Annotated in this window: 42 protein-coding genes (2 of these 42 running past the window's edge); 24 read left to right on the forward strand and 18 right to left on the reverse strand. The window is 60.9% G+C overall.

The features are described 5' to 3' along the window. Window positions 1–954, reverse strand: the 5' portion of a protein-coding gene (locus B149_RS0103725; RefSeq protein WP_018123823.1) for a motility associated factor glycosyltransferase family protein. Its footprint begins 810 nt before the window's first position; the window shows 954 of its 1,764 coding nt (coding positions 1–954); it begins with the start codon at window positions 952–954; its stop codon lies beyond the left edge, outside the window. Window positions 955–1,129: 175 nt separating this feature from the next. Between B149_RS0103725 and B149_RS0103730 the strand changes: the two genes are divergently transcribed. Next, the gene (locus B149_RS0103730) at window positions 1,130–3,409 is read left to right on the forward strand and encodes a cysteine synthase (RefSeq protein WP_018123824.1); all 2,280 of its coding nucleotides are present in this window, start codon (window positions 1,130–1,132) and stop codon (window positions 3,407–3,409) included. A gap of 841 nt (window positions 3,410–4,250) precedes the next feature. On the opposite strand, the gene msrB is transcribed toward B149_RS0103730, so the two are convergent. After that, entirely contained in the window at window positions 4,251–5,372 is a 1,122-nt protein-coding gene (msrB, locus tag B149_RS0103735) for a peptide-methionine (R)-S-oxide reductase MsrB (RefSeq protein WP_018123825.1), read from the reverse strand. A gap of 136 nt (window positions 5,373–5,508) precedes the next feature. Here msrB and B149_RS0103740 point away from each other — a divergent pair, with 136 nt between their 5' ends. Beyond that, window positions 5,509–5,715 (forward strand): hypothetical protein, encoded by a 207-nt coding sequence (locus tag B149_RS0103740; RefSeq protein ID WP_018123826.1) that lies wholly within the window; start codon window positions 5,509–5,511, stop codon window positions 5,713–5,715. 83 nt (window positions 5,716–5,798) lie between these two features. Here the strand turns inward: B149_RS0103740 and B149_RS0103745 are convergent, their stop codons facing one another. Then, on the reverse strand, window positions 5,799–7,562 hold the full coding sequence (locus B149_RS0103745; RefSeq protein ID WP_018123827.1) for a glutamine--tRNA ligase/YqeY domain fusion protein: 1,764 nt from the start codon (window positions 7,560–7,562) through the stop codon (window positions 5,799–5,801). A gap of 176 nt (window positions 7,563–7,738) precedes the next feature. Between B149_RS0103745 and B149_RS0103750 the strand changes: the two genes are divergently transcribed. Beyond that, window positions 7,739–8,554, forward strand: coding sequence for a nitroreductase family protein (locus B149_RS0103750; protein ID WP_018123828.1), 816 nt, complete (start codon window positions 7,739–7,741; stop codon window positions 8,552–8,554). Between the two features lie 231 nt (window positions 8,555–8,785). After that, on the forward strand, window positions 8,786–11,182 hold the full coding sequence (locus tag B149_RS16345) for a hybrid sensor histidine kinase/response regulator (protein WP_018123829.1): 2,397 nt from the start codon (window positions 8,786–8,788) through the stop codon (window positions 11,180–11,182). Between the two features lie 46 nt (window positions 11,183–11,228). Here B149_RS16345 and B149_RS0103760 read toward each other — a convergent pair whose 3' ends face one another. The 3 genes from B149_RS0103760 to typA form a co-directional block, all read right to left on the reverse strand. Beyond that, window positions 11,229–12,875 carry an FAD-dependent oxidoreductase gene (locus tag B149_RS0103760; RefSeq protein WP_018123830.1) on the reverse strand — a complete coding sequence of 549 codons (1,647 nt, stop codon included), beginning with the start codon at window positions 12,873–12,875 and terminating at the stop codon, window positions 11,229–11,231. A gap of 12 nt (window positions 12,876–12,887) precedes the next feature. After that, entirely contained in the window at window positions 12,888–13,238 is a 351-nt protein-coding gene (locus tag B149_RS0103765; protein ID WP_018123831.1) for a hypothetical protein, read from the reverse strand. A gap of 145 nt (window positions 13,239–13,383) precedes the next feature. Continuing rightward, window positions 13,384–15,225, reverse strand: coding sequence for a translational GTPase TypA (typA, locus tag B149_RS0103770; RefSeq protein WP_018123832.1), 1,842 nt, complete (start codon window positions 15,223–15,225; stop codon window positions 13,384–13,386). 258 nt (window positions 15,226–15,483) lie between these two features. Between typA and B149_RS0103775 the strand changes: the two genes are divergently transcribed. The 3 genes from B149_RS0103775 to B149_RS0103785 all read left to right on the forward strand — a co-directional run bounded on the left by B149_RS0103775 (window position 15,484) and on the right by B149_RS0103785 (window position 19,070). Beyond that, window positions 15,484–16,713, forward strand: coding sequence for an aromatic amino acid transport family protein (locus B149_RS0103775; protein WP_018123833.1), 1,230 nt, complete (start codon window positions 15,484–15,486; stop codon window positions 16,711–16,713). A gap of 25 nt (window positions 16,714–16,738) precedes the next feature. Beyond that, complete coding sequence (aspA, locus tag B149_RS0103780) at window positions 16,739–18,151, forward strand: aspartate ammonia-lyase (protein WP_018123834.1); 1,413 nt, start codon at window positions 16,739–16,741, stop codon at window positions 18,149–18,151. Window positions 18,152–18,296: 145 nt separating this feature from the next. Beyond that, the gene (locus B149_RS0103785) at window positions 18,297–19,070 is read left to right on the forward strand and encodes a septal ring lytic transglycosylase RlpA family protein (RefSeq protein WP_018123835.1); all 774 of its coding nucleotides are present in this window, start codon (window positions 18,297–18,299) and stop codon (window positions 19,068–19,070) included. A 66-nt stretch (window positions 19,071–19,136) separates the two neighbouring features. On the opposite strand, the gene B149_RS0103790 is transcribed toward B149_RS0103785, so the two are convergent. Beyond that, window positions 19,137–19,919, reverse strand: a complete 783-nt coding sequence (locus B149_RS0103790) for a substrate-binding periplasmic protein (RefSeq protein WP_018123836.1) — start codon at window positions 19,917–19,919, stop codon at window positions 19,137–19,139. 92 nt (window positions 19,920–20,011) lie between these two features. Beyond that, entirely contained in the window at window positions 20,012–20,452 is a 441-nt protein-coding gene (locus B149_RS0103795) for a glycine zipper domain-containing protein (protein WP_018123837.1), read from the reverse strand. Window positions 20,453–20,617: 165 nt separating this feature from the next. Here B149_RS0103795 and B149_RS0103800 point away from each other — a divergent pair, with 165 nt between their 5' ends. The 16 genes from B149_RS0103800 to B149_RS0103875 all read left to right on the forward strand — a co-directional run bounded on the left by B149_RS0103800 (window position 20,618) and on the right by B149_RS0103875 (window position 45,488). Continuing rightward, window positions 20,618–23,269, forward strand: a complete 2,652-nt coding sequence (locus B149_RS0103800; protein WP_018123838.1) for a hybrid sensor histidine kinase/response regulator — start codon at window positions 20,618–20,620, stop codon at window positions 23,267–23,269. Further along, window positions 23,254–24,678 (forward strand): sigma-54-dependent transcriptional regulator, encoded by a 1,425-nt coding sequence (locus B149_RS0103805; protein ID WP_018123839.1) that lies wholly within the window; start codon window positions 23,254–23,256, stop codon window positions 24,676–24,678. The genes B149_RS0103800 and B149_RS0103805 overlap by 16 nt, the downstream gene beginning before the upstream one ends. A gap of 328 nt (window positions 24,679–25,006) precedes the next feature. Next, window positions 25,007–28,642: a pyruvate:ferredoxin (flavodoxin) oxidoreductase gene (nifJ, locus tag B149_RS0103810; RefSeq protein ID WP_018123840.1), complete on the forward strand. Its 3,636-nt coding sequence runs from the start codon at window positions 25,007–25,009 to the stop codon at window positions 28,640–28,642. Window positions 28,643–28,769: 127 nt separating this feature from the next. Then, window positions 28,770–30,479, forward strand: a complete 1,710-nt coding sequence (locus tag B149_RS0103815) for an L-lactate permease (RefSeq protein ID WP_018123841.1) — start codon at window positions 28,770–28,772, stop codon at window positions 30,477–30,479. Between the two features lie 120 nt (window positions 30,480–30,599). Then, window positions 30,600–31,979, forward strand: coding sequence for an FAD-binding oxidoreductase (locus B149_RS0103820; protein WP_018123842.1), 1,380 nt, complete (start codon window positions 30,600–30,602; stop codon window positions 31,977–31,979). A 9-nt stretch (window positions 31,980–31,988) separates the two neighbouring features. Continuing rightward, window positions 31,989–33,275, forward strand: coding sequence for a (Fe-S)-binding protein (locus B149_RS0103825; RefSeq protein ID WP_018123843.1), 1,287 nt, complete (start codon window positions 31,989–31,991; stop codon window positions 33,273–33,275). Between the two features lie 26 nt (window positions 33,276–33,301). After that, the gene (pta, locus tag B149_RS0103830) at window positions 33,302–35,419 is read left to right on the forward strand and encodes a phosphate acetyltransferase (RefSeq protein ID WP_018123844.1); all 2,118 of its coding nucleotides are present in this window, start codon (window positions 33,302–33,304) and stop codon (window positions 35,417–35,419) included. A 5-nt stretch (window positions 35,420–35,424) separates the two neighbouring features. Beyond that, window positions 35,425–36,630, forward strand: coding sequence for an acetate kinase (locus tag B149_RS0103835; protein ID WP_018123845.1), 1,206 nt, complete (start codon window positions 35,425–35,427; stop codon window positions 36,628–36,630). A 21-nt stretch (window positions 36,631–36,651) separates the two neighbouring features. Then, a complete protein-coding gene (locus B149_RS0103840) occupies window positions 36,652–37,287 on the forward strand; it encodes a LutC/YkgG family protein (RefSeq protein ID WP_018123846.1) in 636 nt (211 codons plus the stop codon). Between the two features lie 4 nt (window positions 37,288–37,291). Then, window positions 37,292–39,448, forward strand: coding sequence for an L-lactate dehydrogenase (quinone) large subunit LdhH (gene ldhH / locus B149_RS0103845; protein ID WP_018123847.1), 2,157 nt, complete (start codon window positions 37,292–37,294; stop codon window positions 39,446–39,448). A gap of 297 nt (window positions 39,449–39,745) precedes the next feature. After that, window positions 39,746–41,221, forward strand: a complete 1,476-nt coding sequence (locus B149_RS0103850) for a methyl-accepting chemotaxis protein (protein ID WP_169332900.1) — start codon at window positions 39,746–39,748, stop codon at window positions 41,219–41,221. 20 nt (window positions 41,222–41,241) lie between these two features. Further along, window positions 41,242–41,424, forward strand: a complete 183-nt coding sequence (locus B149_RS16350) for a hypothetical protein (RefSeq protein WP_040372159.1) — start codon at window positions 41,242–41,244, stop codon at window positions 41,422–41,424. 235 nt (window positions 41,425–41,659) lie between these two features. Further along, on the forward strand, window positions 41,660–41,962 hold the full coding sequence (locus tag B149_RS0103860) for a Dabb family protein (RefSeq protein ID WP_026167437.1): 303 nt from the start codon (window positions 41,660–41,662) through the stop codon (window positions 41,960–41,962). Window positions 41,963–42,045: 83 nt separating this feature from the next. Then, entirely contained in the window at window positions 42,046–42,411 is a 366-nt protein-coding gene (locus B149_RS0103865) for a hypothetical protein (protein WP_018123851.1), read from the forward strand. A gap of 399 nt (window positions 42,412–42,810) precedes the next feature. Continuing rightward, window positions 42,811–43,914, forward strand: coding sequence for an ATP-binding protein (locus B149_RS16355; RefSeq protein WP_425386874.1), 1,104 nt, complete (start codon window positions 42,811–42,813; stop codon window positions 43,912–43,914). After that, a complete protein-coding gene (locus B149_RS0103875) occupies window positions 43,911–45,488 on the forward strand; it encodes a DUF3369 domain-containing protein (protein WP_018123853.1) in 1,578 nt (525 codons plus the stop codon). Before B149_RS16355 ends, B149_RS0103875 begins: the two co-directional genes overlap by 4 nt. A 23-nt stretch (window positions 45,489–45,511) precedes the next feature. Here B149_RS0103875 and B149_RS0103880 read toward each other — a convergent pair whose 3' ends face one another. Continuing rightward, on the reverse strand, window positions 45,512–46,858 hold the full coding sequence (locus tag B149_RS0103880) for a cyclic 2,3-diphosphoglycerate synthase (protein ID WP_018123854.1): 1,347 nt from the start codon (window positions 46,856–46,858) through the stop codon (window positions 45,512–45,514). A 156-nt stretch (window positions 46,859–47,014) separates the two neighbouring features. Between B149_RS0103880 and B149_RS0103885 the strand changes: the two genes are divergently transcribed. Beyond that, window positions 47,015–47,788, forward strand: a complete 774-nt coding sequence (locus B149_RS0103885) for a substrate-binding periplasmic protein (RefSeq protein WP_018123855.1) — start codon at window positions 47,015–47,017, stop codon at window positions 47,786–47,788. Here the strand turns inward: B149_RS0103885 and B149_RS16360 are convergent. The 9 genes from B149_RS16360 to B149_RS0103930 all read right to left on the reverse strand — a co-directional run. Then, on the reverse strand, window positions 47,782–49,512 hold the full coding sequence (locus tag B149_RS16360; RefSeq protein WP_018123856.1) for an HAL/PAL/TAL family ammonia-lyase: 1,731 nt from the start codon (window positions 49,510–49,512) through the stop codon (window positions 47,782–47,784). The genes B149_RS0103885 and B149_RS16360 overlap by 7 nt on opposite strands. Window positions 49,513–49,523: 11 nt before the next feature. Then, window positions 49,524–50,453: a formimidoylglutamase gene (locus B149_RS16365; protein WP_018123857.1), complete on the reverse strand. Its 930-nt coding sequence runs from the start codon at window positions 50,451–50,453 to the stop codon at window positions 49,524–49,526. Next, window positions 50,440–51,657: an imidazolonepropionase gene (hutI, locus tag B149_RS0103900; protein ID WP_018123858.1), complete on the reverse strand. Its 1,218-nt coding sequence runs from the start codon at window positions 51,655–51,657 to the stop codon at window positions 50,440–50,442. The genes B149_RS16365 and hutI overlap by 14 nt, the downstream gene beginning before the upstream one ends. Before the next feature lie 12 nt (window positions 51,658–51,669). Beyond that, window positions 51,670–53,343 (reverse strand): urocanate hydratase, encoded by a 1,674-nt coding sequence (gene hutU / locus B149_RS0103905; protein ID WP_018123859.1) that lies wholly within the window; start codon window positions 53,341–53,343, stop codon window positions 51,670–51,672. Window positions 53,344–53,366: 23 nt separating this feature from the next. Beyond that, window positions 53,367–54,095, reverse strand: a complete 729-nt coding sequence (hutC, locus tag B149_RS0103910; RefSeq protein WP_018123860.1) for a histidine utilization transcriptional repressor HutC — start codon at window positions 54,093–54,095, stop codon at window positions 53,367–53,369. Window positions 54,096–54,266: 171 nt separating this feature from the next. Next, on the reverse strand, window positions 54,267–54,587 hold the full coding sequence (locus B149_RS0103915; protein ID WP_018123861.1) for a hypothetical protein: 321 nt from the start codon (window positions 54,585–54,587) through the stop codon (window positions 54,267–54,269). Between the two features lie 129 nt (window positions 54,588–54,716). Further along, on the reverse strand, window positions 54,717–55,640 hold the full coding sequence (locus B149_RS0103920; protein ID WP_018123862.1) for an ABC transporter permease: 924 nt from the start codon (window positions 55,638–55,640) through the stop codon (window positions 54,717–54,719). After that, window positions 55,633–56,700: an ABC transporter permease gene (locus B149_RS0103925; protein ID WP_018123863.1), complete on the reverse strand. Its 1,068-nt coding sequence runs from the start codon at window positions 56,698–56,700 to the stop codon at window positions 55,633–55,635. Before B149_RS0103925 ends, B149_RS0103920 begins: the two co-directional genes overlap by 8 nt. Further along, window positions 56,691–57,671: the 3' portion of an ABC transporter ATP-binding protein gene (locus B149_RS0103930; protein WP_156816733.1), read on the reverse strand. It continues 552 nt past the right edge of the window; 981 of the gene's 1,533 nt are visible here — the last part of the coding sequence; its start codon lies off the right edge, out of view; the stop codon is at window positions 56,691–56,693. Before B149_RS0103930 ends, B149_RS0103925 begins: the two co-directional genes overlap by 10 nt.

Consider the following 57,671-nt stretch of genomic DNA (forward strand, 5'->3'; position numbering starts at 1 on the left):
GGGGTAGTGCTCAAGCACGTACGGGTCCACCTTGGTGGAGTAGATGAGCGGCACGTCGCGGGCGAACTCAGGGTCGAGCCTGTCGTAGATTTTGCGCATGGAACCGTCGAAGTCCAACGCCATGCACAGGTCCGGCTTCAGGCCGTAACGCTGCAGCACCGGCATGGTCTGCAAGGCGGTGGTGTAGAGTGCGTGGCCGCGCTCTTCCTTGAGAGCGGGGGCGTTGTCGGCAAGCGACGGGCCTGCGCCGAGGATGACAGCGCCGACTCCCGTGCCGCGGCTTTCCATTGGCTTCAGGGAACCTTCGCTCATGGCACGGCGGAAGTTGCGCAGCTCGTTGCCGACCATGACGTCCTGACGGTAACGCAGGGTGGTCAGCTCCAGCGAGAAATTTTCCAGCTTGTCGCGACAGATGCGGGCCCATTTGGCATATTCGGGGCCGAGCTGTCTGCTGGCGGTGTCCGAGCGCAGATGAATGTTGCCGTAGATGAATTGCAGGTCGAGATTCTTGATGATCTCGTACAGGTAATTCTCATCCGGCGGGCAGAAGTGCAGTTTCTTGGATCGCACGAAGGGACGGTAGTCGGTCTGCCCGAGGCAGGCGAGCAGCATCTCGGGGCGCGGCTCCAGAACGATGACCTTGTGCGAATCCGGGGAATTGGAAAGCACATGGTTCAGGCCGTAGCCCACGTTGCAGCCGACGATGAGCGTGGCGCTGGTGTGCGGCTTGTTCTGCGGAATCCAGTCCCGGTACAGGACGTTGGGCGTCATTTCGTCGAACATGCCCTTTTCCTGACCGTCTAGCCGCCAGTCGAGGATGCCGTGCGAATTCTCGAACAGCCGTTGGTTGAGTTCCTCGGCCTCGTAGTTCTGGCTGGAGAGCCACATGTACATGGGCGGGCACAGTTCCTTGAACCCTTCTATGTTGTCCTTTAGAAACGGAAATCCGATCATCCTAAGGTCCTTTGCTTGCGTTTGCCGGGCTGTGTTTCTGCTGACAGCATCAACACGCGTCACCACAACTCGCTTCATTAAATACAAATAGCATGCCAGTTGCGCCGTGCCGGATTTTGGCCTATTGTGCTCGCGTTGAATGTGCCTGAAATGTTCATTATTCCGGGGGAATAAAATGGAAAACGGCATCCTTGGCCTTATCGGGAATACCCCGCTCGTGGAGCTCAAGCGGCTCAATCCCAATCCGCGCGTCAGGATTTTGGCAAAGCTCGAAACCGCCAATCCCGGCGGCTCGGTCAAGGACCGCGTGGCGTGGGCCATGATCCGTCGGGCCGAAGAGAACGGCGAGCTCCAGCCGGGCAAGATTCTCATCGAGGCCACCAGCGGCAACACCGGCATCGGGCTGGCCATGGTCGCCGCGGTCAAGGGCTACCCCATCCGACTCATCATGCCCGAGACCGCCAGCGAGGAACGCAAGATGATCATGCGGGCCTATGGCGCGGAGATCGAGCTGACCCCCGGTCATCTCGCCACGGACGGAGCCATCGAGCTGGCCTACCGTATGGCTCGCGAGGAGCCTGACAAATACGTCCTGCTCGATCAGTACAACAACCCTGCCTGCGTCGAAGCGCACTACAACGGCACAGGCCTCGAAATATGGGAGCAGACCGGCGGCGAAGTGACGCACGCCGTGGCCACCCTCGGCACGACCGGCACCGCCATGGGCATGGCCCGTCGTCTGCATGAGATGGGCGGCGTGTTCGTGGCCGCGGTCGAGCCATATGAGGGCCACCGCATTCAGGGCCTCAAGAACATGCACGAGTCCTATCCCCCCGGCATTTACGACAAGTCTGAACTGGATGCCGTCCTGCGCGTGGACGACGAGACCGCCTTCGACCTTTGCCGCAGACTGGCTGCCGAAGAAGGCATCTTCGCGGGCATGAGTTCCGGAGCGGCACTTGGCGGCGCGATCCGGCTGGCCGAGGACATGGAGCAGGGCACTATCGTGGTCCTGTTCCCGGACGGCGGCGAACGTTACCTCTCGACCCCTCTCTTCGCTCCCCGCACCCGCCAGGGCGTGCGCTTATACGACGTGGCCCGAGCCGGAAAGGAACTCGTCAGGACCGAGCAGGGCACCGGCATCTACACCATGGGCCCGAGCCTCGACAATCCGGCCGGTTTGGATTCATGGCGGCGCGTCCTCGTGGCCGACGTCCTGTTTCGGCATCTGACCCTGCGCGGCGTGGACGTGACTCCGGTGGCCGGTCTGTCCGACATGGACGATCGCACCCTCGCCGCCGCCCGAGCCCGCGACGCATCCAGAGCCGATTTCGCCAGCCGCACCCGCCAGACGATTCTGGATACAGCAAAAGAACTCGGTGTCTCGGAAGCCATGCTTTTCCCCCTGACCGGCCCCAGCGAAGGTACCGCCCTCGACCTGTGCCGCAAGATGCTCGGCAAGGGGCTGGCCTACGAAAAACTCCGCAGCGTCTATTTCGACATTTTCCGAGACCCGCGCTACGGCGCCTTCGGCCTGCAGGACCCGGAACATCTCTCCGCAGGCAAGACAGTTGACCTCGACGCCTACGTCAAGGACAACCCGTTCGACTTCACCCTGCTCAAAAGAGCCACCCTGCTGGACCTCAAGTTAGGCGACGTGCTTGAAACCGAATGGGGCAACGTCCGGCCGAGCTGGTTCCTGCAGCACGCCGCCTGCGCCACGGAAGTCACCGGACGCACCGACATCTTCATAGGAAGCGAATCGCACCGGTTTCCGCATCTCGAAAATCTGCGCGCCATCTGGAGCAGCGCAGGACGCGAAGTGCAGGCATGGATGGTCGCCAACAGAACCGGCAGCGGCAACCTCGACGGGATAACCCAGCTCGTCGAGATCCTCGGCTCCGCCCACGCCGCCCGCATGTGGCTGCTTTCGGCCCACTACCGCAAGCCACTGGCCGCCACTGAAGAAAACCTGCGCATGTGGGCCCGTAACTGGCAGCGGGTTCAGGATGCCGCCGCCACCCTCGCCACCATGCAGGACGCACCCGGCACAGAAACCGATGACCGCGCCGAACAAATGGTCTTTGACCTCAACGCCGCTCTGCGCGAAGCCATGGACGACGATCTGGCACTGCATCATTTTTGGCCCGCACTTTTCACCTTCGCCAAAAGCGTCAACACCCTGTCGGCAGAAAGGAAACTGTCTGGAAAGACGGCCCAAATGCTGCTCGAAGCCCTCCATTCCGCCGACCAAGTGCTCGCAATCATCGACAATGACGCGCTGCCGCACCCGCTCTCAAGCCTTCCCGAAGAAGTACGAGGACTCGTGGCAGATCGCCAGAAAGCCAGAGCAGAAAAGAATTACACCGAGTCCGACCGAATCAGAGACACGCTGGCAACCAAAGGATTCAAAGTCGAAGATTCAAACCAAGGCCCAAGAGTCTACCGGATTTAAAACGGTGCCTCCGGCGGGCCCTTCAGGCGGACCAAAGGGGCGAGCCTCCTTTGGAATCCCTGGGTTGTCAGCGGGGTTGCAGCTGCTGAATCAATGCGGCCGCACAACTCGCGTCCCAGCTGCAACCCCGCTGACGGGGATTTATGTTCTGTGGTTCTTGGCTGACGAACTCTGTTAACCAGACTACATCCCGAGGAGCTCTTTGGTGCACAAGCTCCCCACTAGAAACCCAACAGACCATCCACTCCCGCCAACAAAGTACCTAAGCAATGCCGATTGAGGCATAGAGGCTCTTTTGACCGGTCCCGCAGATCCGGGTGGTGTCTGTAGCCACAGACGTTTCGCCCTGAGCAGTGACCGCGTCATAGGGCCTCTCGCCGAGAGCTGCGGCTCCCCTCAAAAAAGCGCAGTTTTTGCCTTCTTTTTTCTGCGCCAGCAAAAAAGAAGGTCGGCCAACAGGCCGAAACCTGCAACTCATGCAAAACAACAATGCCTCCGGCGGCCCCTTCAGCGGGACCAAATGGCCGCCGCTCTTTGCCGAGTGCAGGGTAGCGCCCTGACCGCCGGAGGCTCTTTCGTTACGTGAGGGGGAGACAAGAGAAAACGGAGCCGCCGAAGTGGCTCCGTTTTCTTGTGGGTGACCCACGAGGGGGTGAGGGTCACCGGAGATGACGCCATGCTATCCTGGGCGGGATATGGATCGGACGGATATCCCGCGACGGTTTGCACGGTAAAGCCGAATATCGACTTGTTGATAACAGGCTATCGTACAAATCCGCCCTTGGCAAGTACATACTCCGATCTTTTACGCCTTAGGCTATTATAATAACCACTCTAAATCCTACCTGAAAAGGTGTGAAAACTGGCCGTAACCTTGTTCTTCGAGTTCGTCCGCCGGGATGAAGCGCAGGGCTGCGGAGTTGAGGCAGTATCGAAGCCCTGTTGGTTCCGGGCCGTCGTTGAAGACGTGGCCGAGATGCGAGTCGGCGTGTTTGGAGCGTACTTCGATGCGGCGCATGAAAAGGGAGTTGTCCTCGTGTTCGGTGACGTTTTCATCCACCAGCGGCTTGGTGAAGCTTGGCCAGCCGGTGCCGGAATCGAATTTGTCCGTGGAGCTGAAGAGCGGTTCTCCTGAAATGATGTCCACGTATATGCCGGGCTCGTGGTTGTCCCAGTATTCGTTGTTGAAGGCCGGTTCGGTGCCGTTTTTGCGGGTCACTTCGTACTGGAGCGGGGTCAGGGTCTTCTTGAGCTGTGCGTCGGACGGGATGGAGTATTCGCCCTTTTTTTCCGGCTGCTCCGGCTTGGTGACACTGACGGATTCCTCGCCTTCCCACTTGTTTTCGGTGTAGCGGTCGCGACCGGAAAAGAAGCGGTAGGTTTTGTAGCGGACCGGATTCTTCTTGTAATAATCCTGATGATACTGCTCTGCCGTGTAGAAAGTAGAGAAAGGCAGGACTTTTGTGGCGACGGGTTTGTCGAACCTGCCGGATTCGTTCAAGGCTCGGATGGACTCTTCTGCAATGCGTTTCTGTTCCTCGTCGTGATAGAATATGGCCGAGGTGTACTGGAAGCCCCTGTCGCCGAATGAACCGCCTTCGTCGGTGGGGTCGTGGTGTCTCCAGAACGATTGGAGGATGGTCTCGTAATCGATCACGCCCGGGTCGAAATGCACCTGAACGGCTTCTCGGTGCTTGGTGCTTCCCGAGCTGACCTGTTCGTAGGTGGGGTTTTCGATTTCGCCCCCGGCGTATCCTGAAACGGCCTTGGTGACGCCGGGGAGTTTTTCCATGTCCGCTTCAACGCACCAAAAACAGCCCCCGGCAAGGGTGGCTATGGAAAGATCGCTTTCTTGTCCGGGCATGCGCGCCTCCGATGGTTTCGCCATTGGGGCGGAAACAGCCCCGGCGGTGAGCAGGAAAACAAAAGCCGCAATGATGGAAAGGCCAGTGTATCTGTTCATGAATTCTCCTAGTTGAGAATATTTACCATAATAACAGAGTAACCGGATACGGACGCAAGTCAACGCCGGGGGTAAAGAAAAATGCGTATCGTCCGATGGGACGTGTAAGGCAAGGTAAAAAAGCAAGGAGACCATCATGGAAGGTACCACTATCGCAGCACCCAGTAATCAGGGTACGGATATGGCCGAACAGATGAAGAGACTTGCCAAGCTGCGTATGCAGCGTCAGGTGTTCAAGGACCCGACCGTTGCCAGCGAGCTGGTCAAGACTCAGGCCACCGCAACCTACAACGCCGAAGCCAGCCTCGTACAGTCGGCGGTATCCCCTCGTGGATCCGTCTAACTTTCGAGGAAGGCTCCGAATGAAGCGGCCCCGCCGGATTGTACCCGGCGGGGCCGCTTTCGTTTCGCTTTCGTGCGGACTGGTTAGCCTTTTTTGGCGATCTTGGCCCAGCTGTCGCGCAGGGTGGCGGTGCGGTTGAAGACCAGTTTTTCGCCGGGGGTGTGATCCTTGGCGTCGGCGATGAAGTAGCCGGTGCGCTCGAACTGGAAGTGGGTGCCGGGTTCGATGTCGGCAAGCGCCGGTTCAACGAAGCACTCGGTGCGAACTTCCTTGGAGTCGGGATTGAGGCAGTCGGTGAAGGTGCGTCCTTCGCCGGGGTTGCCGGGCCTGTCTTCGGAGAAGAGTCTTTCGTAGAGCCGCACTTCTGCCTTGGCTGCGTGCTTGGCGCTGACCCAGTGAATGGTGCCCTTGACTTTGCGGCCGTCGTCGGACCAGCCGCCGCGGGTGGCGGGATCGTAGGTGCAGCGAACGGCGGTGATGATGCCGTTTTCGTCCTTGTCGCAGCCGGTGCAGGTTACATAGTAGGCGAAGCGCAGCCGCACTTCCTTGCCCGGCGTCAGGCGGAAGTATTTCTTGGGCGCGTCCTCCATGAAGTCCGCGCGGTCGATGATCAACTCGCGGCCGAAGGGGACCTTGCGGGTGCCGACGGACTCGTCTTCGGGGTGCAGCGGCATTTCGAAAACGTCCTCACCGTCCTCGGGATAGTTTTCGATGATCAGCCTGACGGGGTCGAGTACGCCCAGATAGCGCGGGGCGCGTTCGTTCAGGTCCTGCCGTACGCAGTGTTCAAGCAGGGCGTATTCCACCATGGAGTCCGCCTTGGCCACGCCGATGCGGTCGCAGAAGTCGCGGATGGATTCGGGGGTATAGCCGCGGCGGCGGAATCCGGAGATGGTGGGCATACGCGGGTCGTCCCATCCGTCCACGTGTCCTTCCTGCACCAGCTGGATGAGCTTGCGCTTGGAGAGCACGGTGCCGGATATGTTCAGCCGTGCGAATTCGTACTGATAGGGGCGCTCCTGCGTGGTGGCGCCGCCGCCGAAGACTTCGGTCTCGTTCTCGCCGCACGTTTCGGAGCCGATGCATTCGATGAGCGTGTCGAGCACCCAGTCGTAAAGCGGGCGGTTGTTCTCGAACTCCAGCGTGCAGATGGAGTGGGTGATGCCCTCGAAGTAGTCGGACAGGCAGTGGGCGAAGTCGTACATGGGGTAGATGCACCATGCGTCGCCGGTGCGGTGGTGATCGGCGTGCTTGATGCGGTAGAGCGTCGGATCGCGCAGGACCACGTTGGGCGAGGCCATGTCGATCTTGGCGCGCAGCACGCGTTCGCCGTCGCCGAATTCGCCGTCTTTCATGCGGCGGAACAGGTCGAGGTTCTCCTCGACGGGGCGGTCGCGATAGGGAGACTCCTTGCCGGGCTCCTTGAGGGTGCCGCGGTATTCGCGGATTTCCTCGGCGGACAGGTCATCCACGTAGGCCTTGCCGGCGCGGATGAAGAGCTCGGCCACGGCGTAGAAGCGCTCGAAATAGTCGGACGCGTAGAACTGATTCTCGCCCCAGTCGAAGCCGAGCCAGCGGACGTCTTCCTTGATGGAATCCACGTACTCCGTGTCTTCCTTCACCGGGTTGGTGTCGTCGAAGCGCAGGTTGCATTGTCCGTCGTAGTCGCGGGCGATGCCGAAATTGAGACAGATGGATTTGGCGTGCCCAATATGGAGGTAGCCGTTCGGCTCCGGTGGAAAGCGGGTAACGACCCGGTCGCCGTACTTGCCGTTTTCGAGATCCTTGTCGATGATCTGGCGGACGAAGTCCTTGCCTTTCTCAGGTGCTTCGGGCTTGTTGCTCATGCGCTCTCCTAAGCTGTGCGTGCACTGGAAATATCTTGAGAAACCGCTGTGCAGCGGGGTGATTCCGTTGGAACACGGATACGGGAAAAGCCCCGGTTGGTCAATGCTCATGCGGGTTGCGAACCTCGGACGAAAGAGGTAGGGGGAGCACCGATCAAATTGCAAGGAGACAACACATGTCGCTTTTCGTCATAGATGAATCACTTTGCGCACGCGACGGCCTGTGCGCAAGGGAATGTCCCGTGTCGTGCATCGACTGGGAAAAGGGCGGACTGCCCGTGGAGAATGGCCGTACCGCCTCTCGCTGCATCGCCTGCGGGCACTGCATGGCCGTGTGCCCCAAGGGGGCGCTTCAGCTCACCGGCTTTGGTGAGGCGCGTCGGGTCTCCAAAAAGGAGCTGCCCTCGCCGGAACAGGCCGAGCTGCTGATGCAGACCCGCCGTTCGGTGCGCGAGTACTCGGACAAGCCCGTGGACCGCGAGCTTCTTTCGCACCTGTTGAACGTGACAGAGTATGCGCCCTCCGGCCACAACGCCCGTCCCGTGGGATGGAGCGTGGCCGAAAGCCGTGAGAAGGTCGAGGCCGTCTGCGAGTCCGTGGCCGAATGGATGGACATTGAAGTCAAGGCGCGTTCCGAGAAATCCAGAGAATACTTCCTGCCCGGCATCCTGCGGTACTGGCGCAGGGGACGCGACCTCATCTGTCGCGGCGCTCCGGCGTTGGCGGTCTGCCATGCGCCCTTGAACGGCCCGACGCCGCAGGAGGATGCCGTGGTCGCGCTGACCTATCTTGAACTGGCGGCCCACGCCCATGGCCTTGGTGCCTGCTGGGGTGGGCTGGTCAAGTTCGCCTGCGATGCTCATGCGCCGCTGCGAGAACTGCTGGGCGTCCCTGAAGACCATGCCGTGCACGGCGTGCTGATGCTCGGCAAGCCCAAGGTCCGCTACGGTTCGGTGCCGCCGAGGCGTCCGGCCTCGGTCCGCTGGCTGTAGTCTCGGCCGAATGAAGTAACGGAAAACGGGTCGTCCTTGCGGGGCGGCCCGTTTTTTTATTGGAAAACAGATTGTATGCTTTTGGGCATACACTTTCCTTGAAATTGCTCGCGCAGCATCCTCTTGGCTGTTTCATTAAAAAATATCCGTATTGAGGGCGGAAAATCATTCGTTCATTCATTCCATGGAGCTAGACTGTGTTCCAATGACAAATATCAGGGAGTAGCGCGAATGGATAGGTTGGCTGATGCGCGCGTGGCGTGGGAACCCCTTCTGGGAAGCGCCTTTTTCATAAGCCTGACACCCATGCTCTGTTACAGGGTAGAGCCTGACGGCAGCAGGGGCTTTATTGAGGTCGTGAACCGGGCATTCATTGAAAAGTACGGTTATTCAGATGATGCGTTGAAGAAGATGACGGTCAACGATCTGGATGCGCCGGAAGTCCGTTCGGCCGTGCCGCCGCTTTCCACACGGTTCAGAGCAGCTAAGTCGAGAAGTTTTGAAACCATACATCTAATGGCTTCCGGAGCGCGAGTGGCTGTGGAGGTTCGTGCGGGATTGCTCGAAACCGAAGCTGGTCGTTTCGTGGTGGCCGGCATGCAGCCGCGAGAGGATTACGTTCCATCAGAGGAAGGGGAGAATGGTCGTGAAAGGATTTGTTCCGGAGTGCGGGAACTGGAAGAACTGAACGCGGATCTGATTCAGAAGGACATGGAGCTTCGCCGTCGCGAAGCGCAGTTCGATACCGCAAGGGAACTCGGCGGTATAGGAAGCTGGAGCGTCAATCTCGAAACTGGCGAAAAGTACTGGTCGGACGAGGTGTATAACATAACGGGATTTGACAAGGGCTCAGGGCCGGTGGGGAAGGACGAGTTGATACGGCTGGTCCATGAGTCGGATCGGGACATGGTCGAAAAGAGCTTTCTGAACTGTATTCGTAACGGACACGGGATGGACGTCCGGTTCGGCATGATAGGCTATGATGGTGTGGAGCGGCATGTTCAGGTTAGGGCGCTGATGGAGCATGATTCCAAGGATCACGGCATTTGGATGCACGGATTCGTGCGTGATGTCTCCGATGACTATCGTCGCGCGGCCAGGGCTCGCAGCAGCGAGGACATGTTTCGTTCGCTTTTCCTGAGCAGTTCCTCCGTCATGATGCTCATTGACCCGGACACCGGCACCATTGTCAGGCCGAATGCCGCGGCGTGCCGTTTCTACGGTTACAGCCGCAACGAGCTCATCGGCAAGCCGATCGGCGAAATCAACATGCTCTCGGAAGAGACCCTTGGAGAGCGCATATCGCAGGCTTCCGCCGAACAGAAGCGCCGCTTTCACTTTCAGCACCGTCTCGCGAACGGGGAGATTCGCGAAGTCGATGTTTTCTCCGGCCCAGTCAACGTTCTGGGAAAACGGCTTCTCTATTCCATCGTCATAGACATGACCGAAGAACGACGGGCCGAAGAAGAACTCAAGCGCGCCAGAAACGAAGCCGTGCAGGCCAACAAGGCCAAAAGCGAATTTCTGGCCAATATGAGCCACGAGATACGAACGCCCCTGAACGGTGTGCTGGGTATGCTCCAGCTTTTGCGGCAAACCGTGCGTCAGGCGGAAGAAATCGAGTATGTGGATACGGCGCTCGACTCAGGGCGCAATCTCCTGCGGCTCATCTCCGACATCCTCGACCTGTGCAAGGTGGAGGCAGGGCGCATGAGCGTGGAGAGCAACCGCTTTAATCCGCGCGAATTGGTGAAGGGGTCCACGGATCTGTTCCGGCGCGAGGCACAGGACAAGAACCTCAGTTTGCGGTTTCGTCCCAGCGGCCCCATGCCCGAATGGGTGCTGGGAGATGAAGTGCGTGTTCGCCAGATTCTTTTCAACCTCATTGGCAACGCCGTGAAGTTCACGCATGTGGGCGGCATCTCCGTTGATGCGGGTATGGTGCAGGATGCCAAGGGGCCTTTGCTCTGGGTCAGCGTGAAGGACACCGGCATCGGCATGCGGCCATGGGAGGTCCCCAAGGTTTTCGAGACCTTCACGCAGGCTGATGGCTCGTTCACCCGGACGTATCAGGGCAGTGGGCTTGGCCTGAGCATAGTCCGCAGGCTGGTGCAGCTCATGGACGGGACGCTCACGGTGGATACCGAGGAGGGGGCCGGGACCACGGTCGTCTTTACTGTGCGCTTGAAGGTGAATGATCCGGAGAAGGACGTAGCAGCCGGGAACCGCCCCAAGAAAAAGACGGCTCGCAATGCCAGGAAGGTCCTTCTTGTGGAGGACGAGCGCGTGAATCGTCTCACGGCCAGAAGGATGCTCGAAAAGGAAGGACACGCCGTGCTCTGTGCCGAAAACGGCAAGGAAGCGTTGGATATCCTCAATGCAGACCCCGAAGTGGACTGTGTGCTGATGGATGTCCAGATGCCGGTGATGGACGGCGTGGAAGCCTTGCGCAGAATCCGCGAGGGACGAACCGCCGCGTCTTCGGAGATACCGATCATCGCCCTGACGGCGCACGCCATGGCGGGCGACCGTGAACGGTTGCTGGGCGAAGGGATGAACGACTATCTCTCCAAGCCAGTCGGAGCCATGGAGCTGGTCCGGGCCGTAGACGCCGTCATGGCGAAATAGGCCCGGTCCCCAATGAATGGAAGGCCGCCCTGGTTGCGTGCGGTGGCTACTTTTTCCAGTACGGCGAGGAAAGGTCCTCGAAGGCGCTCATGGCGGCAACGGAACCTTCCCCGATGGCAGTGACGATCTGCTGCAATCCGCCCACGATGTCCCCTGCCGCGTAAATGCGCGGGATGCTCGTGCGCATTCTCGAATCCACCTCCACAAACCCTGCATCATCGGTCTTGAGGCCGATCATCCTGGCCAGATCGTTGCCCGGCACCTGCCCGATGGCCATGAACACGGCGTTCACCGGGATGTCGGTTTCCGAGTCGTCCGCCACGTTCCGCACGTGCAGGTGGGTGAGTTCCTCGCCTTCGCCTTCAATGCTCTCCACCACGGTGTTCCAGAGGACGGGGATTCCCTGCTTCTCCACCGAATCCACAAGCGCCTGCTGCGCCCGGAAGCTGTCGCGTCGGTGGATGATGGTCACGTCCACGCCGAGGCTCTTGAGATGCAGGGCATCCGTCAGGGCCGTGTTGCCTCCGCCGACCACCGCCGCCTTCTTGCCTTTGTACAAAAACGCATCGCATGAGGCGCAGAAGCTGACGCCCTTGCCCCAGTATTCGTCCTCGCCGGGAACGCCCAGCTTGCGGTACACCGCCCCGGTGGACAGCACGAGCGCGCGGGCCACGTAGTGGTGCATGTTGCTGATGACCTCGATGTTGCGGCCCACCTTGATCTCGACGGCCTCCTCGCCCTCGCGCACGGTGGTGTACTCCCGGGCGTGACGGGCCATGATGTCCACCAACTGCATGCCCGGAACCGAAGGAAAACCGGGATAGTTCTCGACCGTGGGGGTGGTCGCCACCTGTCCGCCCACGAGGTTCTTTTCCAGCACCACCGCCGTGAGACCGGCGCGTTCGGCATAGATGCCCGCCGTGAGCCCGGCCGGGCCGCCGCCGATGATCACGAGGTCCACCTCTTCGACGTCCTGAGTGTCTGCCGCACCATGGCTGTGTGCGAAATTTTCGGCGCTCTGCTTGGTCACCAGCTCCACCACGAATCGCTGTTCGGGGAAAAGACCGTCCATACGGTGTTCGCCGCCGTCCACCACTGTCAGCGGCACGGAGCCCACGTTGTGGCTACGGGCGAGCTTCTCGTTTTCCCCGGTTTCCACGCAGCGTGCGCGGATCAGCCCGGGTTTTTCAATGGCGCACTTGATGGCGTTGATCACCTGTCCCGGGCAGTAGGGGCAGGTGGGGCTGACGAAGACATCCACATTGCGCGGCTCGTCAAGCTCCGCCAGCAGGTTCTTGGACTCGTCGGAAAGACCGCTCTGCCCGAAGGACGCCAGCATGATGGCCGTGATGAAGGATTGTCCCTCCTCACCCAGCGGTGCGCCCTGAAAGCGGATGTCGTAATCATCCGGGTTCACCAGCAGGGTGGGGGATGCATCCACTTCGCGTCGGCGGGCCTGATCGGATTCGAGTGGAAATTCCTCGTAGGAAATATTGTCGCTCAGCCTGCCGAGGTCCTTGACGAACTTCATCAGGTATTCGTTGAAGGGCGCGTTGATTTCCTCGCTGGTAAAGACCTCGAAGCGTACCTCGCCGGGCATTTTGGAAAAATGTTCGGTGAGATGTTTGCGGGAGTCTTCCGGGAGGAACCACTCGTCCTGTTCTTTGGTCTTGCTGTTTTTGAAAAGGGACATCCATTTTCTCCGCTACGGTTTCTTGTACCGATACCCCATGACGCGCTCCAGAGACTCCTGAACCTTTTCCGGGTTCATGAGTTCGGCGAAGTCCTTGGCGGCCTGTTCCACGTCGATCTTCTTTTCCTTCTGGGTCACCACGAGGGTGGGCCTGCCCTTGGCGTCGCTGGCGTACCAGAGCGTTCTGGTAACCACCGAGTCCTCCTCGGTGAGCAGCTGGCGACCGGAGTTCCCGAAAAAGGATTCCGCGAAGGCAGCCTGTTTTTCGTGCCAGCTGTAGAGCACTTCCTCTCCCTGCGGCAGCGAACCTTCCACCTTGTTGCTCCATGAGCATTCGTCGAATATGGCTTTGAGTCTGGACATGGCGACCTCCGTGCAAAAGTCCGGATTTTCGGTGATTGTTGCACAAAAGCGCGATCAGGGAAAGAGGCGGGGCGCAATTTGATTGTCGAAAAAAAGGCTCCCCCCGGATTCGGGAGGAGCCTTGCGGATTCTTTTTGAAGAAAGCCTATTCGGTTTCCTTCTTCTTGCGGCCTTCCATGCGATGGCGCTCGGTGCCCGAGAGGGTGATCTTGCGCAGACGGATGTTCTGGGGAGTGACTTCCACCAGTTCGTCCTCGGTGATGAAGTTCAGGGCGCGCTCAAGGTTCATGGGCTTGACCGGGGTCAGCACCACGGCGTCGTCCTTGCCTGAGGCGCGGACGTTGGTGAGCTTCTTTTCCTTGCAGGGGTTCACGTTGATGTCGCCGGAGCGGTTGCGTTCGCCGACGATCATGCCTTCGTAAACGGACTCGCCCGCGGTGATGAACAGCTGGCCGCGCGGTTCGAGGTTGAACAGGGCGTAGGCCACGCCCTTGCCGGAGCGGTCGCTCACGATGGAACCGGTGCGGCGGGACGGGAACTCGCCACGGTAGTCGTCGTACCCTTCGAGGTAGGAGTTCATGATGCCGGTGCCCTTGGTGTCGGTCAGGAACTCGTCGCGGTAGCCGATGAGGGAGCGCGACGGCACGGAGAACTCCATGCGCACGCGGCCGGTGCCGTGGTTGACCATGTTGGTCATGCGCGCCTTGCGGGCGGAGAGCTTTTCCGTGACCACGCCGGTGAACTCTTCGTCGCAGTCCACGAACAGGCGCTCGATGGGCTCCTGAAGCTGGCCGTCCACCTTCTTGAAAATGACTTCGGGACGACCGACGGAAAGCTCGAAGCCTTCGCGGCGCATGGTTTCCACCAGAATGGCCATCTGGAATTCGCCGCGGCCCTTGACGATGAAGGCGTCGCGGCCGTCCGCGTCCTCCACCTGAATGGCCACGTTCAGCAGCGTTTCGCGATGCAGGCGTTCACGGATCTTGGTGCCCTGCACGAGCTTGCCTTCGGTCCCGGCCAGCGGGGAGGTGTTGATGCTGAAACGCATGGACACGGTGGGTTCGTCCACGGTGATGCGCTCAAGCGCCTTGGGGCTCTCCACGTGGCAGATGGTGTCGCCGATGCGCACGTCCTCGATGCCCGCGAGCACGATGATGTCGCCGGGCATGATCTTGTCGGCGGGAACGACCTTGGGGCCTTCGTAGGTCTGGAGTTTGGAGACCTTGAGGCGCGCCGGCGTCCCGTCTTCGCCGATGCAGGCCAGCGTGTCGTTGGCCTTGACCGAACCGTGGTGAACCTTGCCCACCGCGAGGCGCCCGAGATAGTCGGAGTAGGAAAGATCGGAGACGAGCATCTGGAACGGCTCGTTCTCGTCGTAAGCCGGGCCGGGGATTTCGCTGAGGATCAGGTCCAGCAGGATGTGCAGGTTCTCGCCGCGTTCTTCCGGGGATTCCATGGCGATGCCGTCGCGGCCGATGGCATAGAGCAGCGGGAATTCCAGCTGTTCCTCGGTGGCGTCGAGGTCGATGAACAGGTCATAGATTTCGTTGACCACTTCCTCGGGGCGTGCGTCCTGCCGGTCCACCTTGTTGATGACCACGATGATGTTCAGGCCGCGGTCCAGCGCTTTCTTGAGCACGAAACGGGTCTGGGGCAGGGGGCCTTCGGATGCGTCCACGAGCAGGATGGCGCCGTCGGCCATGGACAGGCTGCGTTCCACCTCGCCGCCGAAGTCGGCGTGGCCGGGGGGATCGATGATGTTGATCTTGGTGTCTTTCCAGTGGACCGAACAGTTCTTGGCGGCGATGGTGATGCCGCGCTCGCGTTCGAGGTCCATGCTGTCCATGATGCGTTCGTCCACTTCCTGTCCTTCGCGGAACAGTCCGGACTGCCTGAACATGCCGTCGACCAGTGTTGTCTTGCCGTGGTCAACGTGGGCGATGATGGCGATATTCCTTAAATTGTCGTTACGCACGAGGTCCTTCATGTGCCTTCCTGCCTCTGAGATGTGAGATATTGGTCCGCCGGACGGCGGCGTGTTGGAGGTACGGCATATCGGGGACGTTGTAAATATATTGTTCATGTACTTCGCGTAAAGGATTTTGATCCAGACACCGTGTACTTCCCGTTTGCGGACGGCGGTGCGCGTTTCTGTCGGCCGCAGTCTTCGCTTTTTGTTTGCAAAAATGATAGAGAAGGACAGGTCTCGTCGGGGGGCGGAGCCTGTTGCAAAAAAGGGGGAGTCATGGCGATAGCGAGTCGGCAGGCGGTGATCACCAGTGCGCTTGTGGTGACGGGGAACATGGTCGGCGCGGGCATTCTGGCGCTGCCGGTGAATCTTGGACCGGCGGGCGTGCTCCCGGCTCTTTCGGGCATCGTCCTCATGTGGCTGCTCATGACCACCACCGCGATCATATATTCCGAACAGAAAAGCCTGGTGCAGAGCGAAACCGCGGATCTGCCGAGTTTTTTCGGCTCGGAGCTCGGCACGGCGGGTAAGTGGATCAGCATCGTCGCCAACCTCATTATTCTTTATGGCGTTCTGGTGGCCTACCTCGCGGGCGTGGCCTCCATCATCAATCATCTTTTCCACATCGACCTGCCCGGCTGGGTGACCACAGTTGGCTACTTCGCCTTCGCCACGCTCATGACGAGCTTCGGCGCGGTGGTCATGGCGCGCGGAAACGCCGTGCTCATGCTGCTCATGTGGGGCACGTTCGCCATGCTGGTGTTCATGACCGTCCCGACCATGAGCGCGACGAATCTCGGCTTCTCGGACTGGGGATTCCTGCCGTCAGGACTGCCGGTGCTCATCACGGCCTTTCATTTTCACAATATCATCCCCACCATCTGCCGCACGCTGAAACAGGACCGCCGGGCCATACGCACGGCCATCATCGGCGGCACGTCGCTGGGGCTTTTCATGAACATCGTCTGGGTGGTGGTCGTGTGTCTCGCGCTGCCGCTGAGCGGCGCGGACGATTCGGTGGTGTACGCCTTTCGGAATAATCTGCCTGCGACCATCCCGCTGGCGGAGATGATCGCCTCGCCCGTTTTCATGCAGGCCGCGCTGGTCTTTTCCGTGGTTGCCATGACTACGTCCTTCATGGCCAACGGTACCGCGCTCCTGTCGTTCATCCGCGACCTGACGAGCACCTATCTGGGCGTCTCCGGCATGAAGCTGGTTTGGCCGCTGGCGTTTCTGCCCCCGCTGGCCGTGGGCATTTTCTATCCCGATGTCTTTCTGATTGCCCTGAACATCGCCGGAGGGCTCGGGGAGAACCTGCTGTTCGGCATACTTCCCGGATTCCTGCTGGTACGCTATTTCTCGAAAGGGAGCTTCCGGCACCGGCTGGGCCTGTTTCTCGTGGCGGCCTTCAGCGCCGTGCTGATCATCGAACTCGGACAGGAGTTCGGCCTGCTGAACATTTCTCCGGACGTGGAATACTGGACCGCGCATCACGTACAACCGTAACGACGAAGAGCAAGGAGTGCCGCTCATGACCAATGAATGCCGCCTGGAACACGACTGCATCGGACAGCTGGAAGTCCCCTGCGACGCCTATTACGGTTGCCAGACGCTGCGGGCCATGCAGAATTATCCCATTACCGACATACCCATTTCGCACCATCCGCGCCTTTTGCGCGCGCTGGCCTACATCAAGATGGCCTGCGCCGAGGCCAACTCCTCGCTGGGGCTTCTGGACGAGCAGATAGCCCGGGCCATCTTCAAGGCCGGAGAGGAAATCGTGGGCGGCAAGCTGCACGACCAGTTCGTGGTGGACGTGATTCAGGGCGGGGCCGGAACGTCGACCAACATGAACGCCAACGAGGTCATCTGCAACCGCGCACTGGAAATTCTCGGGTATGAAAAGGGCCGGTATGACATTGTTCACCCCAACAACCACGTGAACATGTCACAGTCCACCAATGACGTGTACCCAACCGCGCTGCGACTTGCGCTGATTCTTGAGATTCAGGACCTCATGGAGGCCATGGACTACCTCAAGGATGCCTTTGCCGGGAAAGGCAAGGAGTTCGGCCACGTGCTCAAGATGGGTCGCACCCAGCTTCAGGACGCGGTGCCCATGACCCTCGGTCAGGAATTCGACGCATGGGCCACCATGATCGGCGAGGATATCGAACGGCTGCGCGAGGCGCGGCATCTGGTGCACGAGATCAACATGGGGGCCACCGCCATCGGCACCGGCCTGAACGCGCACCCCGATTATGCGCGTACCGTGCTGGAGAAGCTGACGGCGTTGACGTCGCTGCCGCTGGTCTGCTCGGCCAACCTCGTGGAAGCCACGCAGGATACGGGAGCCTACGTGCAGCTTTCGGGCGTGCTCAAGCGCGTGACGGTCAAGCTTTCCAAGATATGCAACGATCTGCGACTGCTCTCCAGCGGCCCGCGCTGCGGGCTCAACGAGATCAATCTGCCGCCCATGGCGCCGGGGTCCTCCATCATGCCGGGCAAGGTGAACCCGGTTATTCCGGAGGTGGTCAATCAGGTGGCGTTTCGCGTCATTGGCAACGACCTGACCGTGACCATGGCGGCCGAAGGCGGTCAGCTGGAGCTCAACGTCATGGAGCCGGTGCTCGGCCACAGTCTGTTCGAGTCGCTCTCGATTCTCCGCCGTGCCTGCCTGACGCTGGCGGACCGCTGCATCAAGGGCATCACCGCCAACGAAGAGCGTTGCCGGGAGATGGTGGAGCATTCCATCGGGCTGGTCACGGCCCTCAATCCGTTCATCGGGTATGAAAAATCGACGGAGATTGCCAAGGAGGCCCTTGCGTCAGGGCGTTCGGTTTATGACATCGTGCTGGAAAAAGGGTACCTTACACAGGAGGAATTGGAGGATATCCTGCACCCGGACAACATGACCAAGCCGCGGTATTTCTGCCGTAAGTGATTGAGTTAATGGGCTTTGCGGTTTCGGCGGCGGACGTTTGTTCGAAAGTGGTACGGCTTTTGTAGTAAAAGGGCATCTTTAAGGAAAAGCGTCGGAAAACCGTCGGCCCGGCCCAGGGAAGGGCAGGGAGCAAAGGAGGCCAGGGATGCGCCGTTTCATTATTCTCGTTTCGACCATGGTTGCGTTGATGCTGCTTTCGGGTTGCGCCAGCCTGAACAAGCTCAATCCGTTCCCGCAGCATATTTATTCCTCGGGCGGAGGGTACCGCTCCGGCAAGAGCGGCGGCGCGGTGGACCGCAGCGGCAAGACCAAGCCGTACACCATCGCCGGGAAGAGGTATTACCCTCTCCAGACCGCGGCGGGATACGACACTGTCGGGACGGCGTCATGGTACGGCAGCGATTTCCACGGCCGCAAGACCGCCAACGGCGAAATTTACGACATGTACGGCGTTTCCGCCGCGCACAAGACGCTTCCCCTCGGCACGCGGGTCCATGTGACCAACCTCGAAAACGGCCGGGACGTGGTACTTGTGATCAACGACCGGGGACCGTTCGTGCGTGGTCGCATCATCGATCTTTCCTACGGAGCGGCCAGACGGCTGGACATCGTGCAGAAGGGCACCGCCAAGGTCCGTGTAAAGGCCATCGGCACCGCTCCTTCTCCCACCGTCACCATGGCTTCTTCCAACAAGGCCTATCAGGTCCGCGTGGGCGCCTTTGCCAACAGGAACAACGCCGTGCGCACGCATCGCGAGCTGCGCCGAAGCGGCCACCGCGGGGCACGCATTGCCACCATCCGCAATAACGGACGCACGCTGCACGTGGTGCAGGCCGGCACGTTCTCGGATCGCAGACAGGCAGAACGCGTCCTGCGCAAGTTGCAGCGGCAGTTCCCTTCCAGCTACATCACCAGTTGAAATCGAGTTGTGAGAAAATGAAGAAACGGCCGGATGAGAATCCGGTCGTTTTTTTATTTGCGGGGGTCAGCGATAGTGACGAAGAATTGCTTCAAGTCTTCCGTCCTGCCGCATGGCTTCCAGCTCTTCGCTGATTCGCTCCACCACCGGTTCCCAGCGCTCGCTGCGGTGGAAGAGGTATCGGTACCATGCACTGCCGACGGGTTCCGAGTGGAGTCTGAAAGGTTCGTGAGCGAGGTCCGGGTTCTGCTTGAACATCCACAACGTCTCCCGATAGTTGACCACGGCGGCGTCGGCGCGGCCTTCGCGGACGAGGCTGAGCATCTGGCCGGGGTGCGTAGCGTTTACCCGGCGGACCAGTCCCTGCTGGAAAAGCGGTTCGAGGTCAGGGTAGACGAAGCTGTCTATGACCGCCACGCGCTTACCCATCAGGTCGTCCGGGCCGTCATAGTCGAAATCGTTCTGTTTGTGCGTCAGCAAAACATCGACGGACTGAAGGAAGGGTATTGTCCAGAGGTACTGCTCCGGGGCGTGCGTCCATTCGATGGCTTTGGCGTGGGCGTCCACTTCGCCGCTTCGCAGCATGATCCAGCCGCGCTTGTCAGGCAGTTGGCGCACTTCGACGCTGAGTCCGAGTGGCGCTGCCGCTTCGGCGAGGACGTCCACCAGCACGCCGCGTCCTGCCGCGTTCGGGGTGCCGGTGATGTAGGGCGGCCAGTCGGTGTCGGGCAGGAAAAAATCGATGGTATCGTCTGCCGCGAGCGAGGTGCCGGGCAGAGCAGGCAGGGCCACCAGCATGAAAAGGGCAACTGAGGTTCTCAGGAGCCGGGTAAAGTGAAAGGTGCCCATGGCGTCTGCTGACTCCCTGCAATTGGGTTGTCTCGGGACGGTCCGTGGCTGTAAAGGCCGGGTTCGTCCTCGGAAGAACCCGGCCGATGATGCTACTGCTTAAGCCGCCATTCGCCGTTGGAGTCGCGGTAGGCCTTGGCCATGACCTTGTCTCCGTCCGGCCCGCTTTCGCTGATGACCACGTCGCGGTAGACCCGGTCGTTTTCCATGTACGGCGGGGAAGGAGTGGCGGAATACTGCGCGCCGGTGTCGGGGTTGACCCAACTATGGGTCTGATGGGATTTGCCGGTCTCAAGCGTCTGCTGGACCTGCTGTTCGTCGTGCTTGTCCCACTCGTTGCCGACGATGTAGCCCATCAGGAGCCCGACGCCCGCTCCGATGGCGGCTCCAGAGACCTTGTTCTTGAAGGTCAGGGCGCCGATGGTCGCACCGGCCATTGCGCCGAGTCCGGCCCCGGACTGGGCCTTGTTCGCGCAACCGTAGCCTGCGGCCAGAAAGGTTGTCAGCATGATGATTACCAGTGCTTTGCGCATACGTTCTCCTGCGTGTTGTTTGGGATTTGAATATACTGTAGCCAATCGCCGTCGGCCTGTCATCCTGAACATGAAACGGCTTCCTCGCATTGACAAAAAACTCTCGGGGCACCATGCTTACCGTTCGGCCCGTTCCGGGTACGGCCCACCCACCGGAGTATGAGGATGAAGAAGATATACCTTGCGATGGCCATCGTGCTGATGACTGCCGTCTGCGCCCATGCCCAGCTGGAGAAGGTCAAGAAGAGCGTTCTCTACATCAACTCCTACCATCACGGTTACCGCTGGTCGGACAGCATCTTCGAGGGAATCCGCGAAGCGCTGGAGCAGAGCGAGTTCAAGATCGACCTGCAGGTCGAGTACATGGACACCAAGAAGTACGACTACGATTTCTCGGCCGAAAGGCTGCTGCCTCTTTTCCGGGACAAGTTCCGCAAGGACAGCTTCGACGTGGTCATCGTCTCGGACAACGACGCCTTCACTTTCGCCCTTGACCATCGTGAGGAATTGTTTCCGGGCGTTCCCATCGTGTTTTGCGGCGTGAACGACTTCAGCATCGACAGCGTGAAGAACGTCACCGGCGTGGTGGAGAATTTTCCGGTGGCCGATACGCTGGATCTGGCGCTGGAACTCAAGCCCTACATGGACAAGGTTATCGTCGTGGGCGACCGTTCCACCGCTGGGCGGACCATCCGCAGGCAGGTCGAGGCCGTCATGCCTTTCTTCGAGGGACGGCTGGAGTTCGAATACTGGTCCGACCTGACTCTGAGGCAGGTTTTGCAGCGTACCGAGCATCTGCCGCCCAACGCCTTTCTCTTCTTCATTCCGTATTACGTAACGCTCGACGGCCGTTCCTATACCTCCGAGGAGGTGGTGCAGGCCATATCCAACAGCAGCAACGTGCCCATTTTCACGGCGTGGGAGTTCCTCATAGGCCATGGCGCCCTCGGCGGCAGCCTGATCAGCGGCTACGAGCACGGGCGGCTTGCGGCCATGCTCGCCCTGCGCATCCTCAGGGGGGAGAATGCGGACGAGATTCCCATCATCCAGCGCCCGCAAGGCGACTACTTCTTTGACTACAATGTCATGAAGAAACTGGGCATCGAGGAAAGCCAGCTTCCCGATGGCAGCCGGATCGTGAACATGCCCAAGGCGTTCTACGAACTGCCCAAGCAGCTCTTCTGGACCATCATGATTTTCATCCTCGTGTTGGTGATCGTGCTGGTCTTTCTCACCTACACCATCGTGGAGCGAAAGCGGGTCGAGAAGCGCATCAAGGAGCAGCTCTCGTTTCAGGAAATCCTCATGGACACCATCCCGCAGCTCGTCAGCTGGAAAGACAGTGAGCAGCGGTATCTCGGCGCGAACCGGGCCTTTACCGAGTTTTTCGGGATTGGCGACCCACAGGCGCTCATGGGACGCACCGACTCCGAATCCCTGCCGCAGCGCGATTTCGCGGAATGGGTCGGAGCGCTCGACCGGCAGGTGGTCCGCACCCGCAAGGCGCTGCGAAAGATTCGGCGCAACGTCCAGAACGGGCAGGGGCGCGAGGCGTGGCTTGAACTCAACAAGGTCCCGCTGTTCGACCAGAACGGCAAGGCCGTGGGAACGCTCTCCACCGCGGAAAACATCACCAAGGAACGCGACCTCGAAAAGCAGCTTATCCAATCCCAGAAGATGGAGGCCATCGGCACGCTTGCCGGCGGCATCGCGCACGACTTCAACAACATTCTCACGTCCATCATCAACTCCACAGAGCTGGCCATGCTTGACGTTGACCCGGACTCGCTGGCGGGCAAGGATCTGGACCGCGTGCTCAAGGCGGCCCGGCGCGGCGGGCATGTGGTCAAGCAGATACTGGCCTTCAGCCGCCCCTCGCAGGAAGGGTTCCGCCCTACGGACATCGGCGAGGTGGTGGAGGAGGTTCTCGGGCTGGTCAAGGCGTCCATGCCCGGCAACATCCAGATCAGCGCGGAGCTGGAAAAGGACGTCCCGGCCACGTGGGCCGATCCCACGCAGCTGCATCAGGTGGTGCTCAACCTGTGCACCAACTCGTTTCAGGCGCTGCGGGAGACCGGCGGCATCCTGCGTGTGGAGCTTGGCGGAACCGATCTGGACGAGGAGGACGCGCGCACGGTCAACCTCGACCCCGGACATTATCTCCGGCTGGCGATAATCGATAACGGTCCGGGCATTCCGGCGGAAATTCTGGACAAGATTTTCGATCCGTTTTTCACCACCAAGGGCAAGGCGGAAGGCACCGGCCTCGGACTTGCGGTGGTGCACGGCATCGTCAAGGGGCATAACGGCGGCATCCGCGTAAGCAGCTCTGCCGGAAAACAGACCGCTTTCGAAATCTATCTTCCCCTTCTGGACGAAGGGCAGGACGCGCCCACCGCGCTGGTGGAAGGACTGGTGCAGGGCGATGGTCGCATCCTCTTTGTGGAGGACGACCCGGATCAGCTGGAAACCACGCCCCGTCTGCTGGAGAGTCTCGGATACAGCGTGAGTCCCGCGGCGGACGTCATGCGCGCGCTGGAGTTCGTGGCGCAGGCCGAGGAGGATTTCGACCTTGTCATCACCGACTTCGACATGCCCGGCGCCAACGGCGTGGACCTGGCCGAGACCCTCGCGGACATAGTCCCGGGACTCCCGCTGCTGCTGGTTTCCGGCCGTGAAGATGCCGTGGCGGCTGCTTCGGGTTTGCCAAATATAAAGCGCGTTGTTATCAAGCCCTACGACAAAAACATCATCGCCGAGGCGGTGGCTACCGTTTTAAGCGATGCGAAACGAGGTGATACGTGGCCCGAATCCTGATCATAGATGACGATCCGCAAGTCTGCGGCACCATTGAAAGTCTCTCTACCCGGATGGCGCACAAGCCGTCCAAGGCGCTGACTCTCGACGAGGGACTGCGCCGCGTGCGGCAGGGAGGGATAGATGTGGTGTTCCTTGATGTCCGGCTGCCAGACGGCAACGGCCTCGACATCCTGCCGGAAATCGTATCGCTCCCCGAAGCGCCCGAGGTTATCATCCTCACCGGTCGCGGGGATCCTGACGGGGCGGAGCTGGCCATCCAGCAGGGCGTCTGGGACTACCTGCTCAAGCCGAGCTCCGTGCGTGAGATCACCCTCACGCTGGGCCGGGCTCTGAAATATCGCGACCAGAAGCTCGCCAAGTCCGCGCTGGAAAATCTGGAACTCAGCGGTGTCATCGGCGAGAGTCCGACGTTCAAGAGCACCCTGCGCCAGTTGGCGGAAGCGGCCCGTGCGGATTCCAACGTGCTGGTCACCGGCGAGACCGGGACCGGCAAGGAGCTTTTCGCCCGTACCATCCACCGCAACAGCGGCCGCAAAGGCGGCAGTTTCGTGGTTGTGGATTGTGCATCGCTCACGGAGTCGCTGGTGGAGAGCACGCTGTTCGGCCACAAGAAGGGGGCGTTCACCGGCGCGCATTCCGACCGCACCGGCCTCGTGAAGCTGGCTGACGGCGGCACGCTTTTCCTCGACGAAGTGGGGGAGATGCCCCTGTCGATCCAGAAGTCTTTTCTGCGTGTGCTTCAGGAACGTACGTTCCGGCCCGTGGGCGGCACATCGGAACTTCAAAGCGATTTCCGGCTGCTCTCCGCAACCAATCAGGATCTTGAAAAGCTTGTTGAACAGGGCGAGTTCCGCAGCGATCTGCTGTTCCGGCTCAAGACCATGCAGATTCACCTGCCGCCCCTGCGTATGCGTCCGGAAGACATCCGTATTCTCGCCCAGTGGCAGACCGAGCGCGTCTGTCGCCGGTACGGCGTGGCGGAGAAGGGGTTCGGCTCCGATTTCCTGCCCACGCTGGAAAGCTACGAGTGGCCCGGCAACGTGCGGGAACTGCTGAACATCATGGAGCAGACCGTGGTCGGTGCCGGCGAGGAAAAGACCCTGTATTCCATGCATTTGCCCCGCGAGCTTCGCATCAAGGTCGCCCGGGCGCAGATCCACAAGATGACCGGTTCCGATTCTTCGGACGACGCCCAGCCGGGTCGCAAGCTCGGGCAGGACATCTTCGAGGAAATCTTCGAGCAGCAGCTTCCGGCTCTTCGCGACTTCAAGTCCATGGCCGAGAAAGCCTACCTTGAAGAGCTCATCCGCCAGTGCGAGGGCGATGTGCCCAAGACGCTCTCCGTCTCAGGGCTCTCACGCTCGCATTTTTACGCCCTGCTGAAGAAGTACGGCCTATCACTCTAGACACCCGCTGACGAGTCCCTGTCCGAAATTTCGGACAAAGTAAGGTTAATAATTTTGGATGTTTGCGAACTCGGTTTTCCGGTTCGTTACCTTTGTCTTCTTTTTCACACAGTCATGGGCCCGAAACGTGTCCGAATTTTCGGACTCAGAGGGTTATAGAAGATGTCCACGGGAGGTGATTATAATCCTACTCATTCGAATTTTCTGCATTATTGGGAGTTGAGAAAGTTTGGCATGGTTCTTGGTAATAGGTGAAAGCCACCCACATCCGAAGTGTGATGACACCGTTTGTAAACCCATCGCCCGAAACGGGCGCAAGGAGAGTTGAATGGCTAAGAAAATGAAAACCATGGACGGCAACACCGCCACCACGCATGTGGCGTATGCCATGAGCGAATGTGCGGCGATCTATCCGATCACCCCGTCTTCCACCATGGGCGAAATCGCCGATGAGTGGGCCGCGCAAGGTCGCACCAACATTTTCGGACAGAAAGTGATGGTCCGCCAGCTGCAGTCCGAAGCGGGCGCCGCAGGCGCCGCACACGGCTGTCTGGCCGCCGGAGCCCTGACCTCGACCTTTACCGCGTCGCAGGGCCTGTTGCTCATGATCCCGAATATGTACAAGATTTCCGGCGAACTGCTTCCGGGCGTGTTCCACGTTTCCGCTCGCGCCATCGCCGCCCACGCCCTGTCCATCTTCGGTGACCATCAGGACGTCATGGCCTGCCGCCAGACCGGTTTCGCCATGGTCGCTTCCGCTTCCGTGCAGGAAGCCATGGACCTGGCGCTGGTCTCGCACCTGGCCTCCATCGAATCCAGCGTGCCCTTCATGCACTACTTTGACGGTTTCCGTACCTCCCATGAAATCCAGAAGGTCGAAGTCATCGATTACGAAGACATGGCCAAGCTGGTGAACATGGAGAAGGTCGACGAGTTCCGTCAGCGCTCCATGAACCCCGAGCACCCGCAGCTGCGCGGCACCGCACAGAACCCGGACATCTACTTCCAGGGCCGCGAAGCCGCCAACCCGTACTACGATCGTCTTACCGACATCGTGGTTGCCGAGATGGACAAGGTCTCCAAGCTCACCGGCCGCTCCTACAAGCCGTTCGACTACGTGGGCGCACCCGATGCAGACCGCGTGATCGTCTCCATGGGCTCCTCCTGCGAGACCATCGAAGAAGTGGTCAACCACCTCAACGCCAACGGCGAGAAGGTCGGCCTGATCAAGGTCCGCCTGTACCGTCCGTTCTCCGCTGAGCACTTCATGTCCGTTCTTCCGGAATCCGTTGCACGCCTGACCGTGCTGGACCGCACCAAGGAGCCCGGCTCCGTTGGCGATCCGCTGTACGAAGACGTCTGCACCGTGTTCGCCGAAAAGGGCGGCGCTCCGGAAGTCATCCCGGGCCGTTACGGACTGGGGTCCAAGGAATTCGATCCCGCCATGGTCAAGTCCGTCTTTGACAACATGGCCGTAGACGCTCCGAAGAACCACTTCGTCGTGGGCATCGAAGACGATGTCACCAATACTTCCCTGCCCGTTGAAGGCGCTCTGGACACCACCCCCAAGGGTACCGTGCAGTGTAAATTCTGGGGTCTGGGTTCCGACGGCACCGTCGGCGCCAACAAGCAGGCGATCAAGATCATCGGTGACAACACCGACCTGTACGCGCAGGGATACTTTGCTTACGACTCCAAGAAGTCCGGCGGCATCACCGTGTCCCACCTGCGCTTTGGTGCAGAGCCGATCCAGTCCACCTACCTGGTTTCCGCAGCCGACTACGTCGCCTGCCATAAGGCCAGCTACGTGAACCAGTACGACCTGCTCGAAGGCATCAAGGACGGCGGCACCTTCGTCATGAACTCCTCCTGGAATACCGTGGAGGAAATGGACGAGCACCTGCCCGCCGCCATGAAGCGCACCATCGCCGAGAAGGGTCTGAAGTTCTACAACATCGACGCCGTCAAGATCGCCGGTGAAGTGGGACTGGGTAACCGCATCAACATGGTGATGCAGACCGCTTTCTTCAAGCTGGCAGACGTGATCCCGTTCGAGCAGGCAGTCAAGCTGCTCAAGGACGGCATCCACACCGCCTACGGCAAGAAGGGCGAAAAGATCGTCAACATGAACATCGCCGCGGTGGACAACGCCGAAGCTGCTCTGGTTGAGATCGAAGTTCCCGAATCCTGGAAGAACGCTGAAGACGCTCCCGCCGCCAAGAGCGACGAGCCCGCGTTCATCTCCGACGTGGTTCGCCCCATCCTGGCTCAGAAGGGTGACGACCTGCCTGTTTCCGCCTTCAGCGCGGACGGCCTGTTCCCGGTCGCCACTTCCAAATACGAAAAGCGCGGCGTTGCCATCAACGTTCCCGAATGGATCGCCGACAACTGCATCCAGTGTAACCAGTGCTCCTTCGTCTGCCCGCACAGCGCCCTGCGCCCGGTGCTGGCCACCGAAGATGAGATGGCTTCCGCTCCGGAAACCTTCAAGACGCTGGACGCCAAGGGCAAGCAGGTCAAGGGCCTCAAGTNCCGTATGCAGGTCAGCACCCTCGACTGCCTCGGCTGCGGCAACTGCGCCGATATCTGCCCGGCCAAGGAATCCGCACTGGTCATGAAGCCGCTGCACACCCAGACCGAAGCCGAAGTGCCCAACTTCGACTTCTCCGAGACCGTTTCCTTCAAGGACGATCTCATGCCGCGCACCACGGTGAAGGGCAGCCAGTTCCAGCAGTCCCTGATGGAATTCTCCGGCGCCTGCTCCGGTTGCGGCGAAACCCCGTACGTCAAGGCCATCACCCAGATGTTCGGCGAGCGCATGATCATCGCCAACGCCACCGGTTGCTCCTCCATCTGGGGCGCTTCCGCACCGACCACCCCGTACTGCGTGAACAAGGACGGACACGGTCCGGCCTGGGGTAACTCCCTGTTCGAAGACGCTGCGGAATTCGGTTACGGCATGGGTATGGCCATCGAACAGCGCCGCGAACTGCTGGCCTCCAAGGTCCGCAAGGCTCTGGACGAAGGCGTTGACGCTGAAGTCGCCGCCGCCATGAACGAATGGCTGGAAGGCAAGGACTTCGCTGCCAAGTCCCGCGAAGCCGGCGACAAACTCAAGGGCATGCTGGAAGGCAAGGCCGGTCTGCTGGGCGAAATCGCCAAGGACGCCGACCTGCTGACCAAGAAGTCCATGTGGATCTTCGGCGGCGACGGCTGGGCCTACGACATCGGTTTCGGCGGCGTGGACCACGTCCTCGCTTCCGGCGAAGACATCAACATCTTCGTCATGGACACCGAAGTCTACTCCAACACCGGCGGACAGTCCTCCAAGGCTACTCCGCTCGGCTCCATCGCCAAGTTCGCCGCGGCGGGCAAGCGCACCGGCAAGAAGGATCTGGGCCGCATGGCCATGACCTACGGATACGTCTACGTGGCTTCCATCGCCATGGGCGCCGACAAGCAGCAGACCATGAAGGCCATCCAGGAGGCTGAAGCCTACCCCGGACCGTCCGTCATCATCTGCTACGCTCCCTGCATCAACCAGGGCATCCGCAAGGGCATGGGCAAGACCCAGTACGAGCAGAAGCTCGCGGTGGATTCCGGCTACTGGCCGCTGTACCGCTACAACCCCGAACTGGCCGACGAGGGCAAGAATCCGTTCATTCTGGATTCCAAGGCTCCCGACGGATCCATGCAGGAGTTCCTGGCGGGCGAAAACCGCTACGCACTGCTTGAGCGCATGCACCCCGAGGATTCCAAGGAACTGCGCAAGCAGATCGAAGAAGACTACAACGAGCGTTACGAGGCTCTGAAGTACATGGCCGAGGCCGACTACTTCACCCCCGCAGCGCATGAACCGGCCGAAGCTGGTGAAGCGGGCGAAGCCTGCACCACCATGGACACCCCGGAACAGGCCCGCCCCGACAGCGGCGAAGCCTGCGACGACGGCAGAGCCGGTAAATAAGTAAAGCCCAAGTCTCCGTCGGGGAGAGTCGGATGCGGACAGGGAAACCTGGCCGGCCTCCCCGACGGATTTGGATATTCAGGCTAAGGTTGACGTAGTGTTTGATTTTTAAAGAGAGGAGTGAGGAATGTCTCTCGAACTGTTGGCTCTCGTAGCCCTGCTGCCGATTCTGGTGGCTCTCGTTCTGATGGTCGGTATGCGCTGGCCTGCCACCAAAGCCATGCCTGTTGCATGGCTCACCTGTGCCGCCGGCGCCGTTCTGGCCTGGCAGCTGCCCGCGTCGTATGTTGCGGCTCTGACGCTTCAGGGCTTCATTACCGCCATCGGCATCCTGATCATCGTCTTCGGGGCGATCATCATTCTGTACACGCTGCAGTATTCCGGCGGTATGGAAACCATCCAGTACGGTATGCAGAACATCACCGCTGACCGCCGCATCCAGGCGATCATCATCGGCTACATGTTCGCCGCCTTCATTGAAGGCGCCGCAGGCTTCGGTACCCCCGCAGCCCTCGCCGCGCCGCTGCTGCTCACCCTCGGCTTCCCGCCGCTGGCCGCAGCAGTCATCTGTCTGGTCTTCAACTCCTTCCCGGTTACCTTCGGTGCCGTCGGTACGCCGGTCGTTCTCGGACTGAAGTTCCTGAACCCGCTCGTCGATTCCGCCGTGGCAACCGTGCCGGGGCTGAACTTCGCCTCCATGGGCGGCTTCAACATGGTCGTCGGCCAGTGGGCCACCATCATGCACCTGCCCATGATCTTCATCCTGCCGATCTTCATGCTCGGCTTCATCACCCGCTTCTTCGGCCCCGAACGTAGCTGGAAGCCCGGCTTCGGCGCTTGGAAGTTCTGCATCTTCGCAGCTGTTTCCTTCACCATCCCGTACCTGGCCTTCGCATGGCTCGTCGGTCCGGAATTCCCGTCCCTCATCGGTGGTCTCGTCGGTCTCGGCGTGATCGTCGCCGGTGCCAAGGCCGGATTCTGCATGCCCGAAAAGTCCTGGGACTTCGGTCCGGTCGACAAGTGGGACCCCGAATGGACCGGCTCCATCAAGGGTAGCGACTCCTGCGAATTCAAGTGCCACATGAGCCAGTTCAGGGCTTGGCTGCCGTACATGCTCATCGGCGGCATCCTCGTGGTCACCCGTATTCCCGAGCTGGGTCTCAAGGGCTTCCTTGCTTCCCAGGCCATTACCTTCAGCAACATCCTCGGCTTCGAGAGCGTCAACGGCGCCATCAAGTACCTGTACCTGCCCGGTACCATTCCGTTCATGCTGGTCGCAGTGCTGACCATCTTCCTGCACGGAATGCGCGGTCCGGATGTCAAGAAGGCATGGGGCGAATCCATCGCCAAGATGAAGAACCCGGCCATCGCGCTGTTCTTCGCAGTTGGCCTCGTGTCCATCTTCCGTGGCTCCGGCATCGCCGACGTGGCCCTGAACCCGAACAACTACCCGTCCATGCCGCTGGCCATGGCCAAGACCGTTGCCGAAATCACCGGTAACGCCTGGCCCATGTTCGCCGCATTCGTGGGCGGTCTCGGTTCCTTCATCACCGGTTCCAACACCGTGTCCGACCTCCTGTTCGCCGAATTCCAGTGGGGCGTTGCCGCACAGCTCGACCTTCCGCGTCAGCTGATCGTGGCCGCTCAGGCTGTCGGCGGCGGCATGGGCAACATGGTCTGCATCCACAACATCGTTGCAGTCTGCGCCGTTGTCGGCCTCTCCGGCATGGAAGGTACCATCCTGAAGAAGACCGTGTGGCCCCTGCTGGTGTACGGACTCGTGGTTGGTCTCGTGACCACCCTCATGAGCTTCGTGTTCCTGCCGCACCTCTTCTAAACGCAAAATAATCACCCGGGGGCGGGTTACGGCCCGCCCCCGACATGATAAACATTTACCATTCACGCGAGCGCGTCCGCGCCTTCGGGCAAACGGGACGACGCCGATTCAGGAGAAATCATGACCAAGGAAGCTTTGACCAAGGAATTCGAGGCCATTGTCGGCGCTGATAATGTCCTGACCAGTGAAACCGACCGCCATACCTACTCCTACGATGCGGCCGTGCTTGATTCGGTCATGCCGGCTCTCGTGGTCCGTCCCACCACCAGCGAACAGCTGGGCAAGGTCACTGCGCTCTGCAACGAGAACGGCCTGCCGCTCACCGTTCGCGGCGCAGGCACCAACCTTTCCGGCGGAACCATTCCGCATCCCGGCGGCGTTGTCGTGCTCACCAACGGTATGAGCAACATCCTCGAAATCAACGAGGAAGACATGTACGCCGTCGTCGAACCGGGTGTTGTCACCTCCAAGTTCGCCGCCGCCGTGGCCGCCAAGGGCCTTTTCTATCCCCCGGATCCGGGCAGCCAGACCGTCTCCACCATCGGCGGCAACGTCGCCGAGAACGCCGGCGGACTTCGCGGCCTCAAGTACGGCGTCACCAAGGACTACGTCATGGGCGTGGACTTCTGGGACGTCAACGGTGAGCTGATCAAATCCGGCTCCCGCACCGTCAAGTGTGTCACCGGTTACAACCTCGCCGGTCTGATGGTCGCCTCCGAAGGCACCCTCGGCGTGTTCGACAAGATCATCCTGAAGCTCGTTCCGCCGCCGCAGGCCGCCAAGTCCATGATGGCCATCTTCCCGTCCATGAAGGCCGCTTCCGAGACCGTCGCCGCCATCATCGCCAACAAGATCGTGCCTGCGACCCTCGAAATGATGGACAACTTCACCATCCGCACCGTGGACAACTTCCGCAAGGCCGGACTGCCCACCGACGCTGCCGCGCTGCTGCTCATCGAAGTGGACGGCCACCCGGCACAGGTCGAAGACGATGCCGCCAAGGTGGAAGACATCTGCAAGCAGAACGGCTGCACCGAAATCAAGGTCGCCAACGACGCCGCCGAGCGCGACGCCGTGTGGCAGGCCCGCCGCGATGCGCTGCCCGCGCTGGCCAACCTCAAGCCGACCTGCGTGCTTGAAGACGCCACCGTGCCCCGTTCGCAGATCCCCAACATGATCGCCGCGCTGGAAGACATCAGCAACAAGTACGATCTCACCATCGGTACCTTCGGTCACGCCGGGGACGGCAACCTGCACCCGACCATCCTGACCGACAAGCGTAACGAAAAGGAATGGGAACGCGTCGAGGAAGCCATCGAAGCCATCTTCGAACGCGCCCTCGCCATGGGCGGAACCCTTTCCGGCGAACACGGCATCGGCATGGCCAAGTCCAAGTTCATGATCGACGAGACCTCCAAGGGAACCCTCGAATACGCACGCCGCATGAAGTCCGTGCTTGATCCCAAGGGCATCCTCAACCCCGGCAAGATCATCGGGTAGGGGGCTGAAATGGCAGATATCAACAAGCTTGCTCAAATGCTCAAGGAGCTGGACGACCAGCTCGTGAACTGCATGCGCTGCGGCATGTGTCAGGCGGTGTGCCCTCTCTTCAAGGAGACCGGACGTGAGTTCGACGTGGCGCGCGGCAAACTGGCACTGCTCGACGGCCTTGCATCCGAAATGATCAAGGACCCGGAAGGCGTCAACGAACGTCTGAACCGTTGCCTGCTGTGCGGCACCTGCGCCGCCAACTGTCCCAGCGGCGTCAAGGTCTCCGACATCTTCCTGAAGGGCCGCGCCATCATGACGGGCTACCTTGGCCTGTCCCCGGTGAAGAAGGCCATCTTCAAGGGAATGCTCGCCAACCCGAAGCTGTTTGACACTCTGCTGTCCTTCGGCTCCAAGTTCCAGGGCCTGTTCACCAAGGAAGCCGACGCCCTGCTGGGCAGCTCCTGCGCCCGGTTCAACGCTCCGGTCATTGGCGACAGGCACTTCAAGGGCCTTGCCAAGAAACCGTTCCACAAGATCATCCCGGAGATGGACACCCAGCCGCGCGGCGACGCACCCCGTGTCGCCATCTTCACCGGCTGCGCCATCGACAAGATCTTCCCGAGCGTGGGCGAGGCCGCCGTCAAGGCGCTTCAGCATCACGGCTGCGGCATTTTCCTGCCCAAGGGGCAGGCCTGCTGCGGAATCCCCGTGATCTCCTCCGGCGATCGCGAGACCTTCGACAAGCTGGTTCGCACCAACCTCGAAGTCTACAAGAACGCCGAGTTCGACTACCTGCTTACCTCCTGCGCCACCTGTACGGCCACCATCAAGGAACTGTGGTCCGACATGTATGGCGGATATGCGGGTGACAAGCTCGACATCGAGCGCATCGCAGAAAAGACCATGGACATCAGCCAGTTCCTGGTTGACGTCATGGGAGTGGAGCCTTCCGAAGTCAACGGCGGCGACGTGACCTATCACGACCCCTGCCACCTGCGGAACTCCCTCAAGATAACCGCGCAGCCCCGGACCCTGCTCAAGGCGTCCAAGGGATGCTCGCTCAAGGAAATGCCCGAAGCGGCCTCGTGTTGCGGTTGTGGCGGTAGCTTCAACCTCAACCACTATGAGCTGTCTCAGAAGATCGGCAATCGCAAGGCCGACAACATTCAGGCTTCGGGCGCCAAGACAGTGGCTACCAGCTGTCCCGCCTGCATGCTCCAGATCACCGACATGCTGTCCCAGCGTCAGGCCGGAGTCGGCGTGAAGCACGTGATCGAGCTGTACGCGGACGGACTGCCCCGATAACCCAAACGACAAGGTATAGTTACCGCATGTCCAAGAACCTTTACATCAGTGCCACCGAAGAGCGCAGCGGCAAGTCGGCCATCGTGCTCGGCGTCATGCAGATGCTTCTGCGCCACGTCCGCAGGCCCGCCATCTTCCGTCCGGTCATCAACGACTGGCCGGAAGGGGTGCAGGATCACGACATCAAGCTGATCCTGAATGAATTCAACCTTGAGGTGCCGTACGAGGATACCTACGCGTACACCCTCAGCGAAGCTCGCGAGCTGATCAACAACGGTCAGCAGGCGATGATGCTGGAAAACATCCTCAAGAAGTACAAGAAGCTGGAGTCCGAATACGACTTCGTGCTCTGTGAAGGGACCGACTTCCAGGGCAAGGACCCGGCGTTCGAATTCGACACCAATGCGGAAATCGCGGCCAACATTGGCGCACCGGTGCTGGTGGTTTCCTCCGGACGCAAGAAGGACGAAAACGAAGTGGTGGGCATCACCCAGTCCACCATCGATGCGCTGGAAGAAAAGGGACTGGATGTGGTCTGTTCCGTGGTCAACAGGGCTCAGGTCGATGACCCCGAGGCCGTCGCCGGCAGGATTTCCTGCGGCGTGCGGTGCGAGCAGCCCCTGCTGGTCTACGTGATTCCCGAGGACGAATCCCTCGGCAACCCGTCCATCAACGACGTGCGTAACTGGCTTGATGCCGAAGTGCTGTACGGTCACGGCCGTCTCGATACTCTCGTGGACAACTACGTGATCGCCGCCATGCACATCGGCAACTTCCTGAACTACATCGACGAGGGCAGCCTGATCATCACTCCGGGCGACCGCTCCGACATCATCCTGTCCAGCCTCGCCTCCAGGCTGTCCTCGTCGTATCCCGATATCTCGGGCATCGTGCTCACCGGCGACCTGAAGCCGTCCTCCAGCGTGCACCGCCTCATCGAAGGATGGACCGGCGTGCCGCTGCCTGTTCTCTCCGTGAAGGGCCACACCTATCAGGTGACCCAGAAGCTGAGCGAACTCTACGGCCGCATCGAGCCGGGCGACATGAAGAAGATCGCCTCCGCGCTTGGTTCCTTCGAGAGCCATGTGAACGTCCGCGAACTGCGCGACCGCGTGGTTTCCCGCCGTTCCAGCAAGGTTACGCCCAAGATGTTCGAGTACAACCTCGTGGATCGTGCTTCCTCCAACAAGCAGCGCATCGTCCTGCCGGAAGGCTCCGGCGAACGGGTCATGCGCGCTTCCGACATCCTGCTGCGCCGCGGCGTCGCCGATCTGGTGCTGCTGGGCAACGTGGACGAGATTCATGCCAAGGCCTCTGATCTCGGCGTGAACCTTGACGGTGCCGAGATCATCGACCCCGCCGAGTCCGACGCCTTCCGCGGCTATGTCGATACCTACATGGACCTGAGAAAGCACAAGGGCATCACCGAGGATAACGCCCGTGACCGCATGGCGGATCCGACCTACTACGCCACCATGATGGTCTACAAGGGCGTCGCAGACGGCATGGTCTCCGGCTCCGTGAACACCACGGCCCACACCATCCGTCCGGCATTCGAATTCATCAAGACCAAGCCCGGCGCGTCCATCGTCTCTTCCGTATTCCTGATGTGCCTCAAGGACCGCGTGCTTGTCTTCGGCGACTGCGCCGTAAACCCGAATCCCACCGCACAGCAGCTGGCGGAGATCGCGCTTTCCTCTGCGGAAACCGCACGCATCTTCGGCGTGGACCCCCGCGTGGCCATGCTCAGCTACTCCACCGGTTCCTCCGGTTCCGGCGCGGATGTGGAAAAAGTCATCGAGGCCACCGACATCGCCAAGGGACTCATCGCCGAGCGCGGACTGGATCTGCCGCTCGAAGGCCCGCTGCAGTACGACGCTGCCATCGACCCCAACGTCGCCCGCACCAAGCTGCCGGACAGCGCCGTTGCCGGTCGTGCCACCGTGTTCGTCTTCCCTGACCTGAACGCGGGCAACAACACCTACAAGGCAGTCCAGCGCGCCGCAGACGCCGTGGCCATCGGCCCGGTCCTGCAGGGCCTGAACAAGCCCGTCAACGATCTGTCCCGTGGCTGCACCGTGGCCGACATTGTGAACACCGTGGCCATCACCGCCGTTCAGGCGCAGGCCGAGAAAGGAAATTAAGAATCATGAAAACTCTCGTAATCAACTCCGGCAGCTCCTCCATCAAGTATCAGCTCTTCGACATGACGGACGAGTCCGTCCTCTGTTCGGGCGTTATCGAGCGCATCGGTGAAAAGGAAGGCGTTCTGAATCACAAGATCGCTCCGGACACCGACAAGGCCGAAAAGGTCAGCGTGGAGCAGCCGATTCCCGACCATGAAGTGGGAATGAACCTCGCCATCGACCTCATCTGCGGCGAGAACGGCGTGGTCAAGGACAAGTCCGAGATCGACGCCATCGGTCACCGCATCGTTCACGGCGGTGAAAAGTTCTCCAAGCCCACTCTCGTTGACGAGAACGTCTTCAAGGAACTGGAAAAGGTCGTGCCCCTGGCGCCGCTGCACAACCCCGGCCACCTCGCCGGCATGCGCGTCACCACCGACCTCTTCCCCGATGTTCCGCAGGTGGTCGTCATGGACACCGCCTACCATCAGACTCTGCCCGAAAAGGCGTACATGTACGCGCTGCCGTACGAACTGTACAAAGAAATGAGCATCCGCCGTTACGGCTTCCACGGCACCTCCCACAAGTTCGTGGCGCGTGAAACCGCCAAGGTGCTGGGCAAGCCGGTGGAAGAGTGCAACATCATCACCGTCCACCTCGGCAACGGTTGCTCCATGACCGCCACCGAGAAGGGCAAGGCCGTGGACACTTCCATGGGCATCACGCCGCTTGAGGGCCTCGTGATGGGCACCCGTTCCGGCGACGTGGACCCTGCGCTGCACGCCCTGCTGGGCCGCAACAAGGGCATGAGCCTGGAAGAAGTGGATACGCTTCTCAACAAGGAATCCGGCCTCAAGGGAATGTGTGGCATGAACGACATGCGCGACATCCATGCGGCCATTGAAGAAGGTAATGAACGCGCTGAAATGGCTCTGGCCGTCCAGACCTATCGCACCAAGAAGTACATCGGATCCTTCATGGCCGTTCTCGGTCATGTCGACGCCATTGTTTTTACTGCGGGCATTGGCGAAAACGATGCGATTGTACGCGAGAGGTCTGTTGAAGGGCTGGAGGCGCTCGGCGTCAAAATAGACAAGGAACTGAACGACTGCCGCGCTTCCGAACCCGTGAAGATCAGCACCGAAGACAGCGCCGTGGAGCTCTGGGTGGTTCCCACCAACGAAGAGCTTGCCATCGCTCGCGACACGCTCGCGGTAGTCAAGTCCTAACTGCCCAAGACAGGGGGGAAAATGGCTAAAAAAGAACAAAACACCGAACTGGTGGAACAGTTCCGCACCAAAGCGGAACTAGTCTCTGCCACCGTCAAGGACATGTCCGGCATGGACGAGGCTCTGCAGTACGTTGTGGAGCTTTGTGACAGCAAGGACGCTTGTCAGCTGCTGCTCTCTGGTTGCGGAGAGAACCTGTCTGACGGAGCGGAAGGTCTTTGCGAAACCATCGCCCAGAAGACCATCTGTGCGCCGGAACTGCCCAAAGCCCAGTACGGCAAGCTCAAGAAGCTGGCCGACGAGAAGGGCTTCAACTGTATCGACAAGGGCATGCGCGAGAACCTCGGCGGCATCGACATCGGAGTGACCCGGATCAATCACGGCATCGCCGAGACCGGTTCCCTCGTGCTCGAATCCTGCAGGGAAGAAGTCCGCATCGCCACGATGCTGGCCGAAATCCACGTGGCTATTCTCAAGAAGTCCGACATCTTTCCCGACGCCTTCGCCGCTCAGGACTACCTGAAGAAGGAAATGAAGAAGGATGCCGATTACCACGCCTTCATCACCGGCGCGAGCCGCACTGCGGACATCGAGCGGGTGCTGGCCCTGGGCGTGCACGGACCTCTGGAACTCCACATTCTGCTCCTGGAGGGTTAAGACCATGCAGCATGCCAAAGATCTGAAAGAGTACCGCGAAGACATGCAGGAAGCGCTGGAAAACGAATTCCTGCGCACCACGCTCGACAACTTCGCAATCGCATACAAGGCCGGCCGCGCCAACGCGTTCAAGGACTTCGACGTGGACCAGCTGGTCGAAGACGTCGCATGTTCAAAGGACAGCGCCGCCGCACGTATCCCCGAACTCTATGAAGAGTTCAAGAAGGTCGCTGAAGCGGCCGGTGCCCACGTGCATCTGGCCAAGGACGCCGACGAGGCCAACCGCATCATCGCGGACATCGCCAAGAAGACGAAGTCCAAGAAGATCGTCAAATCCAAGTCCATGACCGCAGAGGAAACCCTGCTGAACCATGTGCTGGAAGACGAAGGCCTCGAAGTCACCGAGACCGACCTCGGCGAATGGATCATCCAGCTTCGTCACGAGGGCCCGACCCATATGGTCATGCCTGCCATCCACCTTTCCCGCCATCAGGTGAAGGACCTCTTCACCAAGGTCACGGGCAAGGAACAGGACGCAGAGATTCAGAAGCTCGTCAAGGTCGCCCGTCGCGAACTTCGCCGCAAGTACGTCGAAGCCGACATGGGCATCACCGGCGGCAACTTCGCCATCGCCGAGACCGGCTCCATCGGTCTGGTGACCAACGAAGGCAACGCCCGCCTCGTGAGCACCCTGCCGCGCGTCCACGTTGCCCTGATGGGTGTGGACAAGCTGGTGCCGACCCTCGAAGACGCGCTGAAGATTCTCAAGGTTCTGCCGCGCAATGCCACCGGTCAGGCCATCACGTCCTACGTGACCTGGATCACCGGTCGCAACGAGTGCGCCGCCGCTGAAGACGAAAAGAAGGAACTCCACTTCGTGTTCCTCGACAACGGTCGTCTGGAAATGGCCAAGGATCCCGTCTTCGGTCAGGTCCTTCGCTGCGTGCGCTGCGGCGCCTGCGCCAACGTGTGCCCGGTCTACCGCATCGTCGGCGGCCACAAGATGGGTCACATCTACATCGGCGCCATCGGCCTCATCCTGACCTACTTCTTCCACGGAAAGGAAAAAGCCAAGAACCTCGTCCAGAACTGCATCAACTGCGAAGCCTGCAAGGACATCTGCGCGGGCGGCATCGATCTGCCGGGACTGATCAAGGAAATCCACGCCCGGATTCAGGACGAAGACGGCCACTCCCTGCCCAGCGTGCTGCTCGGCAAGGTCATGAAGAACCGCAGGCTGTTCCACGGTCTGCTCAAGGCAGCCAAGTTCGCCCGTCCGGCCGTGTCTGACAACGAAGGCTACCTGCGCCACCTGCCCATGATGTTCGCCAAGGACCAGGGCTTCCGCGCGCTGCCTTCCGTTGCCGACCACGCCTTCCGCGACCGCTGGAAGGAACTCAAGCCGCAGGTCAACGCGCCCAAATACCGCGTGGCCCTGTTCTCCGGCTGCGTTCAGGACTTCGTCTACCCCGAGCAGATGGAAGCCTGCACCGAGCTTCTGGGACAGAACAGCGTGGAAGTGGACTTCCCGATGGATCAGTCCTGCTGCGGCCTGCCGCTGATGATGATGGGCGAGAAGAAGACCGCCGAAGACGTGGCCGTGCAGAACATGCGCGCATTCGAAGGCGGACAGTACGACTACATCATCACCATGTGCGCCTCCTGCGCCGCGCACCTGAAGCACAACTACAAGAAGCTGGTCGGCAAGAACCCGCGTCTGTCCATGCAGGCCGACAAGTTCGGTGAGAAGATCATCGACTTCAGTACCTTCATGAACGACGTGCTCAAGGTGGACGCTTCCGACTTCACCGGTTCCACCCAGAAAGCCACCTACCACGCACCGTGCCACCTGTGCCGCGGTCTGGACGTGCATGAAGCTCCGCGCGAGCTCATCAGCAAGGCCGGTCTGGAATACGTGGAGTGCGACGAAGAGGAAGTCTGCTGCGGCTTTGGCGGAACCTTCTCCGTGAAGTTCCCCGAGCTGTCCGAGCAGCTGCTCAAGAACAAGCTGAACAACGTTGAGAAAACCGGTGCCGGCGTCCTGCTGACCGACTGCCCGGGCTGCATCATGCAGCTTCGCGGCGGCCTGAAGAAGCGTGGATCCGACATCAAGGTGCGGCACGTGGCCGAGGCTCTGGCCGACGCCAGCAAGAAGAAGTAGCCGCGAACAACGAATATGACATCAGGCCTGAACGGTTGGACCGCAATCCCTCGAAGCAACGCCACGCTTCCTCCGATGACGGCCTGTGTCGGGTTCCCCGCGCCCCCGCGGGGAACCCTTTAAAAAATTTCCCGACCCCTGGCCGGGGATGATCGAAACGGAGCTCGGCTTGTCTGAACGGCTCCGGGAGACATCAAGGGGACTGACAGAATGAAGACCGAATCCAAAATCGCCCTTATATACGTCCTTGGTTTTATTGCATGCGGTGGGACCGCACTTGCATTGGGCGAGGACACCATGATCGTTGGAGCTCTGCTTGGCGCACTGGCCGCGCTGGCTTGCGGGATCGGCTGGGCGTATCATCATTACCTTCTGCGGCCCATGGACAGGCTTGACAACTGGGCCACAAAGGTGGCAACGGGCGACTTTGGCGAGGCGGCTCCCGAAATGGGAGGCAGCGCAGGTCGCTTCGCAGAGCATCTGAAGGATGTCGTGGACCAGCTCAAGCACAACAAGGGCTACCTTCAGGGGGTCCTGAACGGACTCCCGATTCCCTGTGCCACCGTTGACACGGACCAGAACATCACTTTTCTCAACCGCGAATGTCTTCAGATGATGTCCCTTGACCGGGACCCTGCCGAGTATCACGGCAGGAACCTCTCGCAGGTGTTCTACAAGGACGACCGTGACGCGCTCATCAAGAAGTGCATGACCACCGGCGAGAAGTGGCACAACGTGGAGGCGACCTTCAGGGCGGACGATGGACGCGACGTCCCCGTTCTGGCGAACCTCTGTCCTCTGACGGATCTTGACGGCAAGATCGTCGGCGGAATGTGCCTGTACCTTGATATGACCGAGATGCGCGAGCGCGAACGGCAGATAACCGAGCAGAATGAATGTCTCGGCACCGCCGCGTTCGAAGCACGTGATATTTCCGACCGTCTGGCTGCCGCCGCCGAACAGCTTTCCCGAGCTGTGGCAAGTGCCCAGGAGGGTGCGGCGGAGCAGAGGGAACGGACCTCCGAAACCGCGACGGCGATGGAGGAGATGAATGCCACTGTCGGCGAGGTCGCGCAGCACGCCAATGCTGCGGCCGAATCCGCCGACACGGCGCAACAGCAGGCTCAGAGCGGGTCCGGCATCGTGGCCGAAGTAGTATCGGCCATCCACGAAGTCCAGTCCAATGCCGACACGCTCAAGGAGTCCATGGTCGTCCTCGGTACTCAGGCCGAGGACATCGGCAAGGTCCTTGTCGTCATCGAGGACATTGCCGACCAGACCAACCTGCTGGCACTGAATGCCGCCATTGAAGCCGCCCGCGCAGGAGAAGCGGGACGCGGCTTCGCGGTGGTTGCCGACGAGGTGCGCAAGCTGGCCGAAAAGACCATGCAGGCCACCAAGGAAGTCGGTGAAGCGATCGTCGCCATTCAGGATGGTGCGAAGCAGAACGTAGGCGCCACGGAAAAGGCCGCCCAGTCCGTGTTGAGGAGCACGGAGCTGGCGACCGATTCCGGTCAGGCGCTGGAACGCATCGTTACGGAGTGCGAACAGACGGCCGACCGTGTGAGGAGCATTGCGACGGCCGCCGAACAGCAGTCCGCAGCGAGCGAGCAGATCAATCGCGCCACACTTGAAGTTAGCGAGATCGCTGGCAAAGTGGACGAGGCGATGGAGCACTCCGCATACTCCGTGCAGGAGCTTTCGGAGCTTGCTTCATCACTTGTGGGACTGATCAACCAGATGAAAACCGAAGAGTCCGCCGGAAAGAAATAGCGGCGGACGGAGGTAGAATAATGACTAAAGCAATCCGCCCCTGCCCCATGATGAAGGGTGATCCCTGCTGCCTGGCAGCAAAGGAAATCGAAGGCATTGCTGCCGCTGAAGCGGGTGCCTGCGGCAACCCGGCCGTGGTTCTGGATAACGACTCCGCGAACCGCGCCGTGGCCAAGGGCCGCTGCCCCTTCATGGGCGAATAGGTCTGTATACCGCCGGGGCGGGGTCCCCGCCCCGGCGCTTTACAATAACGAATACGAACTTACATATGTAATGATCGGCTCCGCTGGGTGGTGGGGCTGACGGTGGCAGGGCCGATTCGGACGGCCCGACGCAATACAGGATGTGGGAGGTCCCTGCGTAAGCATGGACCAAGGCGGAAGGACGGCTTCCGCCGAGACAGAGGACCGGCAATCGCATGACGAAGGAGCACCTGAAGTGGTCAAACACGTAGTAATGTGGAAACTCAAGGAAGAAGCCGAGGGCGCGGACGCCAAGACGAACGCAGCCAAAATGAAGGAAATGCTGGAAGCCCTGCAAGGTCAGATCGAAGGCCTGCTGAGCCTGAGTGTTTCCACCGACGTCTTCCTTTCCGCACCGGAGACCGATGTGGTGCTCTTTTCCGAGCACGAGAGCCGCGAGGCACTGGAAACGTATCAGACGCATCCGTTGCACGTTGCCTGCGTGGACTTCGTGAAGAAGGTCGTTAGCGATCGCCGGGTGGTGGACTGCGAACTGTAGCGCCTGAAACGGCCTGCGGTTTAGCCAGATCCTCCCCCGTGTTCAATTCCAGACCCCCGGGCGGGGGCGTAAGGAGAACCGCCATGACCTTACGGTATGATCAGGACAGGCGGCGCATCATCTGCCGCTGGGAGGAACCGACCCGCATCGTCATGAACAAGCGTGAAGGTACCATTAAAAGATCGCGCGCCATTAGCGTGAAAGTGAGCGAAACAGGCAAACTCAATGCCAAGGACACCAGGCGGCATCAGGGGCATCCCATGTACCGCCACATTTCGCTCTTCAACAATAAATTGAGGAAAATGAACTTCTTCCCCAACCAGGACGGCTACAAATGCAGTGTCTGCGGTGCGGAGGATAACGTCAATCCTCACTTCGACGTCAACGGCCAGAACATCATCTGGCTGTGCAAGCGGCACCAGCACGCATCCCCCAAGGTGGACGCGTAACGCCGCCACACTCGCGCCCCTTCGGCGGGTGACGCGAAGAACAATTGCCGAAAAACAAGGCCCTCCCGGAACGTCCGGGGGGGCCTTGTCTTTAGGGGGGAGGATGAAGGTATGGCTGCTTGAAATATAGCAATAGCAATGCCAAAGTAAAAAATGGCGGTATTCAAGGCTTTCTTCTTTCCATGGCACAATAGAATGCGCAAAAATGGAAAAATCGGGTGTAATTTTTTCAAAAATGCTGACAAAAAAGTGAAGGTGAAAAAATACTGTCGCCCTGTCGTTGAAGGTGTAGGATACGAAAGGGTGTGAACTGCAACTTACGGGGGAAACGTGAGGACAGAGGCTGAAGGGGATGTTCGGACCGACGAAATGCTCTTTGCGGACGAAGACGACCAGGTCATGGAGGGCGGGTTTGAACCGCATCCGTGGAAAGTGCTGGTTGTGGACGACGAGGAGGAGGTTCATCAGGCCACGCGACTAGTCCTATCCGACTATGAGTTCGCCGGCCGCCGTCTGGAATTCCTNAGCGCCTATACCGGCGAAGAGGCCAAACGGATCATCGATGAGAACGAAGACACCGCGCTGGTGCTTCTCGACGTGGTCATGGAGGATGCGAGGGCCGGGCTGGAGGTGGCGCGCTATATTCGCCACGATGCCAAAAACAGGCTTGTGCGCATTGTGCTGCGCACCGGTCAGCCGGGACAGGCTCCGGAGCGCGAAGTCATCACCGACTATGACATCAACGACTACAAGCAGAAGACCGAGCTGACGTCCACCAAGCTTTTTACCACCATCACCACGGCCATCCGCTCTTACCGCGACCTTCTTGCGGTGGATGAATCCCGCCGCAGCATGAATCTGCTGGCCATGTCAGTGGCGCATCAGATCCGTAACCGGACCATGGCCATTGCGGGCTTTGCCAATATCCTCAAAAGAAACATCTCTCCTGACGACGGGCAGGGCAAGTACCTCGAATCCATCGTGGAGGAATCGGGCCGACTGGAAGAGGTGGTTGGTGCCGTCAACGCCTATTCCACATGCGGCCCGCCGGAGTTGACCAAGACGCAACTGCTGCCTCTGGTGGAGAATGCGGTGGAGCGCTTCGTCACCGCTGCCGGACAACGGGAGCGCGAGTACGCTCTGGAAATGCGAACCTCTGCCTCTCTCGGCATGGCGGACGCCCGGATGCTTTCCAGGGCGTTGGACGCACTGTTCGAGAATGTGCTGGATTTCGTCGAAGGCGGCGAACTCGTTGTGGTGCTGCAAAGCGATGTGCAAGGCACGGTGCTGGAGATACTGGATCGCGGACCCGGCATTGCGAGCCAGCACATGCCGCACGTCTTCGATCCGCTTTTCTCCACTAAGCCGGACGGTGTGGGGATGGGGCTTTGCATGATGCGCAAGGTCGGGCTGGAGCACGGGTGGGACGTGGTCCTTGCCAACAGGCCGAGCGGGGGCATCCGCGCCGGATACGTCATCCCCAGAGTCGAGGAGGAGGCATGACCGCTTCCGACGATCTTCTTTTCCGGGACGACGAAGAACTGTTCGGGGATGATGAGTGGCCCGCAGAAAGCGGCGTTCCCTCGACAGAGCCCTGGAAGGTTCTGGTCGTGGATGACGAGGAAGAGGTGCACCGCGCCACGCGGCTGGTTTTGGAGGACTTTACGTTCGACGGCCGCGGGCTGGAATTTTACTATGCCGAGAGTGCCGCGGAGGGCCTGAGCAAACTGCGTCAACACCCTGATACAGCAGTTATCCTGCTGGATGTTGTCATGGAGACGACGGAAGCGGGGCTGGAGATGGTCAGGAATATTCGACACGAGCTGAACAACCGGCTGGTGCGGATAATCCTGCGCACCGGACAGCCCGGACAGGCTCCTGAACAGTCGGTCATCGTCGAGTACGACATCAACGATTACAAGGAAAAGTCCGAGCTGACCGCACAGCGGTTGTTCACTTCCATGACGGTGGCCCTGCGCACACATCGGGACATGCTGATACTCGATCGTAACCGCCTCGGTCTGCAACAGATCATCGAAGCGTCCTACGACCTGTTCGGGATGCGTTCCATCAGGCAACTTGCCATGGGAGTCCTGAACCAGCTCACCGGAACGCTTGGCATGGGCGGGGATGCGCTGTTCCTTCAGGCGCGGCAGCCAGCCGAGTCCTATGCGGATGCGGAATATTCCATTGTGGCCGGGACAGGCAAGTTCGCGCACTGCACGGAACATGTGGAAGAGCGATATATCTGTCTGGAGCACGGCATATCGGACATCGTCAATGAAGCAATCGAACGGCGCAAGAGCATCATGCGAGGTGATCTCTACGTCGGTGTGTTTCCTTCCAGTGGCGACGTGTTGAACATGGTCTATCTGGAGTGCAAGGGCGGCTGTGCTTCGAGCGTCGATGACCGCCTCATCGGGCTGTTTTCACGGAATGTTTCCGTGGCGGTGAACAATGTACGCCTGAATGACGAGCTGGTGCAGACCAAGCAGGACGTGGTGCAGCGGCTCGGCGAGGCCCTTGAGCGCAGGGAGCACCGCGCGGGCCGTCATGTGAGGCGAGTCTCGGAAATGGCCGCGCTGCTCGGCAGGCTCGTGGGCATGGGGGAAGGCGAGGTGGAACGCCTCAGGCTGGCGACGCCCATGCACGACGTCGGCAAGGTCGGTATCCCGGATGCCATTCTGGGCAAGCCGGGACCGCTCTCGGAGCAGGAGCGCGCAGTGGCGCAGAAGCACAGTGTCATCGGCTACAATCTGCTAGGCGGTGCGGCCGAGTCGTTGCAGGGTGATGCTGCGATCATCGCCGGGCAGCATCACGAAAACTGGGACGGCAGCGGATATCCGGAAGGTTTGAGCGGAGAACAGATTCACATGTTCGCCAGAATTGTGGCCTTGTGCGACGTGTTCGACACCGTGCTGCACGACAGGGTTTATGCCGAGCCCTGGAGTGTGGAGGACGCCGTGGCGTACATCCTCAAGAACCGCGGTGTCAGCTTTGATCCGAGTCTAGTGGACCTGTTCCGGGATAATCTTCAGGATTTTCAGGAAATCCAGCGGCTGTATCCTGATTCATGAGTATCCGATCCCCAGGATTTCTATCAGTTCCGGGTGCGTCTCCATTCCGGGCACTTCTTGTCAAGCAGCGCCGTGACGATAGATTGCAGCGTCGGCTCGCCACTGTCGGCGTGGGAATACGTTGCCCGGACCACCTGTTTCTCGACTGAAAGCACGCGACGCAGGTCTGCGGGCGTGCCCAATACGACTGCATCACACTCGCAGGCGTTGATGGTCGCCTCAAGGTCGGCTATCTGTGGCTTGCCGTAACCCATGGCCGGAAGCACCGGGCCAATGTGCGGATGCTTATCGAACACTTCCCTGATAGAGCCCATGGCGCAGTTTCGCGGATCGACAAGCTCCGCGGCACCGGCTTTGCGGGCGGCGACGACGCCTGCGCCTTCCGACATTTCCCCGTGGGTGAGCGTGGGGCCGTCTTCAACCACGAGGACGCGTTTGCCCTGAACGGCTTCCGGAGCGTCAAGCACTACGGGGGAGGCGACGCGCACCATCGTCGCCGAAGGATTCATGCGTCGAACGTTCGATTCGACCCGGACGATCCCTTCATCGGAGGCGGTGTCGGTCTTGGCGATGACAGCCACATCCGCCATGAGCAGGTTGGTTTCACCGGGATAGTAGGACAGTTCATGGCCGGGCCTGTGCGGGTCGAGCAGGGTGATGTGCACGTCGGGGGCAAAGAACGGCGTATCGTTGTTTCCGCCGTCCCAGAGGATTATATCCGCGTCTGCCTCGGCCTGACGCAGAACGGCTTCGGAATCCACGCCGGACCATACCGTAGCGCCCATGTCCACAAGAGGTTCGTACTCTTCGCGTTCCTCCAGCGTGCAGTGGTGGGTGTCGAAATCCTCATGGGTCTCGAAGCGTTGCACCGCCTGTAGCGAGAGATCGCCGTACGGCATGGGGTGGCGCACCACGGCGGGATTGAGCCCCTGATTTCGAAGTATTTCCACGAGTGCCCGCGTGGTCTGGGACTTGCCACACCCGGTGCGGACTGCGCAGACCGCTATCACGGGTCGATTAGAGCGCAGCATGGTGGACCGAGCCCCCGCCAGCACGAAGTCGGCACCGCAGGCCTGAACTTGCGAGGCGCAGTGCATGACGTATTCGTGAGGCACGTCCGAGTAGGAAAACAGGACCACGTCGGCCTGATGGGCGGCGATAAGCGTTTCCAGTTCGGTCTCCGGACGAATCGGGATGCCTTTGGAGTAGCCGTGACCGGCCAGCGAGGCGGGATAGTGTCTGTTGTCGATGCCGTCGATCTGCGAGGCGGTGAAGGCTGCCACGCGGTACCCGGGATTGTTGCGGTAGAGCATGTTGAAGTTGTGAAAGTCCCTGCCTGCCGCGCCCATGATGATGACCGTTTTCGCCACGATAGCCTCCGGAATAGGTGTGTGGGGAGAGTACATCGCGAAGGTACCCCACGCTCCGGATAAAGGGAAGGTTGTTTGCGTTTCCGGAATGCCACTTGTGGAACACACGGGACTGGGCTAGCGTATAGATGGACGCTTAATCTTTACGGAGTGGACATGAAGCGCGTCGTTGTGCTGCTTTTGCTGATCACATGGACTGTGTGGGTGTTGCCCAAGACTGCTTGTGCACGGGAAACGGTGCGCATGGCTACGCTGGAATGGCCTCCTTATGCCGGTGAGAATCTGCCGGGGCAGGGAGCGAGCATCATGGTGGCCAAGGAAGCGTTCGCGGCCGTCGGTATTGAGCTGAAGGTGAGTTTCTACCCATGGAAAAGAGCGGTGGATCACGGCCTGAACATGAATGGGTTCATTGGTTACCTCCCCGAATACGACGCGGACCGTCTGGACATGGTTTGCCATCTTTCCGAGCGCATGGGCGACAGCCCGCTTGGGGTAGTGGAGCGCGTCGATGAACCTCTGGAGTGGGAGAAGGTCGAAGACCTCGGCATCTATACGCTGGGTGTGGTGGACGGGTACGTGAACACCCCGAGATTCGATACGCTGATGAATCTGGGCGTGCTGGACGTCGAGAAGGTCACGGACGATGCCACGAACATCAGGAAAGTCCAGGGCGGCCGCATTGACGGAGCCGTAATGGATCGTAACGTTTTTCTCTATCTGGCGGACACCGAGGATACCATTCGTCGCGAGCGGTATCTCGTTCGGTTCGGACCCAGGTTACTCGCCGACAACGGGCTTTACGCCTGCTTCCGCAAAACCCCCGACGGCAAACGCCTGCGCGACGCCTTCAACAGGGGACTCTCCCGCATCGACTACCGCGCCATACAGGACAAGTACATAGAAAACGCGCTTGGCGACTGGCGCTACTGATCCCAGTCGAGCTGCACGGTCTTTTCCGCGGTGCGCGCCAGTGCGCCGGAAAGCAGGTGCTCCGCGAGCCTGCGGACATCATCGGCCAGATATCTGTCCTGCGTCACGGTGGGGAACAGCTCCTGCTGCTCAATTTCCTGCATGATAGCTTCCGAGACCGGGCTCAGTTTCTTTTCCTCGTGATCAAGCGGATACTCGCGTGTCACCGTGGCTTCGAAGCGCACGCCGCGTCCCGTGCCGTTCATCTTTTCCTTGAGTCCCTCAAGCTCCTTCGCGACCCATTCCGGCAGCTCGGCCTCCGTGGGGATGGCGTCCAGCCGCCTGCGAACGGCAACGGCCTGAAGAATGTATGCCAGTTCGATGGAGAGCACCGAGGCGGCTTCCGGCAGACAGTCGTACAGGCGAACGGCCAGCGTGGTGCCCATGCTGACATGGTCTTCCTGGCCGGAGTTGGTGGAGATGTTGAACAGATGGCTTGGCGCAGCCTTGCCCCATATGTTGTTGGTCATGGAGGCGGAGGCGTACTCAAGCATCATCATGCCGCTGGAGACGGCGCGTTCCTCGCCGGACAGACCGGGCCACTTCAGGTCGCGCCCAAGGCCTTTGTTGCGGGCCGGGTCCACGAAACGAACCGAGCGCATGTGCGACAGGCTGGTCATGATGGAGAGCGCCTGCATGAGGTTGTATGCCTGCACCGCAACGGGCATTCCGTGGAAGTGGCCGCCGGAGACGATGTCCGTGTAGAGGCCGTCGGCGTCAGGGAGCAGGATGGGGTTGTCGGTGGCGCTGTTGATCTCCACCAGCAGGGCGGATTCGGCCTGTGAGATGAGGTCGTGGCAGGAGCCGAGCACCTGTGCGGCGCAGCGGATGTTGTAGGGATCCTGCACCTGACCGTCCACCTTGAAGTCCTTGTGGGAGTTGCGGATGGGCGAATCCTGCATGAGCCGCCATATCCAGTCCGCGACGCGCACCGCGCCCTGATGGGGACGCACGGCGTGGAAGTCCGGGCGGAAATAGGTGTCCGGGGCGAGCATGACCTGTGCGGTGAGGGCCGTGTTTACGGCGGCGGCGCGCAGCAGATCCTTGAGCCGCAGGCAGGCAAGGGCCGCCAGCCCGGCCATGAACTGCACGCCGTTGTTCAGGGCCAGTCCCTCCTTCATCCGAAGTTCCACCGGCTCGATTCCGGCGTCACGAAGGGCTTCGGCTGCGGGTATGACTTCGCCTGCAACCCGCACCTCACCTTCGCCGATCATGGCCATGGCGATGTGGGAGAGCGGGGCCAGATCGCCCGACGCGCCCACGGATCCCAGTTCCGGCACCAGCGGAACGATGCCCGCGTTGAGCATCCGCACCAGTGTGCGCGGCAGCACGGAGCGCACGCCGCTGTGCCCCTGCGAGAGCGATACGGCGCGCAGCAGCATGGCAGCCCGCACCACGTCGTCCGGGGCATGGCCGCCCTGACCGACGGCGTGGGAGAGGATCAGGTTGCGTTGCAGGTCCTTGAGGCCCTCGCGGCCAACGGTCTGATCCACATTATGGCCGAAACCGCGGTTGAAGCCGTAAGCGGGAACATCCTGCGACTGGACGAACTCTTCCACCTGACGACGTCGTTCGTCGAGCATATCGGCGCTGTGCTGAGCCAGCTCCACATGCTCGCAGCGTTCGGCCACGGCGGCCACGTCTTCAAGGGTCAGGGTCTTTGTATGATCTATGACGACGCTCATGCGTACTCCGTTCAGGAAAGGCCGTAGAGCCACGACAAGGCCACGTTGGCGGCGAGGCGCACGGTGCGCCCATCCATGTCGTGCTCGGGGTTGGTTTCGGTTATTTCGAATATCCTTGCGCCGTGTCGGCAGCCAGCGGCGAATTCCATGGCCTCCCAGCCGGTCAGGCCCACGGCGGCAAGCGCGCTCACGCCGGGCGCGTCCGAGGCGCGGATGGCGTCCATGTCCAGCCCGGCAAAGAAAGGTTTCCGCTCCAGCGCAGGCAGCAGATTCTCCAACACGGCCATCCAGCCGTGGCGACGGACCATGGCCAGCGTGCAGATGTTCACGCCCATGTCCTGCGCCTGCCTGAGGTATTCCGGAGAGTTGGCATGAGGCTGGATGCCAACCTCGTGAAAATTCTCGGGCTTCAGGAAACCGTCATCCAGCAGTTGCCGGTATGGGGTGCCGGAGTGTGGTTCCGATGCCTTGCGCATGTCCAGATGCGCGTCCACGTTCACGGCGGCGATCTCGCCTTCCGCTTCGGCCAGCGCCCTCGCGTCCGGGTAGGAAATGTCGTTGCCGCCACCGAAGACCAGCACGCGCTTGCCGTCCTCAAGGATGCGGCGCACCACGCGGCGTTGGCGTTCGTGGATGGTCTCCAGCTCACCCAGCACGTCCACGTCGCCCATGTCGCAGAGTCTGACCCCGGCATGGTCCAGCGGAGCCTTATACTGATAGAGAGCCTTGCGGATGGCGGTGGGAGCGCCCGCGGCGCCGACGCGTCCGCAGTTGCGCCGCACGCCCTGATCCTGCGGGCAACCGATGATGACATGCGTGGCTTCGTCGTATCCCTTCATGCCGAAAGAGGTAATGTCTTTCATGAAGACGTCGTTTGCATCGTGACACTTGAAGCGCGCTTCGAGCGGCTTGAGTATTTTCAGCGGATTATCGGAGCTCATGGACGGTGCCTCCCTTGATGACGGCGCTGACGTGCCGTTCTCCGTAGAAGTAGACCAATTCCTCGTATTTGTCCGCATCCAGCACGGCCATGTCCGCCCGCAGTCCTTCTGCGATGCGACCCCGGTCGCTCATGCGCAGGGCGTGGGCCCCGCCGCGGGTGGCCATGATCAGGGCCTCGTCCGTGCTGACACCTGTCTTCATGCACAAAAGCGACATCATCAGCGGCAGGTTCATGGTCATGTTGGAGCCGGGATTGAAGTCCGTGGCAACAGCCACGGCGCAGCCCGCGTCGATGAGCTGTCGCACCGGCGCGTACGGAATATCCAGAAAAAGCGACACGCCCGGCAGGGCGAGGCCCACCACGTCTGTCCCGGCCAGTTTGACGGCATCCTCGGGCCGCATGGCTTCCAGATGATCCACCGATACCGCGCCCAGCTCCACGGCAGCCTCGATGCAGCCGATGGAGTGGAACTGGTCAGCGTGCATCTTGGGCAACATGCCGCAGTCGCGCGCCGCCTCCAGCAGCGACACCGATTCGACGGGAGTGAAGTATCCCTGCTCGCAGAAGACGTCGCAGAACCGTGCGGTTCTGGCGGCTTCGGGAAGCAACTCGCGCATGGCAGCGAGGTAGTCGTTCTTGGCCACGCCTTTGGGGACCGCGTGCGCGCCGAGGAACGTCGGCACCAGATCAATCGGATGCTCGGCGTCCAGTTCGCGGATGACCTCCAGCATTTTGAGTTCGCTCTCCGGGGTCAGCCCGTAGCCGGTCTTGGCTTCAAGGGTGGTGACGCCGTGCGCCATGGCGCGGTCCAGACGCTTACGGGCCAGCTCTTTGAGCTTATCCTTGGATGCCTGTTGCGTGGCCGCCACGGTACGGGCGATGCCGCCGCCGGATGCGGCAATTTCCTCATAGCCGGCCCCGGCGGTGCGCATGGCGAATTCGTCGGCGCGGTCACCGGCGAAGACCGGGTGGCTGTGGCTGTCCACGAGGCCCGGAATCAGTGTTTGGCCTGATGCGTCATACCGCTTCGCACCGGACGCTTCGGCAAGAAGCTCGTCGAGCGCGCCGATGCGCTCGATGAGACCGTCGCGGCACAGCACGGACATGCCGGTGAAGACGTCGAGACCGCCGAGGCCCGCGCCCCGTTGATCTCCGGGGCGGGGGGTGACGATGCGCGCCGGATTTTCGATGATCAGGGCCATGAATGCTCCTTGCTATTTATCGAAGTTCACCATGGGCAGATTGAGGCCTTTGTCTCTGGCGCAGTCCACGGCGATGTCGTAGCCCGCGTCCGCGTGGCGCATGACGCCGGTGGCCGGGTCGTTCCAGAGCACTCGTGAGATTTTCTCGTCCGCTTCCTCGGTGCCGTCGCAGAGCATGACTACCCCCGCGTGCTGGGCGTAGCCCATGCCCACGCCGCCGCCGTGGTGGAAGCTGACCCATGTGGCGCCGGAAGCGCAGTTGAGCAGGCAGTTGAGGATGGGCCAGTCGGAAACCGCGTCGGAGCCGTCCTTCATGGCTTCGGTCTCGCGGTTGGGGCTGGCCACGGAACCGGAGTCGAGGTGGTCGCGGCCGATGACCACCGGGGCCTTGAGTTCGCCGTTGCGGACCATCTCGTTGAAGGCTAGCCCGAGGCGGTGTCGGTCGCCGAGGCCCACCCAGCAAATGCGCGAGGGCAGACCCTGAAAATGAATCTGCTCCCGGGCCATGTCCAGCCAGTTGTGCAGATGCGTGTCGTCTGGGATGAGTTCCTTGACCTTTTGGTCGGTCTTGTAGATGTCCTCGGGATCGCCGGAGAGAGCGACCCAGCGGAAGGGGCCCTTGCCGGAGCAGAACAGGTCGCGGATGTAGGCGGGCACGAATCCGGGGAAGTCGAAGGCGTTTTCGAGGCCCATGTTGTAGGCTTCCTGCCGGATGTTGTTGCCGTAGTCGAAGGTGGGAATGCCCATCTTCTGGAAGTCGAGCATGGCTTGTACGTGCGGCACCATGGACTTGCGCGCGGCCAGCATCACGCGGTCGGGGTCGCTCTGCTGGGTGGACTCCCACTGCTCCACGCTCCAGCCCGCGGGAAGGTAGCCGTTGAGCGGGTCGTGAGCGCTGGTCTGGTCGGTGACCGCGTCGGGTCTCACGTCCATCTCCACGAGTCGGGGGTAGATTTCAGCAGCGTTGCCGAGCACGCCCACGGTGACTGGGGTCTTTTCCTCACATGACTTGCGAATGAGCTCCAGCGCGTGTTCGAGACTGTCGGCACGCATGTCCAGATACCCGGTGTCGAGCCGCTTCTGGATGCGCTCCTCGCGGCACTCCACGGCCAGCATGGAGGCTCCGGCGAATTTGGCGGCCAAAGGCTGTGCGCCGCCCATGCCGCCAAGTCCGGCGGTGAGAATCCACTTGCCGGAAAGGTCGCCGTCGAAATGCTTCTTGGCCATGCTCACGAAGGTCTCATACGTGCCCTGCACGATGCCTTGCGAGCCGATATATATCCATGAACCGGCCGTCATCTGGCCGAACATCATGAGTCCTTTGCGGTCCAGTTCGTTGAAATGTTCCCAGTTGGCCCAGTGCGGCACGAGGTTGGAGTTGGCAATAAGTACGCGCGGGGCGCCGGGGTGCGTGCGAAACACGCCCACTGGCTTGCCGGACTGCACCAGCAGGGTCTCGTCCTCTTCGAGGTTGCGCAGGGTCTCGCAGATTTTGTCGAAGCACTCCCAGTTGCGCGCGGCGCGGCCTATGCCGCCGTATACGATGAGATCCTCCGGACGCTCGGCCACCATGGGGTCGAGGTTGTTCTGTATCATGCGCAGCGGGGCCTCGGTCTGCCAGCTCTTGGCGCTGATCTCGGTGCCGGTGGGAGCCGTGACGATTCGCTTGTCGTGGCGTGTGGTCATGTCGCTTTCTCCAATGCCTGTCGTTATGAAGAGTGTCCGCCGCTGCCGTTCGGGGTGAACGTGCCACCAAAGGTGAAGCGGCTGGCGGGGTAGTACAGTTCCGCGTAGGACACGAGCCTGTCGCCGGACCACGTCTTGCGGCGCAGCAGCAGGCAGGGTTCGTTTTCAGGAATATCAAGGAAGTACTGCTGCTCGGTGCCGGGGAGCACGGCAGTAAGTTCGTGCTCGGCCTTCATGAGCGGCGCGGCCCGCATCAGGTAGCGGTGTGCGGTGGTTTTCGAAAAATCCAGTCCAAGGTAGTCCGGGGCCATGCGCAGGTCCACCCAGCGGTCTTCAAGCTGGATGGGCAGGCCGTTCTCGCAGTGCACCACCTTGGAGCGGGCGAGGCTGGCGTCCGCACCTTCGCCGAAGACGTGGGCCGTGAGGGCCGTCATGGGCTCGGCGGCCAGATACTTGAGGTCGCTGAAGTAGTCGCCCCCGCGCTCGCGAATCTGCTCGGCGATGTCGGCCACCACCAGCAGGTCGCTTCTGGGAATGCGCCGGGCTACGAAGGTCCCCCTGCCGCGCTCACGATAGACCATGCCCTCGGTGGCCAGTTCTTTGATGGCCCGGTGCACGGTCATGCGGCTGGCGGAGAACGTCTCCATCAGCTCGGATTCCGCAGGGATGCGGTCGCCGGGCTTCCACGCCCCGTTTTCGATTCTTTCAACTATATGATCGCGAATGCGCGACCCGAGTCCCTTGCGTGCCATTGACGCTCTCCTGTATATACAAATTTGAACTATGTATATACATTTGCAACGGGGCAGGTCAAGCCCGCAAAAAAGGAAAGTGGCGCACCATTCGGTGCGTCCTGTTCGGTTTTCGGAAAAGGATTCTGGCGGCCTCGGGGCCGGGAAGGACGGGCGGCGGGTCTGTCGCTGCTAGCCGAGCTTGACCTTGATCCACTCGCAGACAGCCATTTCGAGCATGGTGTCCCAGTTCTGGAATTCGGTCTTCAGACAGATGAACTCGTCGAAGCCATTGGGACGGCACGCTTCAAGGTCACCCTGACAGCTGATGTCGTGGCCGCTGGCATCAAGAAGTTCGCGAATGTTCGCATAGTTCGTGTACTGGCGGACGAATTCATCGGGAAAGAGGGTGCGCAGCGGCAGTTCCTTGGTTTCCGCGATGGTGTCGATGGTTCTGGAGATGCTTTCCAGTTCCTCGTTAAGTTCCGTATCGTTGAGAAAATATTCTCCCATTACCGTATCTCCCCCTCTAAACAAGTATTACGCTTTGTTTAGAGGGGAAAATCGAAGATGGGTCAATAGTTCGTGGACTGAAATGGGGGATTTTCCCGGGAAAAAACGGAAAAATCCTTCTGCACGCCGTTACATGCGATGAAACGGGATCCCGAGCGCAGAAGGAGCGTTTCCACGTCCGGAGGTGCCGAAACGTTTCACGAGCACCAGCACCACGATGGTCAGCACGTAGGGCAGCATCTTGAGAATCCAGGCAGGGATCAGCTCCGAGCCGTTGGCCTCGAAGTTCCATTGCAACGCGGCCAGCGCGCCGAAGAGCAGGGCGCCCAGCGCGGCGCGACCCGGCCGCCAGCCCGAGAAGATGACCATGGCGATGGCGATCCAGCCTTGCCCCATGGTCATCCCGTCCTTCCAGCCCGGCGTGTAGGCGAGGGACAGGTAGCAGCCGCCGAGGCCCGCCAGCAGGCCACCGAAGAGCACACAGCCCCAGCGCACCAGCGTTACATTGACGCCCATGGCGTCCGCAGCGGGGGCGTCTTCGCCCACAGCGCGTATCTTGAGGCCGAGCCGGGTGCGGAAAAGCATCCACGCCGTGAGCGGCACCAGAATGTAGGCGACATAGGCCAGTGCGTTCTGCTTGAAGAAGATGCCGCCGAGAACCGGGATGTCCGACAGCACGGGCAGGGCTTCGAGGCCGAAGCGCACGCCGCGTTCACCAATGATGGCGCGCCCGAGGAATCCCGCCAGACCGGCGCCGAAGATGGCGATGGCCAGACCGGAGAGCGTTTGGTCGGCCTTGAGGTTGATGGCGAAAAAGGCGTGTACCGCTGCCAGCGCCGCGCCTGCCAACATGCCGCATCCGGCGGCCAGCCACGGGTCGCCCCATGCGATGCCCGCAGCCGCGCCCACCATGGCGCCGGTGAGCATCATGCCCTCAACGCCAAGGTTCAGAACGCCGCTTCTTTCGGCAAAGACTTCGCCGACTGCCGCGAAGAGTACGGCAATGGATGACTTGATGGCGATGGTGGCGATAAAAATGATGTCCTCAAACATTGTCGTCCCCCTTGCCCGAGGCGATTCTGAAGCGCGTCACGGCTTCCGCCGCCAGAAGACCAAGCAGAAGCGCGCCTTCGAGCACCAGTCCGATGGAGGAGGGGAGCTGCATGGCCGATTGCAGCCGGTCCGCGCCGATGAGGAAGGTGCCGAGCACCACTGCGTAAACCGGGACCAGCGCGGGCCGCAGCCCGGCGAGGCAGGCCACGATGATGCCGTCATAGCCGTAGCCGGGGTTGATGCCCTCACGGATGAGGTAATGGATGCCGCAGACCTCACCCATGCCCGCAAGCCCGGCCAGCGCGCCCGCCGTGGCCATGACCGCATACGTCTGGCGCGAGGTGTTCATGCCGGCGTACCGGGCGGCCTGGCCGCTGCGCCCGGTGACCCGGATGCGATAGCCCCATTTGGTCCTGGCCAGCAGCAGATGCAGTCCAGCCGCCGCGAGCACGGCCACCAGCGCACCGAGATGCAGACGCGTCTTGCCGAGCCTTGGCAGCCAGGAGGCTTCGGGGAAGGTGGGCGTGCCCGGAAAGCCGAAGGCCATGGGGTCGCGCCACGGGCCGAAATAGAGATGCTCCATGAAAATGATCGCCACGTAGTTCAGCAGGAGCGTGGTCAGAATTTCGCTGACCCCGTAGCGAACCCGCAAGGCCGCGGGGATCATGGCCCAGAGTGCTCCGGCCAGTGCCCCGCAGAGCAGGCAGGCCGGAATGACCAGCGCAGTGGGAAGAAACGGCGAGAGGTAGAGCGCTGCCCAGCCAGCGCCGATGGCCCCCCAGACGAACTGTCCTTCGGCTCCGATGTTCCAGAGCAGCATGGTGGCGGCCACGGCCACGGAAAGTCCCGTCAGGGTAAGCGGCACGGCCTTCACCGCGACTTCGGCTAGCCCGTTGAGGCTGCCGAGCGCGCCTGAGACCATGACGGCATACGCTTCCAGTGGGTTCACGCCCTGCCCTGCAAACACCAGCGCTCCGGCTGCCAGCGCGAAGCCGACGGCCAGCAGGGCGGTGACGAGCGCCTTGTAGCGGATGGGCCGCGTACGCCTGACTATGCGCATTGCGAATCCCCCTCGGCGGTTTCGCCGCCCGCCATGAGCAACCCGATGCGCGCCACGGCGTCAGCGTCGAGGGCGTCCAGTACTTCGAGGATGCGGCCACGGAACATGACCGCGATGCGGTCCGCCAGCGTCAGCACTTCCTTGAGGTCGCCGGAAAAAAGCAGGATGCCGGAATGCTTGCGCTGCCGGATGAGCGCGGCCCAGATTTCCTCGGTGGATGCGATGTCGAGACCCTGCGTGGGTTGCTCGGCAACGAACAGTTCCGGCTTGCGCGCCAGTTCCCTTGCAAGGATGAGTTTTTGCAGGTTCCCGCCGGACAGGCTCCCGGCCATATCCTCCGCACCGGTGGCGCGGATGGAGTAGTTCTCGATGGCTTTTTGTGTCTTCTTGGCGATACGCGAAAGGTCGAACCACGGTCCGTCGCCTGCCGCGTCGAGGCGCGTCAGGGCGTAGTTCTCGGCCAGCGTCATGTCGTGCACGCTGCCGGTGTTGTGCCGATCCTCGGGAACGTGGGCGATGCCGTGATGTCCTTTCCAGTCCGGGGCGCTTACGGTTTCGTCGCCAAAGGTTACGCTGCCGGATTCGGCCAGCCCCGCGTCTGTATTGCCCGTTACTGCTGCAGCAAGCGCAGACTGGCCGTTGCCAGCCACGCCGATGACCGCGAGAATCTCGCCTCGACGCACAGAAAGATTAACGCCTTCGAAGCCGGTGCGGCCGGAGGCGCCGCTGCCCGCGAAGTGCTTCAGCTCCAGCACGGTCTCGCCGGGATTCAGTTCGGGCTTGTCCACGGCGAGCACAAACTCACGGCCCACCATGAGCCGGGCCAGCTCTCGCTTGCTCTCGATTTCTCCAGGCGCAACGGAAGCGATGATGCGTCCGCGTCTGAGGATGGAAATATGGTCGGCGGCAGCCATGACCTCTTCCAGCTTGTGGGTGATGAAGACCACGCCGCAGCCATTCTGGCGCAGCCG

The organism is Desulfovibrio oxyclinae DSM 11498 (genome assembly GCF_000375485.1).
Lineage (GTDB): Bacteria > Desulfobacterota > Desulfovibrionia > Desulfovibrionales > Desulfovibrionaceae > Pseudodesulfovibrio > Pseudodesulfovibrio oxyclinae.

Bases quoted from the DNA above. Each gene is read 5' to 3' on its own strand.
- hutU (WP_018123859.1), bottom strand. From the start codon at position 53,343: ATGACCACACGCCACGACAAGCGAATCGTCACGGCTCCCACCGGCACC.
- B149_RS0103925 (WP_018123863.1), bottom strand. From the start codon at position 56,700: ATGCGCATAGTCAGGCGTACGCGGCCCATCCGCTACAAGGCGCTCGTC.
- B149_RS16365 (WP_018123857.1), bottom strand. From the start codon at position 50,453: ATGAGCTCCGATAATCCGCTGAAAATACTCAAGCCGCTCGAAGCGCGC.
- hutI (WP_018123858.1), bottom strand. From the start codon at position 51,657: ATGGCCCTGATCATCGAAAATCCGGCGCGCATCGTCACCCCCCGCCCC.
- typA (WP_018123832.1), bottom strand. From the start codon at position 15,225: ATGAAGGACCTCGTGCGTAACGACAATTTAAGGAATATCGCCATCATC.
- B149_RS0103815 (WP_018123841.1), top strand. From the start codon at position 28,770: ATGTCTCTCGAACTGTTGGCTCTCGTAGCCCTGCTGCCGATTCTGGTG.
- B149_RS0103730 (WP_018123824.1), top strand. From the start codon at position 1,130: ATGGAAAACGGCATCCTTGGCCTTATCGGGAATACCCCGCTCGTGGAG.
- B149_RS0103745 (WP_018123827.1), bottom strand. From the start codon at position 7,562: ATGAGCAACAAGCCCGAAGCACCTGAGAAAGGCAAGGACTTCGTCCGC.
- hutC (WP_018123860.1), bottom strand. From the start codon at position 54,095: ATGGCACGCAAGGGACTCGGGTCGCGCATTCGCGATCATATAGTTGAA.
- B149_RS0103750 (WP_018123828.1), top strand. From the start codon at position 7,739: ATGTCGCTTTTCGTCATAGATGAATCACTTTGCGCACGCGACGGCCTG.
- B149_RS16360 (WP_018123856.1), bottom strand. From the start codon at position 49,512: ATGAGCGTCGTCATAGATCATACAAAGACCCTGACCCTTGAAGACGTG.
- B149_RS0103760 (WP_018123830.1), bottom strand. From the start codon at position 12,875: ATGTCCCTTTTCAAAAACAGCAAGACCAAAGAACAGGACGAGTGGTTC.
- B149_RS0103795 (WP_018123837.1), bottom strand. From the start codon at position 20,452: ATGCGCAAAGCACTGGTAATCATCATGCTGACAACCTTTCTGGCCGCA.
- B149_RS0103885 (WP_018123855.1), top strand. From the start codon at position 47,015: ATGAAGCGCGTCGTTGTGCTGCTTTTGCTGATCACATGGACTGTGTGG.
- B149_RS0103775 (WP_018123833.1), top strand. From the start codon at position 15,484: ATGGCGATAGCGAGTCGGCAGGCGGTGATCACCAGTGCGCTTGTGGTG.
- B149_RS0103825 (WP_018123843.1), top strand. From the start codon at position 31,989: ATGGCAGATATCAACAAGCTTGCTCAAATGCTCAAGGAGCTGGACGAC.
- B149_RS0103800 (WP_018123838.1), top strand. From the start codon at position 20,618: ATGAAGAAGATATACCTTGCGATGGCCATCGTGCTGATGACTGCCGTC.
- msrB (WP_018123825.1), bottom strand. From the start codon at position 5,372: ATGAACAGATACACTGGCCTTTCCATCATTGCGGCTTTTGTTTTCCTG.
- ldhH (WP_018123847.1), top strand. From the start codon at position 37,292: ATGCAGCATGCCAAAGATCTGAAAGAGTACCGCGAAGACATGCAGGAA.
- B149_RS0103785 (WP_018123835.1), top strand. From the start codon at position 18,297: ATGCGCCGTTTCATTATTCTCGTTTCGACCATGGTTGCGTTGATGCTG.
- B149_RS0103850 (WP_169332900.1), top strand. From the start codon at position 39,746: ATGATCGTTGGAGCTCTGCTTGGCGCACTGGCCGCGCTGGCTTGCGGG.
- B149_RS0103765 (WP_018123831.1), bottom strand. From the start codon at position 13,238: ATGTCCAGACTCAAAGCCATATTCGACGAATGCTCATGGAGCAACAAG.
- B149_RS0103740 (WP_018123826.1), top strand. From the start codon at position 5,509: ATGGAAGGTACCACTATCGCAGCACCCAGTAATCAGGGTACGGATATG.
- pta (WP_018123844.1), top strand. From the start codon at position 33,302: ATGTCCAAGAACCTTTACATCAGTGCCACCGAAGAGCGCAGCGGCAAG.
- B149_RS0103915 (WP_018123861.1), bottom strand. From the start codon at position 54,587: ATGGGAGAATATTTTCTCAACGATACGGAACTTAACGAGGAACTGGAA.
- B149_RS0103790 (WP_018123836.1), bottom strand. From the start codon at position 19,919: ATGGGCACCTTTCACTTTACCCGGCTCCTGAGAACCTCAGTTGCCCTT.
- B149_RS0103875 (WP_018123853.1), top strand. From the start codon at position 43,911: ATGACCGCTTCCGACGATCTTCTTTTCCGGGACGACGAAGAACTGTTC.
- B149_RS16350 (WP_040372159.1), top strand. From the start codon at position 41,242: ATGACTAAAGCAATCCGCCCCTGCCCCATGATGAAGGGTGATCCCTGC.
- aspA (WP_018123834.1), top strand. From the start codon at position 16,739: ATGACCAATGAATGCCGCCTGGAACACGACTGCATCGGACAGCTGGAA.
- B149_RS0103840 (WP_018123846.1), top strand. From the start codon at position 36,652: ATGGCTAAAAAAGAACAAAACACCGAACTGGTGGAACAGTTCCGCACC.
- B149_RS0103865 (WP_018123851.1), top strand. From the start codon at position 42,046: ATGACCTTACGGTATGATCAGGACAGGCGGCGCATCATCTGCCGCTGG.
- B149_RS0103920 (WP_018123862.1), bottom strand. From the start codon at position 55,640: ATGTTTGAGGACATCATTTTTATCGCCACCATCGCCATCAAGTCATCC.
- B149_RS0103820 (WP_018123842.1), top strand. From the start codon at position 30,600: ATGACCAAGGAAGCTTTGACCAAGGAATTCGAGGCCATTGTCGGCGCT.
- B149_RS0103835 (WP_018123845.1), top strand. From the start codon at position 35,425: ATGAAAACTCTCGTAATCAACTCCGGCAGCTCCTCCATCAAGTATCAG.
- B149_RS16345 (WP_018123829.1), top strand. From the start codon at position 8,786: ATGGATAGGTTGGCTGATGCGCGCGTGGCGTGGGAACCCCTTCTGGGA.